Genomic DNA, 57671 nt, shown 5'->3' with positions numbered 1-57671 from the left:
CTGCCCGTGATGCTCTATGACATCCCAGGCCGTTCCGTGATGCCCATCAAGCCCGAAACCATCATGGCGCTGGCCGCGCACCCCAATATCGTAGCCCTCAAAGATGCCAAAGCCGACTACCAGTCCACCACACTCGTATTAGCAAACACCGATTTGGCCGTTTACTCGGGAGACGATGGTCTGACCCTGCCCCTGATGGCAGCCGGGGCCGTGGGCGTTGTGTCCGTTACCGGGCAAGTGGCACCGCGCACCTATCGTGAACTCGTCGATGCTGCCAACGCTGGTGATTTTATAACAGCACGCGCTAAACACTTTGAGCTTGATCCGATACAGCGCGCTGTGATGACCCACGTCCAGGGCGCCGTGGCAGCTAAAACCGTGTTGCACTGGCAGGGACTCATTCCGTCACCACGCGTGCGATTGCCACTGCTAGCAGTCACTGACGAAGAAGCCGAACGCATCAAAGCAGACCTTGCCGAAGGCGGCATCACGTTCTAACCTGTACCCCGACATCTCGATCTAACACTTCATCGGAGGATTTACCCGACCATGACCGAAACACCCGCTTTGTCCTACCCACCCAAGCTTCAACGCGGTACGTGCCGTATCGTGCCACTCGGCGGGCTGGGAGATATCGGTCGCAACATGACGGTCTTCGAACTCAACGGAAAATTACTCATCGTAGACGCCGGAGTTTTGTTCCCCGAAGAAGTCCAGCCTGGGATCGATCTGATTCTGCCGGACTTTGAATACATCAAAGACCGGCTCGACGATGTGGTGGCAATCGTGTTGACACACGGTCACGAGGACCACATTGGAGCGGTGCCCTACCTGTTGCGCCTCAACCCCGAGATCCCGTTGGTTGGTTCACAGCTCACCTTGGCGCTGGTGGAGTCCAAACTGCAACAGCACCGGATTAAACCGTTCACCCTAGAAGCCCAAGACGGCGGCCGAGAACAACTCGGGCCATTTGAGGTGGAGTTCATCGCGGTCAACCACTCGATCCCCGACTCGCTGGCGATCGCTATCCGGACTGAAGCCGGCACCATCTTGCATACCGGTGACTTCAAAATGGACCAGCTGCCAATGGATGGCCGAATCACGGACCTGCGCGCTTTTGCCCGCCTGGGCGAAGAAGGCGTCGATCTGTTCATGACCGACTCCACCAACGCCGAAGTCCCAGGATTTACGCCGACTGAAAAAGACATCGGGCCAGTACTGGAGAACTATATCGGCAAAGCACAACGCCGAGTCATTGTGGCGTCCTTTGCCTCGCACGTTCATCGCGTCCAGCAAGTTCTGGACGCCGCGGTACGACACGGGCGCAAAGTCGCCTTTGTGGGTCGGTCGATGGTCAACAATATGGGCATCGCCGCACAACTAGGGTATCTCGATATCCCTGCAAATACCGTCATCGATCTGAAATACGTCAACGACTACGCAGACGATGAAGTCGTGCTCATGTCGACGGGTTCGCAGGGCGAGCCGATGGCAGCCTTGTCGCGTATGGCTAACGATGAGCACCGCCAAATCACGATCCAAGAGGATGACCTGGTCATCCTGGCGTCCTCGCTCATCCCGGGCAACGAAAACGCGGTCACCCGTATCATTAACGGTCTGATGAAGCTCGGAGCCCATGTCATCCACAAGGGTAATGCCCACGTCCACGTCTCCGGCCACGCATCTGAGGGCGAACTGTTGTACTGCTACAACATCGTCAAACCGAAAAACGTGATGCCCATTCACGGCGAAATGCGCCACCTGATCGCAAACGGTCGCATTGCAGAAGCAACCGGAGTCCACAAAGACAACGTCATCATCACCAACGACGGCGGCGTGATCGATCTCGTCGACGGTGTAGCGCGCCAAGTCGGGGAAATCACTTCGGAATATGTTTATGTTGATGGCCGCTCGATCGGCGATGTCACGGAAGATGATCTCAAGGACCGCCAGGTTTTGGGCGAAGAAGGTTTCATCACCGTGATAGCCGTAATCGACCGCGATACCCGAACAGTGGTGTCCGGTCCGGAAATACACTCTCGAGGCGTTGCCGAAGACGAGGGAGTGTTCGATGCAATCAAGCCTAAGCTCGTCAAAGTACTTGACGACGCGGCAGCGTCCGATAAAGAACACAGCAAACACCAGCTGCAGCAAATGATGCGCCGCACCTTGGGATCCTGGGTCGCGCGGAAGCTACGCCGTCGTTCGATGATCGTACCAATCATCATCGAAGCCTAGAATTTCCCGGCAAGGCCTCTCGAATGCGACCATAACCAGGCAAAAGCGGTAGCCTAGGTGGTATGGCGAAACGTACTTCCCCCGACCGTTCGTCGAAGAAGTCTTCGAATGCGAAAACGAAGAAGACTTCGACGACAACGGCAGAGACACCTTATAACGTTACCGAAACTGACCAGCCCTGGCTGGTTCGATCGTTTACCCGATTTTGGTCCGCACTGGCCACCCCATTCGGTGGCGCAGTGCGCAAAATGGGGCCAGATGTCCACATACCCGTGGAGGAGCGCCGCGACGGCACCGGCCTCATCGTGCTACTGCTAGCAGTACTCGTCGCCTGGACGTTCTGGTGGGCACCAGCCAGCGAGCCTATTGTCGGCTCAATCATTTTCCACATCGTAGCTGGAACTTTCGGCTGGTTTTCCATACTGCTGCCGCTAGTGTTATCGATCATTGCGGTCCGTTTCTTTCGATTCCCGCAACAACACAGCGCGAACGGACGGATATTCTTTGGCCTACTGTTTGCGACCATCTCCGGCTCCGGTATTAGCCAACTGGTTTTCGCGAACCCCTCCATGGGCGCCAGCATGGAAGATAAACTCACCTCCGGGGGAGTCCTGGGCTACCTGGTGGTCGATCCACTAGCCTCCCTAGTGACAACTATCCCGGTGTGGATTGTGATGATCGCCGTGGCCTTCTTTTCAATTTTAGTGGTCACCGCAACACCGGTCGGTAAGATTCCTGCCCGACTCGCCGATGCCTATCGTTGGCTCACAGGGCAAGCAACCGATGCCTCGGACCAGGCGTCAGATCCTGTGGGCACCGAACGCACACACTCCGATCACGATCAGTCTTATCTTTATGAACACGAGCGCACTCCTGTGCCGACTCAAAAACGTCTTGGGTTCTTCGCCAGACTCTTTGGACGCACAACCTCTCATGACGCTGATGCAGCAAACCAGTCGTGGGGCGGAGATGAAGCCTACGCCACCGCCGTCATTGATGACGACAAACCTGCCGTAGAAATTCTGTCCGACGATACCGACGTGCCCGCCGCTGTGCCCCGGCCAAGGCCTAATACACAAACGCAGGTCATGGACTTCGGATCTCTATTCGAAGATAAACAAGTCCCCGCCGAAGCGGCTCCGGTCGGTGACCTCGTTGATGAGCCGAAGTCTGACGCGACCGAACCAGTCATTCCGCCGGGAGTTCGACGTCCCACTGCCGATGAGCTCGCCCTACAAGAAGCTCGTGAAAAGGCAGGCCGAGGGGACAGCCCTAAACAAGTGCCGGCAACCGAGGTCTCCAAACCCGTGGACCTGCCGCCCATCCCGGCGCGTACGGAACAACTCGAGCTGGACGGCGACGTTACCTATACGTTGCCGAGCTTGGAGATGTTACCTGCGGGGCCACCACCTAAGCAACGATCCGAGGTTAACGATCAGGTGGTTGACGCACTCGATACCGTTTTCCAGCAGTTTAAGGTCGATGCTGAAGTGACTGGGTTCTCCCGTGGTCCGACCGTTACTCGTTATGAAGTCGAAGTGGCTCCTGGCACCAAGGTCGAAAAAGTCACGAACTTGGAACGCAACATTGCCTACGCCGTGGCTTCCACCGACGTGCGGGTGCTGTCGCCCATTCCGGGCAAATCGGCCATCGGTGTCGAAATCCCGAACACAGATAAAGAAATTGTCTCCCTGGGCGATGTATTGCGTTCGAATGCTGCCCGCAAAACCGATCATCCGATGGTGATGGGTGTCGGCAAAGATGTCGAAGGCGGCTACATCATGGCCAACCTTGCCAAGATGCCGCACTTGCTTGTAGCCGGTGCTACCGGCGCGGGTAAATCCGCCTTCATTAACTCCCTGATCACCTCGATCCTGACCCGAGCTACCCCCGATGATGTACGCATGGTCCTGGTAGACCCCAAACGCGTTGAGCTCACCATCTATGAAGGTGTGCCACACCTGGTCACGCCGATCATTACTGATCCAAAGAAAGCTTCTGAGGCGTTGCAGTGGGTAGTGCAGGAAATGGACACCCGCTACGACGACTTAGCAGCATTTGGGTACAAACACATCGATGACTTCAACAAAGCTGTTCGTGCTGGCAAGGTCACTTTGCCACCAGATTCCAAGCGCAAACTCAAGCCCTATCCTTATCTGCTGGTGATCATCGACGAGTTGGCGGACCTGATGATGGTGGCCCCACGAGACGTCGAAGACGCGGTGGTACGTATTACCCAGCTAGCCCGTGCCGCTGGTATCCACCTGGTGCTTGCAACGCAGCGTCCTTCAGTCGACGTCGTCACCGGACTGATCAAAGCAAACGTGCCATCTCGAATGGCCTTTGCAACATCTTCGGTTACTGACTCGCGTGTGGTGCTAGACCAACCTGGTGCGGAAAAACTCCTAGGTCAAGGTGACGCGTTATTCCTTCCGATGGGCAAATCTAAACCAATGCGTGTCCAGGGTGCGTGGGTGAATGAATCCGAGATCCGCGACGTCGTGGATCATGTCAAGTCTCAAATGCAGGTGCAATACCGCGAAGATGTCATTCCTGAGACCCAAGCCAAGGTCATCGATGAAGACATCGGCGATGACTTGGAAGACCTGTTGCAAGCCGTGGAACTAGTTGTGACATCACAATTTGGCTCAACCTCTATGCTCCAACGTAAGCTTCGTGTGGGATTCGCCCGAGCTGGACGCCTCATGGACCTCATGGAATCCCGCGGCGTTGTGGGGCCATCAGAGGGTTCCAAAGCCCGTGACGTACTCGTCAAGCCTGATGACCTAGCCGCAGTCATCGCTAACATCAAGGGCGAAGATACACCACAGCCGAGTGCGGATCCCGCACCAGCAGGTGCCACCGAGGCATTTGATTCGCCAATCGAAACCGATGGCGCGGACTACGATGACTCACTCGACGACAGCGAATCAGAGGATGCATGGCAACTCACGGGCAGATAAGTTCCTGGAATCTTCCCAATGTCTTGACCGCGCTTCGGATCTTGCTGGTTCCGTTTTTCGTTTGGGCCCTATGGGGATCAGGTACGTTCGGTGAAGATTCCATGATGGCCCGCTGGATCGCAGTGGCCATTTTCGCCGTGGCAATGTACACCGACAAGCTCGACGGCGACATAGCCCGAGCTCGAGGCATCGTCACGAACTTTGGTAAAATCGCCGACCCGATTGCGGATAAGTTCCTCACCGGTGCTGCGTGGATCACCATGTCGCTGCTGGGAGAGATCTGGTGGTGGATCACGATTGCAATCTTGCTGCGGGAGTGGGGTATCACCTTCATGCGGCTGGCCATGTTACGTACTCGCGTCATGCCTGCAAGCCGGGGCGGCAAAATCAAAACCGTGTTGCAGACGGCCGCGATCTTGATATTACTGCTGCCGCTGTCTACTTTCGTAGGCGCGTGGTGGCTCTGGTTGGGCTGGACGCTGGTCATAGCAGCACTGCTGGTCACTCTGATGACCGGTCTGGATTATGTGATCAAGGCTATCCGCGCGCCGAAAGAAGAACGCACCCTCGACGAATAGAACCTTATTGATATGAACACTTCCGGCGCCACCGACTTCAGTGCACACGACATTGTTGCACAGTTAAAACATGAAGATTTAACCATTGCCACCGCAGAATCGTTGACTGCGGGTATGCTGAGTTCGACCTTGGCCGACGTACCTGGAGCTTCCGCAGTATTACAAGGTGGCGTCGTGGCATACAACAATGCCATCAAACACCGCCTGTTAGGTGTCTCGGCGGATATCTTAGCCGCACGTGGAGCCGTAGATGCCGAGACCGCAAAACAAATGGCCGACGGCGCTCGACAACGTCTGATAGCGGACTTGGGAATCTCCACCACGGGAGTCGCAGGGCCTGAACCATCTGAAGGAAAAGCCGTTGGGATCGTATTCATAGCATTGTCGACCCGGGAGCAAATCACTGCGAGATTATTACGCTTTGATGGCAACCGGGAGCAAATCCGACGCTCCACAGTAGCAGCGAGCTTACGGCTCGTGGGAGAATGGTTAACACAGAAAAACCAGGGACCAGCAGTAGCGCGATCAGTGTGACACAAATCGCTGAATTTTCGCAAAAACGTGCTTTTCGTCACAAAAACGCAGTTTTTAGGAAAAATTCCCAAGAAATTGATCCATCCGGGAACAAATTCGACAACAGGTGTGTTGTCTAATGGTGGAAGGTCTTTGAATTCCACGCTTCGACAGCGGGAATTCAGAATATATACAGGAGATGGTGGTTAATTATGATGAGAGAACCCGTTGTTGTGAATGGCGTGACTCGCTGGTTGAAAGCTGGCGAAACTATGAGCCAGCAAAACGAAGCCAAGGAGCCCACCATGCCCGTGCTGCGTGAAGAAATTGGCTACGTCCTCCGTGACGTCCGCCAGCGCCAGGGTCGCACCCTCCGCGAAGTCTCACATGATGCACGCGTTTCATTGGGTTACCTCTCCGAAGTTGAACGTGGTCAGAAGGAAGCTTCTTCCGAACTCCTCAGCGCCATTACCGCAGCACTGGATATCCCACTGTCGGTTATGCTTCGGGAAGTGTCAGATCGTATTGCGGTCGAAGAGGCTGTTCAGATCCCAGATACCATTCCGGCTGAGCTTGCCCATCGTTACGCCAAGCAGCAACAGCAGGGCCACGGATACAACCGTGGCGATCACCTAGCAAAGCGCTAGTCACCTGCTCAACGTTCATAAGCTTTAAATCAGGCCGTAAGTCTCGTGCTATTGTGTGGGGCTTACGGCCTTTATTGAGTGATCTAATTTCGTACCGAGGACTGTGTATGAGGCAATCTCATTTCTGGACGCTTCTAGACGATGAATTCGGTTCAGCAAATGCAGGCGTTATCGCAGCCTCGTTAGAGTTGCCTGGTCTGAAGGCGACAGCGGAGCAGGCTTTAGCGGCAGGTGTAGATCCCAGAATTGTGTGGCGGGCTGTGTGCGACCTGCATGACATCCCGGTGGAGCGACGCCTGGGTAAAGATCAAGCGCCCCGGGATACAGAGGCGTTCTAACTGCTTGTGGTGAGTCCTCCAGCACGCAGCGGGCCGGGCTCGAATACCTGCCGAGAAGGTTGTAAAATTTATTCACAGGTTGCCGAGGGTGCTTTCGTTCTGGCGCAGTTTTCCACATAACGTCCCGCAGGACTTATCGTGTCCGTGCGGCATCATAGACTTTGGAACATGGCAGCAGGCCGGTAAGGCTTGTCATTAACAATTCAAGGAGTAGACGAATGTCTTCAAATGCAAACCGCGAAAAGGCCCTTGAGTCGGCTCTAGCGCAAATTGACAAGAGTTACGGCAAAGGCTCCATCATGCGCCTGGGTGATGAAGTTCGGACGCCGATCGAAGTCATTCCGACCGGTTCGGTTGCCCTCGATATTGCTTTGGGAATCGGCGGCTTGCCACGCGGCCGCGTGGTGGAAGTTTATGGTCCGGAATCCTCCGGTAAGACCACAATTGCATTGCACGCCGTAGCAGAAGCACAACGCCAAGGTGGCATCGCTGCATTCATTGATGCCGAGCACGCACTGGACCCTGAGTATGCTAAGAAGCTCGGCGTCGATACTGACGCATTGCTGGTCTCACAGCCTGACACTGGTGAACAGGCACTTGAAATCATGGACATGCTGATCGGTTCCGGCGCCCTTGACATAGTTGTTATAGACTCTGTAGCTGCGCTTGTGCCACGGGCCGAAATCGAAGGTGAAATGGGGGACAGTCACGTCGGGCTACAAGCGCGACTCATGTCCCAGGCGCTGCGAAAGATCACCGGACGTCTTGCCCAATCGAAAACGACTGCCATCTTTATTAACCAGCTGCGTGAGAAAATCGGTGTCTTTTTCGGTTCGCCTGAAACTACCACCGGCGGTAAAGCACTCAAATTCTACGCTTCAGTTCGTGTTGATATCCGTCGCATTGAAACCCTGAAACAAGCTGGAGAGCCGGTCGGTAACCGTACTCGCGCGAAGATCGTCAAGAACAAGATGGCTCCGCCATTCAAACAGGCCGAATTCGATATTCTTTATGGTGAAGGCATATCGCGTGAAGGTGGTCTACTTGATATGGGTGTGGAGCACAACATCGTTCGCAAATCGGGCGCTTGGTTCACCTACGATGGCGACCAGTTAGGCCAAGGTAAAGAAAACGCTCGTCGTTTCCTTAAAGATAATCCGGATTTAGCAGTCGAGATTGAAGACCGTATTAAGGCCACGCTCGGTATCGGTGGTAAGACTGAGGAAGAAGATGAAGAAGTAGCGTTGAAATCCGTGGAGGATGCCTAAACTCTATGAGTGACCAAGACGACGTCGAAGCGGACCAGCACCAAACCGCCCGCAACATCGTGTTGCGCCAGCTCTCAGCTGCCCCGAAGACTCGGCATCAACTCGCCGAAAAGCTGCGGGACCGCGAGATAGCTGACAATGTGATTGAAGAGGTGCTGGACCGTTTCGAGGAAGTCGAACTCATCGATGATAGCGCATTCGCTGAAAGTTGGGTTCGTTCGCGGCATCGGTCTAAAGGCCTAGCTCGTCGAGCTTTGAGTACGGAACTGCGTCAACGAGGAATTACAGATGAAGATGCAGCAAACGCTCTTGAGCAGGTCTCAGACGACGATGAACAATGCGCTGCACACGACTTGGTTTTGCGCAGATTATCTCGAATGAGTGTGCCTTCATCAACAGATCCTGAGTCTCGCCAACAACGCGATAGAATAGTGCGACGCCTGGTCGGAATGCTCTCCAGAAAAGGGTATTCACCAGGCCTAGCATTCCAAGTGGTTACTACTGCGATGGATGCTGACGACCTTGACTCCATAGACGAATGAAATGAACATCTTGACTGAAGCCGTAGCCGACATCGCCACACCACGCTCGTATGAAATTCGCACGTTCGGGTGCCAAATGAATGTGCACGATTCAGAACGCATTTCTGGGTTATTAGAAATCAATGGTTATATTCCAGCAGATGGAGACGCGACTCCCGATCTCGTGGTCTTTAATACTTGCGCAGTTCGAGAGAACGCAGCCAACCGACTCTATGGTCATCTAGGAAATCTTAAGGTCATCAAAGATGGCTACCCTGGTATGCAAATCGCCGTCGGAGGGTGTCTGGCACAAAAAGATCAAGACACCATTGTTAAGCGTGCACCTTGGGTGGATGTGGTCTTTGGCACGCACAACATCGGGTCGCTGCCGGTACTATTGAACCGCTCGCGCCATAACAATGAAGCTCAAGTAGAGCTTCTAGAAGCCTTAGAGACTTTCCCTTCGACTTTGCCCACCAAACGGGAATCCAGTTATTCCGGCTGGGTATCCATTTCCGTGGGTTGTAATAATACCTGTACGTTCTGCATCGTTCCCTCCTTAAGAGGAAAAGAAAAAGATCGACGACCCGGTGACATCCTGGCTGAAGTCCAAGCTCTAGTAGATGACGGAGCCGTTGAAGTCACGCTATTGGGCCAGAACGTTAACACTTACGGTGTAGAGTTCCGAGATCGTCAAGCTTTTTCCAAGTTGTTGCGAGCCACCGGTGAAATCGATGGACTAGAACGGATCCGTTTTACAAGTCCTCACCCTGCCTCTTTTACTGATGATGTCCTCGACGCCATGGCAGAGACTCCTAATGTGATGCCCCAACTGCATATGCCGTTGCAATCTGGATCGGATACTATCTTGAAGGCTATGCGCAGGTCCTATCGTTCCAAGCGCTTCTTGGGCATTCTCGAAAAGGTACGCGAACGGATCCCACACGCCGCGGTAACTACAGATATTATTGTGGGTTTCCCCGGCGAAACCGAAGCGGATTTCCAACAAACTCTCGACGTTGTCGAAGCCTCCCGCTTCGCAATGGCTTACACGTTCCAATATTCTCCACGAGAAGGAACCCCCGCAGCGGAAATGGAAGACCAGATTCCGAAAGAGGTTGTGCAAGAACGTTTTGAACGACTAGTTGCCTTGCAGGATCGTATAGCGGCTGAAGAGTCAGCCAAACTCGTTGGCACCAGCCAAGAGCTGCTCGTGACGAACAATGCTGGCAGTCGTGGTGAGCAAACCGGGCGCCTGACGGGTCGTGCCCCAGACAACCGCCTTGTGCACTTCAGTATCCCACAAGGAGCTCAAACTCCCCGCCCCGGAGATTTTGTCACAGTGCCAATCACTGAAGCACATCCTTATCACCTCATCGCCGATCCGACGGAACCGACCCACTACCACTTGCGGCGGTCCCGAGCAGGAGATGCCTGGGATCGAGCCCAGGCGGATTCCTGTGGCACTGGTTCCAACGCGCCGGCAGGCAACGTCAATCTCGGACTACCAAGTCTGCGCATTGGCGCCCGTTAAGCAACCCCTTGTAGCCTTCGTCGGGGCTACCGCGACTGGTAAGACAGCCTTAGCGATTGCGTTGGCCAAGACAGTTGGTGGGGAGATTATCAATGCCGATTCCCTGCAGTTTTATCGCGGTATGGACATCGGAACGGCCAAAGCCAGCGTCGATGAACGCCAGGGCATCACACACCACTTGTTGGATCTTTATGATCTAGAGGTCGAAGCCAGTGTGGCGACTTTCCAGACACTGGCTCGAACGACCATCGCCGAGGTTAGATCCCGAAATCGTGTCCCTATATTGACCGGCGGTTCCGGATTGTACGTTCGCGCAGCACTCGACACCCTCGAATTTCCGCCAACTGATCCGGCTCTGAGGCAATGTCTGGCCGCGCAAGTGGAAAACGAGGGGTTAACACCACTTGTCGATGAACTCCAGCGCGTTGACCCGGAGTCAGCTCAACGGCTCCAGGACGAGCGCCGGATTATCCGGGCGGTTGAAGTACATCGACTCACTGGGCGCACATTTAGCTCCTACATGCCCAAGCGTCAATATCATCCGCATATCCCTCCTGTGGTCCAAATCGGCCTCAAAGTTGACCGCGCTAAACTGCACGAACGCATTGAACAGCGCGTCTACAGAATGCTAGATGCTGGCTGGTTAGACGAAGTACAACACTTACGAACTGTCGGCCTGGAGCAAGCGCCCACAGCCTATCGAGCCATAGGCTATCGACAAATGCTGGCTTACCTGGCGGGGAGTCTCAGTAAGCAACAAGCTATCGATGAAACAATTGTCGCCACCCGACGGTTTGCCCGACGCCAAGAAACATGGTTTAAGGCCGATCCTCGCGTTCACTGGGTTGATCCGCAAACCGATCATGCGCTTGCAGATATCTTGAGCCTTGTGAAAGCCAGCTAGGCTGACGATATGACGGCTCCGCAATCCACCTCCCAGGCCCACCAGCACCGCCTACGCCAAACTCTGGTTGACGCCCCGTTCGTCAAAATTACTGGCCCGACAGGCGACTGGATCGTTTTTTCTGAACCGACAAAGACCTCCAACCTAACGCCGGAACATATAGCCTGGTTATGTAACCGCTCTTCCGGAGTCGGTGCTGTCGGCGTTGTACTCATGACCGCAGCCTCACCATCGGCTCAGTATCCAGTGTCAGACCTCGAGGCCTGGAAGAGTGACGGAACACCGGCTATAGATCTAATAGAAGCAGCACGTGCTGCCACTTACGCCCTAGCTGCATTACAACGGATACCGGACTCCGAGACGTCTCATCACGTTTTCAAGGCCGCAACCGGGATCATCACCACGGTTTATACCCCCACCTACGTGGGTGTAGATATCGGTCAATGGTCATACGCCGAACCTGATACCGCAATAGCAGCAGGATCCGACGCCCTCGTCATGGCCGCCGGGCTAACGGACCCACGCCCGGGATTGAGTATTCGAACTCAAAGCCTCCACATTACGATCGCAGTGGAGTCACTCGACGAATTAGAAAGCATTGACCTAACTCAGTCTCCATCGGTTGAGCCATCGGTCAGGGAACCCACTGGCGTGAATTTCGTCGTGCCACAAGATCCGCTTACGATCGAGGGGATGGGTCAGCTGGCGTTGCGACACCATCCGGCCGTTCCCGGAAACTTAGAGCTTGGGTCGGCAGCAGCTGCTGCGACCATTGCTTTTCAACTTTGGGCGGGACTAACACAACCACATATCTGGAACGTATCAACGCTCCATGGCGATATTGTTGTGCAGTTACACGAAGATCGTAGAGTGTCCACGTTCGCTGCACTATCTACCGTGTTCTTTGGACGACTATAAGGCGCGTTCCACTTGAAGCACTCGAAAGCCTTTGTCTGTGGCGGCACGACGGATCGTGAATTCTCCGGGAGCTTTTGCCTCCAACATGGTCTGGATCCATCGCATTAAGGAATCGGCGCCAAGTTTCTTGGCCACCACAAGCCACGCTTGACCACCTGGTGTCAGCGTCGGTAACCAACGAGTCAAAATAGCGTGGAGAGCAGCTTTACCGATCCGGATTGGTGGGTTTGACCAGATGACGTCGAATGTAGCGTCTTCGGTTACCTCATCCGGATGTTTGACCGTGATGTTCTTCAGACCTAACCGCGACGCATTGGCAGCAGTTAACATTGCGGCGCGGTCGTTGACCTCTAATGCTGTGATGTGAGCCCGAGCAGACAATAACCCCATCGTGAGCGCAATAGGACCCCATCCTGAACCAATATCCAGAAAATCTCCAGATTCTGGAAGGGCAGGAACGACGTTTAACAGGACACGCGTCCCTCGATCCACCCCATCGGGAGAAAAAATACTGCCTGAGGTCTCCACTTGAACATTTTGTCCGGCAAGCTCGACATCGAGAACGCGCCGATGATCTGGGCCGGAGGGAGTAGAAGAAAAATAATGCTCATTCATCGTCTTCGTAGTGTAGTACGTTTCAAAGATTTCGGACTCCGCACGCTACCGCAGCATAAACGCGTTAATTGGAATACATTACCCCGGCACGATGTTGTCATAGACAGCTGCTATTGACAGAAAATCTTTGCGATTTCCTCACAGGAAAGCCCGCAATCGCAGGCTTAATCACAGCAAATGTGACATACTACAACATAAGGAAAAGCCTCTGAACAAGGAGAAAATGGTCACCCAATACGAGCCCTCCGATCCTCGGGCTGATGAGCAAATCAAAGCACTCATCAGCCGTATCTTGTCCGCCGATGATGCGAAAGCTACACATACTAGTGCGGTTGAGGACTATCGGCCCAGCGGCGCCCAAGCGCTGGATGACGGCGGGTCAAACCACACTGAATATGATGGTGACCAGTTTGATTTGGAACAGCGCCACGCGCTGCGACGCGTGCAAGGTTTGTCAACAGAGCTAGATGACGTCACAGAAGTCGAATATCGCAAGCTCCGCCTCGAAAAAGTGGTTCTCGCCGGCTTATGGACAGACGGTTCTGTCACTGAAGCCGAACACTCTCTACAAGAACTTGCCGCGTTAGCTCATACGGCGGGCTCCACGGTACTCGATGGGATCATTCAACGTCGTCACGCCCCTGATCCGGCCACTTTTCTTGGCCGTGGTAAAGCTCATCAACTACGAGATATTGTTCAAGATCAAGGGGCTGATACGGTCATTGTTGATACTGAACTGGCCCCATCGCAACGCCGTGGGTTAGAAGACGTGGTCGGCGTGAAAGTCATTGACCGCACGGCGCTGATTCTCGATATTTTTGCACAACATGCACAGTCCAAAGAGGGCAAAGCTCAAGTTGAACTAGCCCAACTGGAATATCTGTTGCCACGGTTGCGGGGTTGGGGTGAATCGATGTCCCGGCAGGCTGGTGGCCAAGCTGCGGGCGGTGCCGGTATTGGTTCGCGTGGTCCTGGTGAAACGAAAATTGAGTTGGACCGACGTCGTATCCGTGATCGGATGGCAAAGTTGCGCCGCGATATTAAGCACATGGAAAGCGCTCGACGAACGAAACGCGCTCGCCGTCGTCGCAACCAAATCCCGTCGGTTGCGATTGCCGGATACACCAACGCCGGAAAGTCTTCCATACTCAATCGGCTGACCAAAGCCGGCGTGCTTGTCGAAAACGCACTGTTTGCTACTCTCGACCCAACGGTCCGGGCCGCCCAAACCGCAGATGGCATAGCGTACACGTTGTCCGATACCGTCGGTTTCGTCCGCCAGTTGCCGACCCAGCTAGTTGAGGCCTTCCGATCCACGTTGGAAGAGGTCGATGAAGCAGACATGATTCTGCACGTTGTGGATGCTTCGCATCCCGAGCCAGAAGCTCAGATTGATGCAGTCCACCAGGTCTTTTCAGATACGAATATCGCCGATATCCAAGAACTCATCGTCTTCAACAAGGCCGATGCAGCAGATTCTATGGTGCTAGCGCGGCTACGACGTCGTTATCCCAACGCCGTCATCGTGTCGGCTGCTACCGGGGAAGGCTTCAAAGAACTCGAAGCAGCCATCGCAGAAGGACTGCCACGACCCAGCATTCATCTTGACCTACTGGTGCCATATACCGATGGTGAGGTCGTCAACCGACTACACTCGGATGACACCGAAATTCTGGCTGAAACCTATGAGCCAGAAGGCACCGCGTTGACCGTGCTGGTGTATCCAGAGGATAAGGATCACTACTTAAGCTATGTCCGGTAATCAACCGGTAACCACTTCCTCAGCCAGCCCTACGCAAGTCAGCGAATGGCTGGCTGATGCCGTCGCTGCACTCGGTGGACAAACTCGTCCAGGCCAACAACTCATGGCAACCGAGGTTGCTAACGCACTTGAGACCGGCACACATCTGGTCGTACAGGCTGGAACCGGAACTGGTAAGTCCCTGGCGTATCTCGTGCCGGCCATTGACTACACCTTGGCCAGTGAGTCGCCAGTGGTCATAGCAACGGCCACTCTTGCGCTCCAGAGCCAGATCATCAATCGAGACATCCCACGCCTGCTGGATACTCTTGAAGCTTCTCTGCCTCGCAGCATCGACGTGGCCTTATTGAAAGGGCGCGCCAACTACGTCTGTAAACACAAGCTCCGTGGCGCAGCGATCGAGTCCGAAGATGACAGCTTGTTGGCCGCCACCGACGTGGTTGGCCAACCACTATCTCAACTTGGTGAAGAAGTCATGCGACTGCGCTCCTGGGCCGAAGAAACCGACACCGGAGACCGCGACGATTTGAAACCTGGGGTCACCGATGAGGCATGGCGTCAGGTTTCAGTTTCGGCTCGCGAATGCATTGGTGCGAGCAAGTGTCCCTTCGCAGAAGAGTGTTTCTCTGAACTCGCTCGTCAAGCTGCAGCCGAGGCTGACATCGTAGTGACCAATCACGCGATGCTGGCTATCGCTGCATTCGAAGATCTCAACATCATGCCCGAAGCTGATGCCATCATTATTGACGAGGCCCACGAACTCATTGACCGCGTGACCTCCGCAGTCACTTTGCACCTGTCCCCATCCTTGATTCGAAGTGCAGCAAAACAAGCCAGACAAGAGGCATCTGTCGTGGCGACTGACCTAACCGATGCTGCAGTTTCCATGGAAGCCGCCTTTGCTTCAGCTCCTTCGGGCTGGTTTTCCCAAGGCTTCAACGAACACCAGCTCACCGCCTTGGAAAGCGTAAGGGACGAAACCCGCCAAATGCTCAGCGATCTCAAAGGCAGCGGGGGAACCGACACCGAAGACTCAAACCGCCAACTGGTCAAAAACCGGTTAACAGAAATACTGGAAACCACCGAACAACTCCTCACGGCTGGAGCACAGCCGAAAGGTGACATGGTCGTTTGGGCGACACGCCCGTCACATTTTGAGCCAGGCAAAGGATGGGTTGAGGCTGACCCACATTCAGCACCGCTGTTATACGCGGCACCTTTATCCATTGCTGGCAGGTTTCGAGACAAACTGCTCGATGAGTCCACGACCATCCTGACTTCTGCGACCCTGACCGTCGGAGGAAAATTTGATGCTATTACCGGTGATTTAGGGTTCAAGATCAATGGTGGGGCGAAATATAAGACCCTCGATGTGGGTAGTCCATTTGATTACCCTACACAAGGCATCTTGTATGTGGCTGATGATCTGCCGAAGCCTGGGCCCCAACCTTCGGCCCAATCCCATGAGCGGCTTGAACACCTTTTGGACGCCTCAGATGGAGGAGCATTATGCTTGTTCTCCTCACGTAGCGCCGCAAAGGCCGCCGCCGACGAGATGCGACTACGCTTCGGCGAAAAGCTCAACATTTTGGTTCAAGGCGAGTCAACGCTGTCGGGTCTCATTGATGAGTTCACTCAAGATCCACGAGCCTGTTTATTTGGCACACTGACGCTGTGGCAAGGCGTCGACGTACCCGGCGAGACTCTGCGGTTGGTAACGATTGACCGAATTCCATTTCCTCGCCCCGATGATCCGCTAGCCTCCGCACGAGCTCGATATATCAGCCAACGAGGTGGTAATGGATTCATGGCGGTATCAGCCAGCCACGCTGCCATTCGGCTGGCTCAAGGAGCGGGACGTCTTATCCGATCCACATCGGATCGTGGCGTCGTTGCCATTTTAGACTCGCGATTGGCGACTGCCGGTTACGGCACATTTCTCCGAGCCTCTATGCCGAATTTCTGGGCAACACGGTCGGCTACCCAAGTCATGGAAAGTCTCAGGCGACTTTCCGCTTAACTGAATGGTGATTGCACGCCAATTCCCGTGATGCTGATCTGAACTGTGCTTCCTAATCATTATTGGAAGGCCAACAGAGCGCCCAAAAAACTACTGGGACAGATTACAGTGAACTACACGGAAGACTCAATTTCTGTTGAACCTTGAAAGAGGTTTCCTTTGGCGACATCAGATTCTCATATCCCAAACGAGCAAACTGAACGAGCTAAGCTGGATCGGACGAAACAGGTCCATGACGGCAATAAGAAGCATGGCCAGCTCCGAGACGGCCAAGAACCCAGTTGGCTAGACCGCTATCTACCCTTCATCTGGATAGGCTTTGCCTTTGCTGCAATGTTCACGATTATGTTTCTGCCGCCATTCGAGGGCCTGTCGACAGCGGGACAACGATCCCTGGCAATCCTAGTCTTTGCAGTCATCATGTGGATAACTGAAGCTGTCAGTTATCCCATCAGCTCGGTGATGATTTTGGTCATCATCGCATTGTCTATTGGTTTCTCGCCAGACCCCGACAGTCCTGGGGAAATTCTTGGGACCACCGGAGGACTCAGCGCAGCATTGAGTGGTTTTGCAACCTCGGCAGTTGCGCTCGTGGCTGCCGCGTTGGCACTAGCCGCGGCAATGCAGGCCACGGGGCTTCATAGGCGGCTGGCTTTTCACATTCTTCGTTTCTCAGGCGAAAAAGTCTCCAATATTCTGATTGGGGCCATCGTCATCGCTACCTTGCTAGCGTTCTTCGTGCCCTCGGCCACCGCGCGAGCCGGCGCTGTTGTGCCCATTTTGTTGGGCATGATTATCGCTTTTGGCATGCCACTGAACTCAAAGCTTGGTGCGTTATTGATCATCACAGCGGCACAGGCTATATCCATTTGGAACATAGGTATTAAGACAGCGGCGGCGCAAAACCTCGTTGCGGATGGTTTCATACTCGAAATATTCGGGGAATCCATTTCCTGGCCACGGTGGTTCATGATTGGAGCCCCATGGTCGATCTTGATGTCGATAGTGTTGTATTTCGTGATGCGTTGGGCGATCAAACCAGAGACCCGTGTCCTTCAAGGCGGTAAAGAAGTTGTCCGGGAGGGTCTTGCCAAACTTGGTCCCATTTCAGCAAAAGAGATTCGTCTAGCAGTTTTGGCAGGGCTCATGCTGGTGCTGTGGTCTACCGAAGGCACCTTGCACGAACTGGACTCATCAACGATTACCTTGACCGGCATCGCCTTAATGCTGATACCCAAGGTCGGTGTTCTGAACTGGGATCAACTTGAGTCGATGGTCAATTGGGGCACCCTTGTGGTCTTCGCCATCGGGATTTCCTTAGGTAGCCTGCTGCTGAATTCTGGTGCAGCGGAATGGTTGTCTGCAATCACCTTCGAAGCAATGGGACTGTCTACCATGCCGCTGTTAGCCACGATTGCTATCGTCTCGGTATTTAATATTCTCATTCACCTCGGTTTTGCCTCAGCAACGGCACTCTCATCTGCGTTGATTCCCGTGTTCATCGTGCTCGCGATGAGCATCCCGGGACTCCCAGAGCAAGGGGTGGGCTTCGTCATTATCCAACAATTCGTGATCAGTTTCGGATTCATCCTCCCCATCTCAGCCCCGCAGAACATGTTGGCCTACGGTACTGGAACATTCACCGTCAAGCAGTTCATGCGTGCAGGCATTCCTCTGACGGTCGTGGGGTATCTCTTGGTCTTGTTGCTTTCGGCTACCTACTGGCAATGGATCGGAGTGCTGTAGTACACATCGTCGGTTCTTCTCCGGCAAAATTCGCAAACATCTCAGACTGCCACATTTCGAAGCTCGCGTAGCTTCCCGTTGTCCTTACCGTGTCCCACCCAGTTGTTTCAATGAGGACCAACAGTGATCTCGTTAATACAATGGAATGTAGGGTGCAATGCATAATCTCAACGGCAGGGATAACTCGACAGTAAACCTGGCACGGACTTCATGTGTCTTAAAAATTGGTTGGCAAGGGCAGCTGCTCGGAGGGTTGATGCTCCTTGGGATGCTCCTGGTCGCACTGTGGTTTCACACACCATTGAAAGCCGCTGTCGCACAGGAGCAAAACGTTTCCGAATCGTATCAGCAGATCGTGGTGCAACCGGGGGATACGTTATGGGAAATTTCCACGCGTTTGGCGCAAGACAACAATCGAGCTAGCGTCCTAGACCAAATTATGGCGTATAACAACCTTGAAACATCTGAATTAGAAGTCGGCCAAACCCTATATGTGCCGTTCGTCCAGGACCAACTCAATGCTCACTGACGTCACCCGCGTTGAAGTGATCCCCACCCCGGCTATGCTATTGCCGTGACTAATCAGCAAGAACACGCCAAGACCACTGCGTTGGAAGCATTACCGCTTCGAGCCAACCTGCGCGGACAATCGCCGTACGGGGCGCCCCAACTTGAGGTAGAACATCTTCTCAACACGAATGAAAACACGCATCCCGTACCGCAAGTCGTGGTCGATGCCATTGCTTCTGCAGTGCATGAAGCTGCTGTTTCGTTGAACCGCTATCCGGATCGTGAATTTACGCAACTTCGTCAGCGCTTGGCCGCGTACCTCGGTCACGGTCTAACCGAAGAAAATATGTGGGCCGCTAACGGCTCGAATGAAGTTCTGCAGCAAATCCTGCAGGCATTTGGTGGCCCCGGACGCAAGCTGCTTAGCTTCCCCCCAACGTATTCTATGTATCCGCTACTCGCGTCAGGTACCAATACCGAATACATCGCCGGAGTTCGCAACGAAGATTTTACGCTTAGCCCCGAATCTGCGGCACGGCAGGTTCAAGAGACCCAACCAAACGTTGTGTTCTTATGCTCACCCAATAATCCCACCGGGACGGCACTTGGACTCGACGTCGTAGAAGCTGTTTATGAGGCTGGTCAAGAGTTCAATGCCATAGTCGTTGTAGACGAAGCGTATGAAGAGTTTTCCCTCAACACCACCAAATCTGCTCTGACCCTGTTAGACGGTCGAGAACGGTTAATCGTATCGCGCACTATGTCCAAAGCATTCGCATTAGCGGGCGCGAGGGTGGGCTACCTGGCCACATCACCCCAGGTAACAGATGCCCTCCGACTCGTCAGGTTGCCCTATCACTTGTCGGCCATCACGCAGGCAGCAGCCAACGCTGCACTTCAACACGTCGATGTACTGCTGGCGACCGTCGATGAAATTAAAGTTCAACGGGACCGTATCGTCGAGGAGCTTCGACAGATGGGGCTGAAACCGGCAGTGTCAGACTCCAACTTCGTGTTCTTTGGTTGGTTTGAAGATGCTCACGCAGTCTGGCAAGGACTGCTGGAGCGTGGTGTGCTTATTCGGGATGTTGGCATCCCACACCACCTTCGTGTTACCGCCGGCACCGAGGAAGAGACAACTGCGTTTCTTGTTGCGCTGCGGGAAGTAATGGGCGCCTAAACTAGCTGGACGAACCTGGTGACGACTACACTTAACTATCGCACCGACATAATCGCTGAATAAGGAGTTTCCTGACCTCAATGGCAGCTGAACTGATCTCTGGTCGTAAAGCATCAATGAAACGTACGACATCAGAATCCGATGTCTACGTTGAACTTGACCTTGATGGCACCGGGACATCCAACATCTCTACCGGAGTGCCCTTCTATGATCATATGCTCGATGCGCTAAGCCGCCATTCGCTCATGGATCTGACTGTCGAAGCTACCGGTGACACACATATCGACGTCCACCACACAGTAGAAGACGTAGCGATCACGCTGGGTGAAGTCTTCAAAGTGGCTCTAGGCGATAAACGCGGTATACGTCGGTATGGTGAAGCCACGATTCCGATGGATGAAGCGCTTGCGAGAGCCACCGTGGATTTATCAGGACGCCCATACTTCGTGCACGAAGGTGAATCAGAAGCTCAGGTGTACCACCTCATCGGCGGGCACTTCACAGGTGCAATGACACGGCACGTATTTGAATCGTTCACTTTCCACGCTGCTATCAACGTCCACGTCGATCTGCTGCGTGGCAGAGACCCTCATCACATCATCGAAGTGCAATTCAAGGCTCTGGCCCGAGCCTTGCGACAGGCTATTGAGGATGATCCACGAGTTGAGGGTATTCCATCGACAAAGGGTGCTCTGTAGTGTCGCAAGCCAATCCAGTTGTGGCGGTGGCAGATTATGGCATCGGCAATCTCGGCTCCCTCGTTAACGCGCTGGAGTATGTTGGTGCTGATGTCCTAGTGACCTCACAAGGTCAATCGCTGCTAGCAGCAGACGGCATGATACTGCCAGGCAATGGAGCCTTCGGTGCATCGAAGAAAGCCATGGAACGGCTCAGCATACCCCGCTGGGTTGGTCAACGCGTAGCCGGCGGACGCCCCGTTTTGGGCATCTGTGTGGGGCACCAATATCTGTTTGACAGTTCCGAAGAATTCGGCAATCATGACGGGATGGGGGAGTGGCCAGGTACGGTGAAAAAATTACCCACAGACGCTGTACCGCATATTGGTTGGAGTGAAGTACGCCCAGCCATCGACAGCACGCTATTCGCCGGTCTAGAAAACGAACGGTATTACTTCTCGCATTCTTATGCCGTTCTCGACTGGGAATTCGACCAAAGCATCGAATCCATGGTGCCACCACAAGTATCGTGGGGTCACCATAACGGTGATTTCATCGCAGCTGTGGAAAACGGTCCTCTTGCTGGCGTCCAATTCCATCCTGAACTCTCAGGTCGAGCTGGCCTGACCGTATTACAGAATTGGATAGGAACCTTCTAATGCCATGGTGGTCAACGTTACTGCTGGCACTAGGTGGCATCCTCATCGGGGGCGCCTGGTCACTACATCGTCAAAAAGCACCAGTGTGGATCCGAGTTTCATTCATTATTCTTGGCGCTTTAGCAATCCTTGCAGCATTCCTTACCGTCCCTTGGGCTAACTAAACTTGGAGAATTTATGACCACCCCATTACAACTACTACCAGCCGTTGATGTGCAAGATGGCCAGGCTGTTCGCCTCGTGCAAGGTGAATATGGCACTGCAACGAATTACGGTGATCCCTTTGACGCGGCACTTGGCTGGCAGGAAGCTGGCGCAGAATGGCTGCACCTGGTTGACCTAGATGCAGCCTTCGGGCATGGGAACAACCGCGAAATCATCCGTCGAATCACCGGCGAACTGGGTATTAAAATCGAACTATCCGGCGGTCTTCGCGATGATGCTTCCTTAGAAGAGGCCTTCGAAATGGGCGCCACCCGAGTTAATCTAGGCACGGCAGCTCTAGAAAATCCAGAATGGACAGCAAAAGTTATCAGCCAACACGGCGATAAAATCGCTGTCGGTTTGGACGTGCGCGGAGAGAAGCTGGCCACTCGTGGCTGGGTTGAAGAAGGCGGGCACCTCTGGGACGTACTAGACCAGCTTGAAGCAGCAGGTTGTGCGCGTTATGTCGTCACTGACATTACTAAAGACGGTACACTGACCGGACCGAATACTGAGCTGCTGGGCCAGATAGCTCAAAAGACCGGTAAACCTGTGATTGCCTCTGGTGGAATTTCTGTTCTTGATGACATTGCAGAACTCACGCAAATGGTTGATCAAGGCATTGAGGGCGCCATCATCGGTAAAGCACTCTATGCTGGCCAGTTCACATTGCAGCAAGCGTTACAGGTCGCATCCGGTTCAGCAGTGAAAGACGTCTAAATATCTATGACAGACAAGCCTCAGCTCCCCGGTCACATTCAGGCGGCTATCGATCGGAACCTGGCACGCCAAAATCTGGACGCCTTCGGGCGTCCTGCTGACTCTGCCGGAGTTACCTGGAAAGGTCGCGATTTAACCGGTCCGGGCATTGAAGGTTCGTCCAACCCGTTACATGCATTCGACACAGATGATGGGCTCGAAGATGAGGCCTGGACTAAAGTAAGCCAAGATCTCGTTGACGGAAACGCAGACGAAAAAGACGTTTTTAGAGTTCTTCAGAACATCAGAGTTTTTGCGGCAGTGGTCCCCACCGTTGCCAAAACCACTATGGAAACTCGGGTGGACCAGCATGGTAAAGAATTTACCGTGGAATCTGATAAAGAAGCCGATGTCGCTCTAGTATCACTGACGGCCGCAGACGGTCGAGGGGCGTTGCCTGTTTTTACGTCCATCCCGAAACTGACTGCATGGCATAAAGACGCGCGACCGGTAGCGGTCTGGATGCCACGAGCTTGTTTGAGTGCAGTTGATGAAGGCAATGAGCTCATTGTCGTTGATCCGGGTGCCTATCTGACGTATGTCGTACGACGTCCAGAGGTTTATGCGCTCGCGCAGCAAAAAGCTTGGACACCGTCCTACGAAGATGTGGAAATCGCGCAGGCTCTCTCTGAATTGACCGACTTAGTTCCGGGTCTCGGCCAATTGGCGATGGCCCCGGGCCGTGGTGTCGGTACCCAGACTGAGGATGGCAGAGTGATTGCCGGTGGGGGAGCCGGTCCAGAACTCGCGTTAGTCGCGACTCCCCAGAACCCTTTAGATGCTGTGGGTAGCAAACTCATGCTGACTACACTGCAGTCATTGATTGCGGATGTTGCGATCCTTGCGGAGCGTGCCGACACGGTCGAAATCGTGCTAGGCACCTCGCACTAAGCATCATTCTTCTGGCAGCTGGTTGAAGTTGTCGGCAACCCTGGCGAAGGTTCGATAAATTGTAGCCAGTTCGTCTGCCGAAACCACGTCGGTAAAAAGCGTTTTCACACCCTTGGCGTGAATAACCGACGCTTTACGAAACATGGTGCGGCCCTCGGCTGTGAGCTCTGCTTGCCAGGCTCGGCCATCTTCAGCACACTTAACTCGTTTCACGAGACCACGATCAGATAATACCTTGACTTGGTAGGTCAATCGTGACGGAGAAAAGACAATGGCATCAGCCAACTGTCCCATCCGCATGTGACCTTCGGGCGCCTCGGATAGTAACAACAGCATGTTGTACTCACTCAAGGTGAGCCCAACTTGTTGTTTGAGTCGTTTTTCTAAGCGGTCCAGCAGCCGAGCCGTCGTTTCAAAGTACATTCGAAACGCCGGCCCCAACGGCTGCTGGAGCTCATGATGCGTCAGGTCCGTTAAGGAGCTGGTCAAAGGGAATCACCTCTAGTTCTTTAGGCTGTAATGGTGCACGTCGCGGACGTGGATCAAGTCGTGCCACCACTTCAGCAAAATCTTGTCCGGCATGAGCGATACGTCTGTCTAAATATGCCGCATTGGATTCATGGTCGCGCGGGTTCTTGGTGGTATCGACTGAGCCCCAATCTTCGGTTGCGGCATATACTCCAGTAGGCATGACGCGCATGCGTAAATATGAGAACAGCGGCCGCATAGCGGTGTCGATCACTAGGGAATGACGCGGGCTGCCACCTGTGGCTCCCAATTGGACGGGTACGTCCTTCAATGCCTCATTATCGACGAGGTCCCAAAAGGACTTGAACAGCCCTGAGTAGGAGGCTTTGAACACAGGTGAAACAGCAATAATCCCATCGGCTTGTTCAACTTCATTGATCATCTCAGATAATTGTTCGGACCGACTAAACGTGACCATGGAATCGGCAATATCCGTTGCTACGGTACGTAGTTCGAAGTGATGTAGCTCTGGACGGTGCCCACGCGCTGATAATGCGTCCGCAGTTGTCTGACCAAGCTGCTTGGCTAATAATGAGGTGGAACTCGGATCACTTAACCCCGCTGCGATAATCGCGATGTGGCGTGCATCTGGTGTAAATGGATCGGTCGATTCGAATGCTGTCTTCATGGTCGTTTCACACTTCCCGGTAAACCATCATACTGGGTGACTCGATTTACTTTTTCGGTGCCTCTTCATTCGCCTTTTGACGATCCAGAAACGCCTGCGAACCTTCACCACCACCGGCGACCGGAGCCTTCCCAGCAGCCTGACGTGCCTTCAGGAAGTCGTGAGTTGGTGCTTCTGGGACACCCTCCAATCGTCCTTTGGCAAATTCTTTACGCAGCATTGGCAGAACTTTCTCACCAAAAAGATCGATCTGTTCCAACACGGTCTTGGTGGGCAGTCCTGCGTGATCGACCAAGAACATCTGACGTTGATAATCTCCTACCCAGTCACGGAATTCGAGGGTCCGCTCAATGACTTGTTCAGGCGACCCAACGGTTAGCGGGGTCATCTTGGTGAAGTCTTCCATCGACGGCCCGTGTCCATAGACCGGAGCATTATCGAAATACGGTCGGAACTCATTCCAGGCATCCTGCGATTTCTCCCGCATGAATGCTTGACCACCGAGTGCAACGTAAGCTTGATGAGCTTTACCGTGGCCGTAATACTCATACCGCTGTCGGTAGAGCTGAACCATCTGGATAACATGCTCTTTATTCCAGAAAATATTATTATGGAAGAACCCGTCTCCATAGTAAGCGGCTTGTTCAGCGATCTCTGGGGAACGAATGGAACCATGCCAGACAAAGGGTGGAACGTCATCCAGCGGCCGTGGGGTTGCAGTGAACTGTTGGAGCGGTGTACGGAAGCGGCCTTCCCAGCTCACTTCGGTCTCACGCCATAAACGATAAAGTAGGTTATAGTTCTCTACCGCCAGCGGAATGCCCTGTCGGATATCTTTGCCAAACCAGGGGTAAACCGGACCGGTATTACCGCGACCCATCGCTAGATCCATGCGTCCACCAGCAAGGTGTTGCAGGTATGCATAATCTTCAGCTAGACGCACCGGGTCCATTGTCGTGATCAAAGTCGTTGCAGTTGACAGAATAAGATTTTCGGTTGCAGCAGCCAGGTAAGCGAGCAAAACAGGAGGGTTGCCAGGTGCTACGAAGGGCGGGTTGTGGTGTTGTCCGGTAGCAAAAACCTCGAAGCCGGCTTGTTCAGCATGTTGTGCAATCTTGATCGTATCTTTAATGCGTTGATGCTCCGAGGGCGCCTTGCCGGTATGGGGATCTGGGGTGATATCCCCGATTGTGAATACACCGAATTGCATATTATTTAGCCTCTCGTACACTCTTTTTCACAACTGAATTAGTACGAGTCTAACGCTCGGCGCAAAGTATTTCAAATCTGAAATATGTTCAAGCGGGTGGCAATCCATCGGCTCACCCTTTGAGTCTCGTGGGATGTCGGCTAAGGGTTTGGTAGTGCTAACGGCTAAGCTGACAGTTATGCAACACACCTTTACCAAGCCGGTGGTCGTCGGTGCCGCCATCCTTGACGATGCGACCCGTCCAACCCAAATGCTCGCCGCTCGACGCAAAGCGCCGAAGTCATTGGCGGGTTATTGGGAGTTCCCGGGAGGCAAGGTAGAACCCGAGGAAACTCCGACCGGTGCACTAGTGCGAGAGATTCGAGAAGAGCTCGGGGTTGAGATTGAAATTCTCGAACATATCGCCGCCCCCAGTGATGCTGGTTGGCGACTCGATAATGGCATGAATATGCACGTGTACACCGCAATTGTTCGCTTGGGTAAACCCGAACCACTGATCGAGCATGATCGCCTCGAGTGGGCGGCACTGACTGCATCTGATCTTCATGAACTTGAATGGATTCCGGCGGATCGTCTCATCCTCGATGCCATTCTGACCCAGCTGGGCGGTACGAACGCATCTGCCTGAAAATGAACCGGTGGCAGTCCTTGCTGACTGTAGGATTGCCACGCCGGTTCATTCTTTATGGTCAGCACCTAGCTAGTAAGTCGTTGTGCCCGTTGCACGACAGTTCGTGCATGGGCGATGAGTGGCCCGTCCACCATGGATCCGCGAAATTGAAATACGCCGCCGTGGTTTTTTACTTCATCCAGGAGTGCTTGAGCATATTCAACTTCTTCCTTCGATGGTCGATACGCTTCACGCACGACTGTCACCTGGGCAGGGTGGATACAAGCTTTTGCGTTGAAGCCGCTGGCCACGGCATCCTCAGCTTCGGCTGTGAAGTGCTCGGTGGGGGATAAGTCGGTATGAATCGTATCGATGCTGGCTTTCCCTGCGGCCGCTGCGGCCAATAGCACCTGAGCTCGTGCAAATCGAGGAGCATCGCGATACGTCCCATTACCGAAACGAGACGCCGATCCGCCCGTTGACACCATCAAATCCTCTGACCCCCACATCAGTGCCACCACTGCCGGATGCCTGGCAACCTCGATGGAAGACAGTACACCTGCAGCAGTTTCGCAGAGCGCAATGAGCCCAATGTTCGGTAGAGCCTTTGCGACCTGTTGAATATCCTCAGCACGCTCTACTTTTGGCACCATGACATAACGGGTTGGGCTGTCAGCCACGACTTTAACGTCGTCCCCAAAGTCTGGTTCATCGACTGGGTTGATGCGTACGATTGTGCGCTGAGCTGTTGACGAGTCCATTTCAGTAAGGTGCCTGCGCAACGTCTTGCGTGCCACTGGACGGTCTACGGGTGCTACGGCGTCTTCTAAATCAATGATGATAGCATCCGACCGATCATATGCTTTGGAGTATCGTTCTGGACGGTCGGCAGGCACAAACAATAGCGCTGGTCCAAGGTCAAAGGCGGTCATGCGGTGGCCTTCCGATGGTGTTCTTCAGACTCCCACAGCAGGGTCGATCGAATACATTCAGCCACCACCTCGCCATGCTGATTTCGTCCAACATGGCGGAACCTAACAATGCCTTGGCCTGGTCTGGATGACGATAGCCGCTTATCCAAGATCTCGGTCTCGGTGTACAGCGTATCTCCGTGGTAGAGAGGTTTGGGGAATTTGACGCTTTCAAAGCCAAGATTCGCCACGATGGTTCCTTGGGTTAGTTGTGCAACCGAGGCGCCCACGATGGTGGATAAAGTAAACATCGAATTGACCAGTGGTTGGCCGAATTCTTGCTGGGATGACCAGTGCGCATCGAGGTGAAGTGACTGGGTGTTCATAGTCAGCGTCGTGAACACGACATTATCCGCTTCGGTAACTGTGCGCCCTGGAGCATGCTGATAAATGGCACCGATTTCGATCTCGTCGTAGTAGAGGCCGCGCTGCTTGATAATTTTTGGTTGGGTAGTCATGGTACTCCTACAGCCCCAGTGAACGAGCAATCAGCATGAGCTGGACCTCTGTCGTGCCTTCACCGATCTCCAAAATCTTTGAGTCACGGTAATGACGAGCCACTAAACTTTCGTTGATAAAGCCATATCCGCCAAATATTTGCGTCGCGTCACGGGCATTATCCATCGCAGCTTCTGAGGCGACCATCTTAGCGATTGAAGCCTCGGTCTTGAATGGCTGCCCAGAGATTAACTTCTTCGCAGCCGCATAATAGGCAGCACGTGCGGCGTAAGCGCGAGCTTGCATCCGAGCGATTTTGAATGAAATACCTTGGTTTTCACCGATGGCGCGACCAAACGTCTTCCGGGTCTTCGCGTAAGCGACGGATTCATCGACACAGCCTTGAGCAGCTCCAGTCGCGAGCGCTGCGATCGCCACACGACCCTCATCGAGAATATCCAAAAAGTTTGCAAACCCACGACCGCGTTCACCCAGCAGGTTCTCTTCGGGGACCTGCACATCCTCGAGCGTTAACGGGTGAGTATCAGAGGCATTCCATCCTACTTTGTCATAAGCCGGTTCCGCGGTGAAGCCCGATGTCTCGGTTGGAACGATAATTGTAGAAATTTCATTTTCGCCGGTTTTTGCGGTCACCGTGACAATCGAGGTGATATCAGTGCCGGAGTTGGTAATGAATTCCTTATTACCGTTGATGGTCCAGGTACCATCGTCTAGGGTTGCGCGGGTTTGGGTGCCGCCAGCGTCGGAGCCCGCTCCGGGTTCGGTCAGCCCAAACGCTGCGAGATGCTTTGCCTCAGCTAAATCTGGCAACCAACGCTGCTTTTGCTCTTCGGTTCCGAATTTTAACAGCGGCATCATGCCAAGCGATACCCCTGCTTCCAGAGTGATTGCCACAGACTGATCGACTTTGCCAATCTCTTCTAGAGCTAGACACAAGGTGAAGTAGTCGCCGCCTTGGCCGCCGTATTCTTCCGGGATCGGTAGACCAAACAATCCCATTTCACCCATCTGAGAGATAACTTCATATGGGAAAGTCTTGTCTCGGTCGTGTTGAGCTGACACGGGTGCGATGACTTGCTGGGCAAATTCTTGAACCCCTTCGACTAAAGCGAGTTGTTCGTCATCTAAATAATGATCAATGGACATCGTCAAACCTTTCGTTGCCGAGGCAAAATTTACTGGTCGTCGGTAGAGGCATGTCCGACGACTGTCAGAATGCTCTGGTCAAGTGAGACCTGTTGGCCATCGGTGACATGTATGGTCACCGTTCCATCGAGGGGCGCTTGGAGTTGGTGTTCCATCTTCATGGCCTCGATGGTGACCACCGGGTCGCCGGCGGACACTTCGCTGCCATCTGGTAAGTGAATCGCTGTGACCGTGCCCGGTAAGGGAGCACGCACTTGTGGGTCAACCCCGCGCTCTTCAGCTTCCATGGAAGCTAACGTGTCAAGTACTTGTGCTGCATGGTCCAACACGACCATGACACCGGTAAACGTATTTGAAGCTACCCATACCCGTGCACCCTGACGTGTCGGCGCCTCCGCTACGACCGTGACGAGTTCGACGCTGGCAGCATTTTGGTACACATACTCGTCATCCCGATCGGTCGGTATGAGACGAGCACCGGTATCAAGGGCAACATCGAATCTGAGGGGGGCATCGGCTGCGGGATAGTCCACTCGGTAGTTCACCTCAGCGGCCCCAGGGAGTCGAAACCCATCCAGCGCCCAAGCATCGGAGGCAGTGGCGCGCTGTTGGTGGAGGAATCGCGCAGCGACCTGAGCATGCCAGTCAGTCGGGAGGTCAAAGGCCATGTCGGGCAAACGCGATTCGACCAGGGTGGTGTCGATGTCACCAGAGACCACATCAGCATCTCGCAGGAGATGCTGGAGATACTCCAGGTTGGTGTGCACCCCGAGGATAATCATTTCATCGAGGGCCTGATCCAAGCGCGCCAGTGCCTGGTGGCGATCGGTTCCGGTGGCAATGACCTTTGCAATCATCGGGTCAAATTCCGTGCCGATCACTGAGCCGGTGCGCAACCCAGAATCTACCCGAACTCCTACCCCGGTAGGTTCAGAAAGGTGCAAGACGGTACCGGTGGACGGAAGAAAGCCTGCCGCAGGACTCTCCGCATAGACACGAGCTTCGATTGCGTGCCCAGTAAACGTCACGGCATCTTGAGTCAGTGTCAGCGGTGCCCCCGCGGCGATCCGAATCTGTTCTTCGACCAGGTCGATCCCGGTGATTTCTTCGGTAATCGGGTGTTCCACCTGGAGTCGGGTGTTCATCTCCATGAAGTAGAACTTGTCAGGCTCCTGGTCAGAGACCAAAAATTCGACGGTACCAGCACCGACGTAATCGACGGACCTTGCGGTCTCAACCGCTGCCTGGCCGATACGCGCTCGCGTGTCCTCGCTAAGTAATACGGAAGGGGCTTCTTCAATGATCTTCTGATGACGCCGCTGCAGTGAACATTCACGTTCGCCAAGATGAATGACATTGCCGTGTTGATCGGCCAGAATCTGCACTTCAATGTGTCGCGGTGAACGAATGAGCTGTTCGATGAGCAGCGTGTCGTCACCGAAAGCGGTCTGAGCTACACGACGAGCGGTCTCGAGCTGACCTGCTAGTTGATCGTGCGATTCCACTACGTGCATCCCTTTACCACCACCACCAGCAGAGGGTTTGATCAGCATCGGAAAGGACATGTCCCTGGTGGCTTCAACGAGTTGGTCATTACTGAGACCCGCTCGTGACACCCCTTCAATCATTGGCACGCCAGCCTTGGCGACGTGGTTCTTAGAACGGATCTTGTCGCCCATAATTTCTAGGGCGTATTCGTTGGGACCGATAAACGTTACGCCCGCTCGCCGACACTCGCGGGCTAGTTCAACATTTTCGGAAAGGAAACCGTAGCCAGGATGAATCGCTTCGGCGCCCGTGGCGAGCGCTGCTTGCACGACTGCTTCAGGGTTGAGATACGATTCGGCAGAACTAGTACCCAATCGTATGGCCTCTTGTGCAAATCTCACGTGGGCTGCCGCTAGGTCGGCATCCGAGTAGATCGCGACGGATCGGATTCCCAACTGATGCAACGTTTTGGCAATACGCATGGCGATTTCACCACGGTTAGCGATAAGTACTTTGGAGAATAGTTGCATGGCAGTCACATCCGGAAAAGACCAAATTGAGGCTCGGTGAGCGGGGTACGGGAACACACATCCAGTGCCATAGCGACAATGCGACGGGTGTCCTGCGGTTCTATAATGCCGTCATCCCAAAGTCTGGCTGTGGAGTAATACGCAGAGCCTTGTTCGTTGTAGCGATCCAAGATCGGTTGTTTAAATTCAGCTTCCTCTTGCTCGGTCCATTCTTCACCAGCTGCCTCATACTGATCGCGTTTTACCGTGGCCAGGACACCGGCCGCCTGATCCGGACCCATGACTGAGATTCGAGCATTGGGCCACATGAACAAAAAGCGCGGTGAATACGCGCGACCACACATCGAGTAGTTACCTGCACCGAAGGAGCCGCCGATGATCACCGTGATTTTCGGGACCCGGGTTGTGGATACTGCAGTCACCATCTTGGCACCGTTTTTTGCGATGCCACCGGCTTCATAATCCCTGCCCACCATGAACCCAGAGATATTTTGTAAAAACAAAAGTGGGATGCCGCGCTGATCAGCCAGTTCGATGAAGTGCGCTCCTTTGAGCGAAGATTCCGAAAACAAGATGCCGTTATTCGCGATGATGCCTACCGGGTGCCCATCAATGCGCGCAAATCCCGTGACCAGTGTTGTGCCGTAATTTTCTTTGAATTCGTGAAAACTAGTGGCATCAATGATTCGGGAAATAATTTCTCGAACGTCATAGGGGGTGTGGAGATCGACCGGTAGGATTCCAGCGATCTCTGCGGCGTCGTGAGCGGGTTGAATTGCGTCGATCTTGTTCCAAATACGCTGGGGCGTGGACGGTAGGGTCGCTACGATATTGCGCACGATCTGGAGGGCATGGTCGTCGTTCTCAGCGATATGATCGGCCACTCCGGAGGTAGACGTATGGACTTCCGCGCCGCCAAGTTCCTCTGAGGTCACGATCTCACCGGTAGCCGCTTTCACAAGCGGTGGGCCACCTAAGAAGATGGTACCTTGATTGCGAACAATTACGGACTCATCACTCATGGCTGGAACATAAGCGCCACCAGCAGTCGACGAGCCAAGGACGGCTGAAATCTGCGGGATCCCGCGGGACGACAACTGGGACTGATTGTAGAAGATTCTTCCAAAGTGCTCTCGATCCGGGAAGACATCATCTTGACGAGGCAAAAACGCCCCACCGGAATCCACGAGGTAGAGACACGGGAGTCGATTCTCCAGCGCAATCTCTTGAGCGCGCAGATGTTTTTTGACTGTCATCGGATAATATGTGCCGCCCTTAACCGTGGAGTCATTACACACGATCATTACGTAGCGGCCCTCGACGATGCCGATACCGGCGATCAGCCCTGCAGCCGGGGCATCGTTGTCATACATCCCGAAAGCGGCCAGTGAACCGATTTCAAGAAAGGGTGAGCCGGAGTCTAGGAGGCGGTGTACCCGTTCGCGAGGGAGTAAACGTCCGCGGTCCAGGTGTCGCTGACGTGAGCGTTCCGAGCCGCCTTGAGCTACTTCCGCCATTCGGTTGCGCAATTCTCCGCGCAATTGGTTGTGATAAGTAAAGTTTGCCTGATACTGCTCGGAGTTGGCATCAACCTGGGTGATCAGCTGTTGCATACTTCTCCTGAAGGTATGGACTCAGCAATAATTTCAGTTTATGCTGACTAACTGAAGTTTAGATTAGTGATGGAGATTGCATTTGTCCAGTACTCAGACAAACCCATCTGGTCAGACGACCAAAACACAGCGGCAGGTGGAAAAAGCAAGGCGACGCGAGCAACTTCTTGCCGCGGCAGCACGACTGTTTGCTGACCGCGGCTTCGCTGCTGTCTCCTTGGACGAGATAGGTACGGAGGTGGGTGTCACCGGGCAGGCGATATACCGGCATTTTGAATCCAAACAAGCCATGCTGGGAGTGCTTATTGGTCAAGCAAGCCACCACCTGCTGAGCAGCGGACGCGAGATTGAGGTGGAGTGTCCTGATGTGCTTGTACGTTTGCAGCGCCTCGTTGCTCTGCAAACTGAGTTTGCTTTGAGTTCTTCCGAGATTATCCGGGTTCAGGACCGCGACTTGGCCTCGGTTGAGGATCGGATACAACGAGAAATCCGCCGTACCCAGCGCGAGTTTATCGCTATCTGGATCCGCGCGCTGCAAAGTATCCATCCGCAGGAGACCACCGACCAGCTGACCGTGCGCGCTCACGCGGTCTTTGGTCTCATCAACTCGACCGGGCATTCCTTTCGCGGGCTCGCTAAACGCAAGCAGACCGGCAGTTTTCTGGCGTACCTGAAACATATGCTGCCGGAGATGGCGATGCAAGCACTCTATGCGGCACCCGATGAGCCGGAAGAAGAGCGCTAACATGGTGACGCGAGTCACGATTTGTTAGATTGTTGGGCGACACCCGGATCCACAGGAAGATAGTTATGACAGAACAACGCAACCAGTCCTACGCTGCCGGTCCCGTTGATGTGCCGCTTCTTGAAGAGACGATTTCCACGAATTTAGCCAGGATCGTGGCACAATTTCCTCATAATATTGCGCTCATTGATGCCGCAGCGGATCGCCAGTGGACATATGAGCAGTTCTATGGCGACGTCCGTCGCCTTGCGACGGGGTTACATAACGCTGGAGTGACTGCCGGTGAACGGGTGGGTATTTGGGCACTGAACCGGTGGGAATGGGTCATGGTGCAATACGCCACCGCGGAACTAGGCGCAATTATGGTCAACATCAACCCCGCCTACCGTCAGCATGAGCTCAATTATGTGCTGGAGCAAGCTGGCATCACAACGCTGATTGCCTCAGAAGAGATACCCACCGCGAATTATCCGCGCATGATTGAACGCGCGCAACACGAACTTGGCACGCTTGAGCGCATCATCATAATGAATACAGACTCGTGGGACGCGGTATTCGAGGTTGACCCCGAAAATGCGGTCCTAGACGCCATTGCCACATCTCTACAAAATACTGATGCCATCAACATTCAGTACACCTCCGGTACCACGGGATTTCCCAAAGGTGCCACCTTATCCCACCGAAACATCCTCAACAACGGCTTCTTCGTTGGGGAGACCAACCGGTACACCGACCAGGATCGCATCTGCATTCCAGTGCCCTACTACCACTGCTTTGGCATGGTAATGGGAAATCTGGCAGCTACAACGCACGGTGCCACCATGGTGATCCCCGGCCCGTCCTTCAATCCGGAACAAACGCTAGCTGCCGTGGAAAAATACCGTTGCACCTCCCTTTATGGTGTGCCGACGATGTTCATTGCAGAACTGGCACTGGAGAACCTCGGCGACTTTGATCTGTCGTCGTTGCGCACCGGCATCATGGCAGGGTCTCCGTGCCCCGATGAGGTCATGCGCCAAGTTATCAAGACGATGCACATGGAAGAAGTTACGATCTGCTACGGGATGACCGAAACCTCCCCGGTCTCGATGCAGACTCGCCCCGATGATGAATTACACCTGAGAACATCGACTGTGGGACGTCCGACACCGCATACCGAAATCAAAATCATCGACCCAGGCACCGGTGAGACGCTACCGATGAACGCAGATGGTGAGCTGTGTACGCGCGGCTATCTGGTCATGAGAGGCTACTGGAATCAACCAGAAAAAACCGCCGAAGTTCTTGGCGATGACGGATGGTTACGCACCGGGGATATCGCACGCATGGATGAAAACGGTTATGTCCAAGTAACCGGGCGAATGAAAGACATGGTGATTCGCGGCGGCGAAAACATCTACCCGCGAGAAATAGAAGAATTCCTCTATACACATCCTGACATCATTGATGCTCAAATCATTGGTGTCCCAGATGAGCGGTATGGTGAAGAACTCATGGCGTGGGTTCGGTTACGCAAAGGAGCGCCAAAACTCACCGCCGAAGCACTACGAGAGTTCTCCATCGGGTCTCTAGCAAAATACAAAATCCCACGGTACGTTTACATTGTTGACGAATTCCCCACAACCGTGACGGGCAAGGTGCGCAAAGTTGAAATGCGTTCAGTCGCCCTCGATTTATTAGAACAAGGCGATGTGATCGATGACTTCTGGGCTGCTCACGCGTAGCAGAATGGCAACAGTTCGGTCACGTTGACTTCACGTCCTAGACTAGATGGGGTCGAAACCGTCCGGTTTCGACCCCATTGTTGTGAACACATAGTTTTAGAACTAAAGGCGTGTACCCCTTATGACGGATACTTCGAATCTCCCACCGGAGGTTTCACCGGCCGATGAGCAGGCCGTCGAGCAAGCTGTCCAAGCTGCTATTGCAGCTTTTGAAGCTGCCACAAATCTTGACGAACTCAAGGCGGCTCGCATCGCCCACACTGGTGATCATGCGCCACTGACATTGGCCAACCGCCTGATCGGCAAGCTCGACAAATCTCAAAAAGCTGACGCCGGTAAACGCATGGGTCAGGCACGCGGGAAGATGGGCAAAGCGCTCGCGGACCGAGAGGCTCAACTCCAAGCCGAACACGAAGCCCGGATGCTTGTGGAAGAAACCGTAGACGTCACAACCGCCGTGCGTCGTCGTCGGCAAGGTGCCCGTCATCCACTTGCATTACTCCAAGAACGCGTGTCGGACATTTTTGTGGGCATGGGTTGGGAAATCGCTGAGGGGCCCGAATTAGAATCCGAATGGTACAACTTCGATGCTCTGAACTTTGAACCGGATCACCCGGCACGTGAAATGCAAGACACGTTTTTTGTTGAGCCAACTGATCGTCACCTGGTGCTGCGGACCCACACCTCGCCGGTGCAGATCCGTGCCATGCTGGAACGTGGCGTCCCGACCTACATTCTGGTTCCGGGCAAGACTTTCCGCACTGACGAACTGGATGCCACGCACACGCCGGTATTCCACCAGTTCGAAGGCCTCGCCGTAGATAAGGGCCTGACGATGGCCGATCTGCGCGGCACCCTGGAATACTTCGCGACCTCGATGTTCGGTGCCGAGGCGCGTATTCGTTTGCGCCCAAACTTTTTCCCCTTCACCGAGCCCTCTGCGGAGCTAGACGTCTGGCACCCAGATGCCAAGGGCGGCCCCCAATGGATCGAATGGGGCGGATGCGGCATGGTGCACCCACAGGTGCTGCGTGCTGCCGGCATTGATCCGAGCGTCTATTCCGGTTTCGCCTTCGGAATGGGTGTGGAACGCACGCTGATGTTCCGCAACGGGGTCGCCGATATGCACGACATGATTGAAGGCGACGTGCGGTTCTCAATGCAATTTGGAATGGAGATTTAGTCACACAATGCGTATCCCATTGTCATGGTTGCGTGAGTACACGCAGCTCCCAGCAGATGCCACCGCAGAAGATCTCTTAGCGGATCTGGTCAAAGTTGGGTTAGAAGAAGAAGACGTTCACGGTTTTGAACTCACCGGCCCGATTGTTGTCGGCAAAGTCTTGGAAAAGACCCCGGAACAACACTCCAACGGTAAGACCATCAACTGGTGCCGCGTCCAAGTAGTGCCCGACGGGCAACCCCAGACACTTGACGGCAAAGGAATTGACCCTTCCGGTGTTCAGGGCGTGGTGTGCGGTGCCCACAACTTCGAGGTCGGCGATAAAGTAATCGTCACCATGCCCGGTGCTGTACTCCCTGGGAACTTCAAAATCTCGGCCCGCAAGACCTACGGTCACACATCGGCCGGGATGATTGCCTCAGAATCTGAACTCGGACTCGGCGATGCTCATGACGGCATTGTGGTGCTGTCCAAATGGGGCCTGGATCCGGAAATCGGCACTGACGTGCTGCAACTATTGCATCTGGATGATGAGGCCGCAGAAATTAACGTCACACCCGACCGTGGCTATGTGTTGTCGATGCGCGGTGTGGCCCGGGAATATGCCCACGCTACGAGAACCGAGTTCACGGATCCGGCGTGCGCGATCAAGGCGCCGCCGGCTAATGATCAAGGCTGGCCGGTGCGCTTCGAAGACACTGCGCCGATCCACGGGAAGCTTGGAGTAAGCCGCTTCGTCGCTCGACGCGTCAACAACATTGACCCGAAAGCCACCACGCCGTCGTGGATGAGCGCCCGACTGCGCCTGGCTGGGATCCGTCCGCTGAGTCTGCCGGTTGACATTTCAAACTACGTAATGCTGGAGCTCGGCCAGCCCTTGCACTTTTACGATGCCGACAAACTCACCGGCGAGATCGTCGTGCGACGTGCACACGAAGGCGAAACCCTTGAAACTCTCGACGGTAAGACGCGCAAGCTTCATGTCGAAGATCTGTTGATTACGGATGAATCTGGGGCGATCGGCATGGCCGGTGTCATGGGTGGGTTGGCGACGGAGGTCAGCGATTTCACCACCTCAGTTCTGATCGAGTCTGCAAACTTCGATACGATCTCGGTATCCCGCACCCAACGCCGTCATCGCCTGCCATCCGAAGCCTCCAAACGCAATACTCGCGGCGTGGACTGGTACATCGCAGATAAGGCAGCCCAACGTGCAGCCGAGTTACTCGTGGAACTTGCCGGGGGGACCATTGACGCCGGAGTGACCGACGTCGGGGAACCACCGGTTATGCCAACCGTCCAGTTGCGCGCTGATTACCCCTCGCAGTTGGTGGGCTATGACTACCCCGAAGCACAGGTCAATCAGGTATTAGGCGATCTCGGTGCGGACGTTTCGCAACAGCGCGATGACACTGATGGGACCACCATCTTTGTGGTGACCCCACCATCTTGGCGCACCGATTTGAATATCCCCGAAGACCTCGTGGAAGAAGTCGCCCGATTGGTCGGCTACTCACACATTCCCGCTACGCTGCCGGTACCCCCTCCAGGCCGCGGCCTCACCAAGGCTCAACGGATGCGTCGCCGGATTGCCGACGCGCTAGCCGGTGCGGGCCTCATTGAAACCCTGTCGTACCCATTCGTATCCGAAGCCCAGAACAGGACCTTCGGCTCGCCGACTGAAGAAACGGCTCAAACCCAACGGATGGTGAAACTGGCGAACCCGATTTCTGCTGAATTCGGGTGGCTGCGCACTACGATTTTGCCAGGCCTGTTGGAAACCGCACGCCGCAACGTCTCGCGTGGCTTCCGTGACCTGACAGTGTTTGAAACAGGCAAGGTATTCTTGCCGGGTGACACGATCGGTTCTGCAGCGATCCCACCGCTGGGCGTCCGGCCCACCGATGAGGTACTTGCAGAAATTGAAGCCGGTATACCAGCGCAGCCATATCGGCTTGCTGCGATCTTCACCGGCCATGACTCGGCGCCAGGACCGAATCACACCCCGCGTGCCTACGACTGGCAGGATCCCATCGGTGCAGCCATGGATATTGCTGATGTGACCGGAGTGGAACTGAGCGTGCGCCAGGGCTCGCACCATGGTTTCCACCCGGGTCGGGTGGCCGAACTGGTCGTCCATGATGAAGTCATTGGTTACGCAGGAGAATTGCTACCGAAATTATTGGAAGACTGGGATCTGCCCGAGCGTACCGCCGCGATGGAACTGGACCTGGATGCCTTGATTGCTGCGGCTCCCGACGTGGTTGAAGCACAGCCGGTCGTGTCCTATCCGGCCACCTATCAAGACGTAGCGCTGGTCGTGGACCACGATGTCGTGGCCGCGGAGGTACAGCAAACCCTGCAACAAGCAGCCGGTGAATTGTTAGAAGACATTGGACTGTTTGATGTGTATGCCGGAACTGGAATCGAGGAGGGCAAGAAATCCTTGGCCTTTAATCTGCGCTTCCGTGCAGCCGACCGCACCTTGACCACAGATGAAGCATCGGAAGCCCGCTTGGCTGCGATCGCGGCAGCCGAAGCACAACACGGAGCCGTTCTACGATGAGCCAACCCTGGGAATTGGATCATCCGGTACCTGAAAACGACCGCGACCGCGCCCGACGACGCCGAAAACAATTTGGTGTTTCGGTCATCGCCTTACTGGTCGTCTTCGGCATGATCGGCACCACGGTGCTGTCGCTGCTCTAATACGCCAAAGACAAGGGGCAGGCGAGGTGTTCGTATCGAATACCCCGCCTGCCCCTTGTGCCGGAAGCACTGTACCGCTTATGGAATGAGCACAGTTTTTCCGGTTGTGGCTCGCGACTCCAGTGCGCGATGAGCATCAGCAGCGTCTTTGAGATCGAAGCGTTCGTCAACGCTGAGTTTTAGGACACCTTCAGCAAGCCAGCCGAAAATCTCACCGGCCCGCCAGGAGACTTCATCACCGGTGAGCGTATAGAAGGCCAGGCTTGGACGTGTGACAAATAGCGATCCGCTGGAATTGAGACGCTGGAGATCAAACGGTGGCACCGGGCCGGAAGCCGCACCGAATAACACCATCATCCCGCGGGTCCGCACGGCACTCAGCGAGGTGTCGAAAGTGTCGGCGCCTACACCGTCATACACAACATCCACCCCGACCCCATTGGTGATCTCGCGTAGCTTCTCGCCAAAGTTGTCATAATCGAAAACGTCATCGGCTCCAGCGTCCAGTGCAATCTGGCGTTTTTCCTTCGAGGAAGCCACCGTATAGACGTTGGCACCCAGGTGCTTACACATTTGGATCAGCAGTTGCCCCACCCCGCCGGCGCCCGCGGTCACAAACACATTGTGGCCATCCTTGACTTCAAACGTTGACCGGCACAAATAGTGTGCGGTCATGCCCTGCAATGGAATTGCTGCGGCCTCGACCAGGTCTATCGTGTCTGGCACGGGCAGGAGTTTATCGGCCGGTGCCACGAAGAATTCCGCGTAGGTCTCAGACGCCGAAGCTGTAGCGACCCGATCGCCGACCGCTACGTCGGCGACGTCTTCTCCAACGGCAATGACCGTACCGGAAGCTTCTGAACCGGGGATGAATGGGTATTGAACATCGTAGAGGCCCGACCGCTGGTAAGTTTCAATAAAGTTGAGGCCCGCAGCTGCTGTTTCTACGAGGACTTGGCCGGCACTTGGGGTCGGCACCGGAACTTCTCGCCACTCGAAGTTCTCTGGGCCGCCAGCATGAGTGACAACGGCCGCGTGCATGTTTTCTGGGAGTTCTACGGGAATTTGAGTCATAGTTGATACGTTACATTTCCGCAGGGAGCACCGCTAGAAATGCTATCCTGCATAATTATTACGACTACTGCATATTTTAGTGTTAGGCTGGGGTTCATGACTCTTCGTGTAGCTGTATCCGGAGCCAGTGGCTATGCCGGTGGAGAGGTCCTACGACTGTTGACCTCCCATCCGCACGTCGACATTGGTTCTATCACCGCCCATTCCAATGCAGGCCAGAAACTGGGTGGCCTGCAACCACACCTGCATGCTCTAGCAGACCGTGTATTGGAACCAACCGAGGTCGAGGTACTGCGCGGCCACGACGTCGTGTTCTTAGCGTTGCCCCATGGTGCCTCAGCTGAAATTGCGGCTCAGCTACCCGACGACACGCTGGTCATTGACGCCGGAGCGGATCACCGCCTGAGCGACAGTGCGATGTGGGAGAAGTTCTATAGTTCCCCACACGCCGGGACCTGGCCATACGGCCTGCCGGAATTACCCGGCAATCGCGAAAAACTCACCGATGCAAAGCGCATCGCTGTACCCGGTTGCTATCCCACCGGCTCGATTCTTGGACTAGCACCCGGTTTTACCGCCGGCGTATTGCACACTGATGATGTCGTTATTGTCGCAGCCTCGGGCACCTCAGGTGCCGGAAAATCACTGAAACCCCACCTATTGGGATCCGAAGTTATGGGCGGTATGAGCCCCTACGGCGTCGGTGGGTTACACCGTCACACCCCAGAAATCATACAAGGCCTATCTCAAGCTGCCGGCACGGACGTTTCGTTGTCTTTCACGCCGACTCTCGCCCCGATGTCGCGTGGCATCTTGACCACGGCGACCGCCAAATATCTGCCCGGCACCTCGGCCGAAGACATCCGCGCGGCCTGGGAAAAAGCCTATGCCAACGAGCAGTTCGTACACCTGCTGCCGGAGGGCCAGTGGCCCACCACAAAATCCGTGCTGGGCTCAAACCACGTCGTGATGCAGCTAGCCGTGGATGAAACCGCCGGCCGCGTCATCGTGGTAGTAGCAGTCGACAACCTGACCAAAGGCACCGCCGGGGGAGCCGTCCAGTCGATGAACATCGCCCTGGGCTTCCCGGAAGAAACCGGACTGTCCGTTCAAGGAGGGATCGCACCGTGAGCCTGACACAACCAACTGGTTTCACAGCTTCGGGCGTCGCAGCTGGCATCAAAGCATCCGGCGACCTCGATCTTGCATTAATCGTGAACAACGGCCCGCGGTATAACGCTGCTGGCGTGTTTACCACGAACCGGATCTCTGCTGCGCCTGTCCGCTGGTCCCAAACTGCGATCCAGAATGGGCAAGCTCGAGCCGTGGTGCTCAACTCTGGGGGTGCCAATGCGTGCACCGGTGTCGAAGGCGATCACGACGCTGCGGCTATGGCCGACCATACCGCCAAGGCCCTCAACATCGCCGCCGACGACGTCCTGGTGGCCTCGACCGGCCTGATCGGCGAGCGCCTGCCCATGGAGCAGGTCGTATCGGGTATCCCGACCGCCGTCGACGCCCTGACCGCTGATGGCTTAGAAACCGCAGCCCAGGCGATCATGACGACCGACACGGTTCATAAAACCGCCCAAGCAGTCGGTGGCGGCTATACGGTCGCCGGTATCACCAAGGGTGCCGGCATGATCGCCCCGGGCATGGCCACAATGTTGGCCGTGGTCACCACTGACGCCGTGGTTGATTCAGCGCTGGCACACGAGCTGCTCACCGAAGCTGTCAGCACGACGTTCAACCGTGCGGACTCCGATGGTTGTATGTCCACAAACGATACCGTCATCCTCATGGCATCGGGCGCCTCCGGTGTCACACCCGATCGCGATGAACTCCAAGAACATCTTCGTGACGTATGCGGTTCGCTGGCGCGCCAGATCATTGGGGACGCCGAAGGGTCAACTCGCGATATCGCCGTCACCGTGCACGGTGCGGCCACAGAGGCCGAAGGCGAAGAGGTCGCGCGCGCAGTGACGCGGTCAAACCTGTTCAAAACTGCGATGTTCGGCCAGGACCCTAACTGGGGTCGCATTCTGTCGGCAGTTGGTACTACAGATGCCCAATTCGATCCGACGACTATCGATGTTGCCGTCAATGATGTCATGGTGTGCCGCAACGCGGGAATTGGCGAAGACCGCAACCTGGTGAAGTTCGACGACCGCGAAGTCCATGTTGATATCTACCTGAAAGCCGGAGAGCACACGGTAACCGTGTGGACCAATGACCTGTCGTACGACTACGTGCGTGAAAACGCCGAATACTCCTCTTAGAAAACATCACTTATGACAACACCACCACGCGATATGCCCAAGGCTGCCGTAAAAGCGGCCGTGTTGATCGAGGCGCTGCCCTGGATCCAAAAATTTGCCGGTACCACCATGGTCATCAAATACGGTGGCAACGCTATGGTCTCTGACGAGCTGCGCGAAGCATTCGTCCAAGACATGGTGTTTTTGCACCACTGCGGCATCCATCCGGTTGTCGTCCACGGCGGCGGCCCGCAGATCAATGAGATGTTAGACAAACTCGACATCGCTTCCGAATTCCGTGGCGGCCTGCGAGTCACAACCGAAGAGACCATGGAAGTTGTGCGCATGGTGCTCACCGGCAAAGTCGGCCGCCAACTCGTTGGTTTGATCAACGCCCACGGCACCTATGCAGTTGGGATGTCGGGGGAGGACGCTGATCTGTTCGTTGCTCATCGCACCAAGCACGTCATCGACGGCGAGCAGATCGACCTCGGGCTGGTCGGCGACGTCGTCAACGTCAACACCGCTCCAATCACCGATTTGATCGCCAACGGACGCATCCCGGTTGTGTCTTCTGTGGCCCCCGAAGTGGACCCACAAACCAATCAGCCCACCGGGCAGGTGCTCAACGTCAATGCCGATACAGCGGCCGCTGAACTCGCTGCAGCGCTAGGGGCGGCGAAACTTGTGGTTCTAACCGACGTCGAAGGACTCTATGGCGACTGGCCCGATCCGTCGTCGCTGATCACTTCGATCACTGCAGACCAGCTGCGCGGCATGCTCGGCAGCCTTGAATCGGGCATGATCCCGAAAATGCGGGCCTGCCTGACCGCCGTAGAGGCAGGCGTCCCGCAGGCTCACATCGTCGATGGTCGTCAACCACACTCGATGTTGCTAGAAATCTTTACGACCGCCGGCGTCGGCACTCAAGTCACACCATAGGAAATTCATGACAGAAAATCTGCTGGAACGCTACCAGCGTTCCATGACCAACATGTTCGGGACCCCAGCTCGAGCCCTCGTCAAAGGCGAAGGCGTGTACGTCTGGGACGCCGATGGCAAACGCTACACCGACCTTCTAGCCGGCATCGCGGTTAACGCTCTGGGTCATGCGCACCCGGCGATCGTTGATGCCCTCACCGAACAGGCCAAAACCTTAGGACATATTTCCAACCTGTTCACCTCGCTGCCACAGGTTGGGCTCGCCGAGCGTCTTTTGGCGATGGCGGGCATCTCCGAGGGTGCTGCATTCTTTGCAAACTCTGGGACGGAAGCCAATGAGGCGGCCTTCAAGCTTGCACGTCGTCATAGCCATGCCCAGGGTGGCAGTCGCCCTAAGGTCATTGCGCTGCAAAACGCTTTCCACGGTCGCACCATGGGTGCGCTGGCTTTAACCTGGAAGCCGCAGTACCGTGAACCATTCGAGCCACTACCCGGTGGGGTTGTTTTCGTGCCTGCCGGGGATATCGACGCGCTGACAACCGAGATGGACGACACCGTGGCCGCCGTCATTATTGAACCCGTTCAGGGTGAAGCCGGCGTTCGTGACTTCCCACCCGGATACCTCCAGCAGGTTCGCCAAGCCTGTGATGATCATGGCGCTTTGTTGATTTTCGATGAAATCCAATCGGGCATTGGCCGGACCGGTACCTGGTTTGCCTTCCAGAACCCAGAAATCACCGGCACCGACGAACCCGTGTTTCCGGATGCCATGACCCTTGCCAAAGGCCTGGGCGGTGGCATGCCCATCGGCGCGCTGGTCACCTTTGGTAGCGAAGTCTCCGAACTGTTTGCTGCAGGCCAACACGGCACCACATTCGGTGGCAACCCGCTGGCCACGGCAACCGCGTTGGCGGTCTTGGACACCATCGAATCCGAGGACCTGCTCGACAATGTCCGCTCGGTCGGGGCCTATTTAGCGCAATGCCTCCACGCGTTGCCGATCGTCAAAGCGGTCCGTGCCTATGGTTTGTGGCAGGGAATTGAACTCGATACCGCGGCTATTATGGCACAGGGTATGCGCTTGCCCGACGGCGGTCTGGCACCAAAAGTCGTGGCTAAAGCGCTGGACTACGGGTATATCATCAACGCCACCGATGAGACCACGCTGCGACTAGCGCCACCGCTCATCATTACGATCGACCAGGTCGACCCGCTCATCCAAGATTTACCCAATATCGTTGCTGAAACAGTTGCAGAAGCGAACTAGCCGACCGAGCCTCAAGGAGCGGGATGATGCCCAACACACCACGACACTTTTTAGTTGATACCGATCTCGCCCCGGCGGAACAGGCCGAAGTACTGGATCTAGCAGAGATCATGAAGCAACGTCGGTATGATTTCCAACCGCTGGCCGGACCCCAGACGGGGATCGTGATGTTCGATAAGACCTCGACGAGAACTCGCGTTTCCTTCGCCGCTGGGCTGACTGAGCTTGGTGGGAGCCCACTGGTCATCAACCCGGGCGAGTCTCAAATGGGCCACAAAGAGTCCATCTACGATTCGGCAAAAGTATTCGAACGCATGGTCTCGGTCGTTATCTGGCGCACTTATGCCCACGCTGGGATTCAAGAGCTGGCCGACAACTCGGCCATCCCCGTGATCAATGCCCTGACCGATGATTACCATCCCTGTCAGGTACTTGCCGATTTGCAGACCATTCGCGAAGCCAAAGGCACGACCCAGGGCCTGGCCATGACATACCTTGGTGATGCTGCCAATAATATGGCGAACTCTTATCTGCTTGGCGGAGCTACCGCTGGCATGCATGTTCGCATCGCCGGCCCCGAAGGGTTCCTGCCCGATGACGCAGTTGTGGCCACAGCTACGCGCCGGGCGGAGATGACAGGTGGCTCGATCCTTGTCACGACGAATGCAGCTGATGCCCTGGCTGACGCTGACGTGGTGGTAACCGACACCTGGATCTCTATGGGTCAGGAAGATGAAACGGAAATGCGCCTGGAATTATTCAAAGAATATTCCGTTGATGCAGACGCGATGGCGCAAGCTGCTGGTGATGCCATCTTCCTGCATTGTCTGCCTGCCTACCGCGGCTATGAAGTGTCGCCAGAAGTCATCGACGGCCCACAATCCCGAGTCTTTGATGAAGCAGAAAACCGTCTGCACGCCCAAAAAGCGCTCATCGCCTGGCTGCTTTACGCATCAGGGCTGGCTGAGATTCCAGCAGACCTGTCTCTTCCACACGCGATGGCTTCTCGAACTAAAGCACAATAGCCATGAGTACTCCGATGACCAAGGCCGCACGACAGCATGCGATTAGAACGGTGTTGGGAACCCAGATAATTCGTTCCCAGGCCGAACTCGCCGAGGCACTTACCCAGCGCGGAGTCACGGTCACTCAGGGGACTCTATCTCGTGACCTGGTAGACATCGGGGCAACCCGAGTGCGAGACGAATCCGGTCACATGATTTACCAAGTGCCTCATGACATCGGAATTGCTGCGCATTCTACAGAGATGACTGAAGTACGTTTGTCGAGTTTGTGCAAAGAGTTGTTGTTAGACGCCGATGGCTCAGCAAACATCGCGGTATTGCGGACCCCACCGGGGGCAGCCCAGTTTCTGGCTTCCGCCATTGATCGTGCACGACTGGTCTCGGTCTTGGGCACCATCGCCGGTGACGATGCGATCATGGTCGTGACTCGTGATCCGGAAGGTGGGCAACAAGTGGCCCAAAATTTCATTGCCTACGCAGAGCAGGAACCTAAACCGTAGTGTTGTTAATAGACAATTGCTCGGTTCGCGATGAACCGAGCAATTGTATCTTTGAGGACTTTCAACCTGGAATTAGAACGTCCATTCTAAATCAGAGATCTCATCTGCTGGGGGAGTCTTGAATAGTTCAACTTCGTTGACATTCGTGAAAGCATGTGTGGCAGTGTTTCCACCGGATGTCGCATCGACCTGAACGAGTTCAGAGGTCTCTTTTAAGAAGTAAAACGAGACAGCTTCAGAACCGGTATACAGATCCGAGTCGTTGCCTGCGGTCGCCGGCACAGTGTACTTATAAACTTCTTGGCCTTCTAACTCGGTTTCTTCGGCCTCAACCGTTTCAAGCTCCTCTTGGGATAAGTCGTCGATGAGGGCAAACGCAGTCTCAGTAGTCGTGGCAAATTCGTCTTCAATGCCCATCGTGTCCTCTAAACCGGATTCTGGAGCTTTGATCCATTGCCCTTCAGCCCCCGGCAGCGTAAACAGTTCATCTTCTGCGCCCTCTTGTGGGTCAAGCTTCAAGAATGCCGTCGCCTCATCGATCACCAGAAATTCCAGCGTCCCTTGGTCCGCAGTAATTGTCACGTGGTGGTTGTCTTGCTCTGTTTGCCCAGACCATTCAATGATGGAGATGTCTTCGTCATGAACACCGTTGGGGTCACTCCGAGTGTAGGTAAAGGAGCTCGCTTCGCTCATCGACTGTTTGGCTGATTCTGAAATTTCCGTCAAGCTTGGGGGCCCACCGCCGCAAGAGGCAAGTGTCCAAGCCGCGATAACGCCCAGTCCTGTGGCTGTTAACCAGCGTTTCGGTTTCGTCATCGTTTGATTCAAAATAACTCCTCGTATTGGTACACCTGCTGTTCCACAGGTGGCGGCCTGGCACCGGCTTTTCGGTGTTCGGTCTAATCTGTCGGTCACTACTTTTCGTATTCGGACAAAAACTGCCCCATTTCATCCAAACCCATGGCGCTAATCGTGGCGCGCGCTGATTGAGGTCCTAGATCTGGATCTGCACCTGCATCTAACAGTGTTTTCGCAATAGCTGTGTTCTGCATGAATACCGCACAAGTGAGCGCGGATTGACCTCGATTATTGAGCGCGTTGACATCAGCGTCCCGAGCCAGCAGGACGTCTATGATCTGTGCTTGTTCTCGATAGGCGGCCAAGATAAGGAACGTGTCGCCGTTATGATTGCGAAGGTCGACCGGAATACCCTGGTCGATCACGGATGACAGGGCTTGTACCTGCCCCTCTCGCGCGTAATCAAATAAGGTATTGAGAAACGCGATTTGTTCGTCAGTGAGTTCCGGCTGCTCTTGGGCTTCGTTGTCGGTCATATAAGTAGTTTAGACAATTTCGCATAGCTACTGAGACGCCAGGCATCACAGGGTAAGACTCTGAGCTGTATATCGGTACGTCTGCCATTCCACATCGTCAGTGAAGCGTCAACACTGTGTGGCGAACATTTCGGTCTTACGTAGTCGTAGGGCTCTCCACCGACCCATTTATTGGTAGTTTTGAACTAGAGAATTCCTGCGCGAAAAGAGGTTGCACCGATATGGCTGATACAGCATCACACGGCACAAATGAAGGGTCCTTGTGGGGTGGTCGATTTTCAGATGGGCCTGCTGACTCGCTGGCAGCGTTGAGCAAATCAACGCACTTCGACTGGCGACTGGCGAAATATGACATCGCTGGCTCCCGAGCGCACGCTCGCGTGTTGCACAGTGCCGGACTGCTCAGCGACGAAGAACTCCCGAAGATGTTGGCAGCGCTAGATCAACTTGAGCAAGATGTTGTGGCCGGTACCTACGTCGCAGCTGAATCCGACGAAGACGTTCACGGCTCGCTAGAGCGCGGTCTACTAGAACGAGCCGGAGAAGAGCTCGGTGGCAAACTGCGCGCGGGTCGCTCTCGCAATGACCAGATCGCCACGATGGGACGCATGTTTCTACGCGATCACGCCCGTGAGATTTCGTCATTGTTGTTAGAGGTTATCGATGCACTCATCACCCAGGCTGAAACCCACCCGTATGCACCCATGCCCGGTAGAACACACTTGCAACACGCCCAACCGGTCCTGCTATCCCACCATCTGCTTGCCCACGCTTGGGCTTTCTTCCGCGACCTGCAGCGCTTCATAGACTGGGATCGTCGCGCCGCAATCAGCCCCTATGGATCGGGTGCTCTGGCCGGCTCGTCGCTTGGACTCGATCCAGAAGCTGTCGCCCACGATCTTGGATTCGAATCGGCGGTCTGGAACTCAATCGATGGCACCGCGGCACGTGACGTGTTTGCTGAATTCTCCTGGATCGCGTCCATGGTCGGGGTGAACCTGTCACGCATTTCAGAAGAGATCATCTTCTGGGCGACGAAAGAGGTCAATTTTGTTACCCTCCATGATGCATATTCCACTGGGTCGTCAATCATGCCGCAAAAGAAAAACCCGGATATCGCCGAGTTAGCTCGCGGTAAATCTGGGCGACTACTGGGCAACTTCACCGGACTCATGACCACACTGAAGGCACTCCCGCTGGCTTACAACCGGGACCTGCAAGAAGATAAAGAACCGGTCTTCGATGCAGCAGATACTCTCGAGTTACTTTTGCCAGCCTTTGCCGGCCAAATCGCTACCTTGACTTTCAACACCGAGCGCATGGCCGAGTTAGCACCCGAAGGATTCGCTCTGGCAACCGATATCGCCGAATGGTTAGTACGCCAGGGGGTCCCTTTCCGCGTAGCCCATGAACTCGCCGGTGAAGCTGTTCAGGTGGCAGAGTCCCGCGGAGTCGAACTGTGGGATCTCACCGAAGAAGAGTACGCCGATATCTCCGAACACTTGACTCCCGAGGTTCGGACGGTCTTGTCAACCGAGGGTTCCTTAAACTCCCGATCCTCACAGGGCGGTACCGGACCCGAGGCAGTCGCGGACCAACTGGTCGAGTTTAAACGGCAGCTAGCTGAAATCCGGGAGTTTGTCGCCACAAATCCTACCGGGCTGCGCTAAGGAGCCAGTAGACTAGGGGGTCGAAACAAGCGGAGTGCTAGCCTAGGGTTAGCAGCAAAGGAGCCTTGGTGACCGACCACTACGCGTCTACCGACACTACCTCGTGGTACCAGCAGCAGCTGGATGAAGAGCGTGACTATGTGTCGAGACTCTATGACCGTCTTGACGTGCTGAGAGACGAAAAGAAACAACAACTGGCGCGCATTCAGGCTCAGGGTCTCCAAGGGTCCTTTCAAAATCAATCCGAGCGCGATTCATTCGCCAGTTTGTATCAAGACCGCATTAATCAGCTGGCTGCGGTGGAAGAACAGCTTGTGTTTGGAAGGCTTGATACTGACGACGAGGTATCCCGGCATATCGGTCGCATTGGATTATCCGATGACCAACAGACTCGAATCCTCATTGACTGGCGAGCCCCTGACGCTGCCCCGTTCTATCAAGCAACTGCTGCTAACAGGCAAGGGGTGGCCCGGCGTCGTCACATCATGATGAGCGGGCGAACAGTAGAGTCCTTTGAGGACGACGTTTTGACCTCAACCGAGTCTGGGCAAACTTCTCAAGCGCTACTCTCTGCTGTCAGCGCGCCACGGACCGGTGCAATGGGTGACATCGTGAGCACAATTCAACGTGAGCAAGATGAAATCATCCGTGATGCTATGCGCGGGGTTTTAGTGGTACAAGGTGGTCCCGGCACTGGCAAAACCGCGGTGGCTCTTCACCGTGCTGCGTATCTGCTCTATACCTACCGCGACCGACTGGCTAAATCGGGGGTTTTGCTGGTAGGCCCGTCAGAAGCGTTTATGAACTACATTGACCAAGTTCTGCCGTCCTTGGGTGAGACCGGGGTGGTTATGCGTTCTTTGGGCACGCTCTATCCTGGAATCGAAGCACAACCCGAGCCCGATCCGGTTGCGGCTGAGATCAAAGGCCGACTCGTGATGCAGGAAGTCATCGCTAATGCGGTGGCGTTACGGCAACGAAACATCCCAAAAACCACGTGGGTCACCGTAGATGGCATTCGTCTACGCGTCAGACCCATTCAGATACGGCGTGCCATTGGCCACGCGCGGGAATCCGGAAAACCACACAACCAAGCACGAGAAGTGTTTGTCGACCACATGGTACGTACCTTATACGACCAGATGCGGGATATCGTCAGTCCAAAACGCGAGGACGGTTTAGTCAATAAGGCCGACCGATCCTACCTACGCCAAGAGATTCGACAATCACGGGACGTGCGTCGACTACTGAACCTATGCTGGATGCCACTGACGCCCACCGGACTAATCAATGAGCTATTGTCTCAGCCCAAATATTTGGTCGACGCCGCTCCAATGTTGACTGCATCAGAGATCCGCAACTTGCTGCGCGAACCGAAGGCACCCTTCACCGAGGCGGATGTCCCACTCATCGATGAAGCCGCCGTGATGTTGGGGGATCTCGTCACTGACGTTGGCCATGGAGCGAAGAAATCTCAGCAGCGGGATCTCGATACAGCAGAAGCTGCCCTCGAGAATATGCACTACACGCTCGAGGACATTGGTGTCGATGGAGTGGTGACAGCCGAGATGCTGGCAGCAGCACAACAACCTGAGGGTACCTGGTATTCCATAGCCGATCGTGCACAACGTGACAGAACTTGGACATACGGTCACGTTGTTGTTGATGAGGCGCAAGAACTTAGCTACATGCAGTGGCGGATGCTGTTTCGTCGGTCACCGCTGCGCTCGTTTACGATCGTCGGCGACTTAGCTCAAGCCTCAGGCGCTGATCCCAGCACTGACTGGGGTTCGGTCTTGGAACCGTTTGCACCCAATCACTGGCGCTTAGCTGAGTTGACGGTCAATTATCGTACGCCGGCACGTATCACCAGGGCAGCCGCTAACGTGGCGACCTCGGCTGGGCGACGGGTCACCACGCCGACTGCTTTACGAGAAGGTGACTACGAACCCGAATTGCAGTACACCAGTCCAGAAGAACTGGAAGAAGTTCTGCTGGCTGCGGTGAACCGTCAATTCCAGCGCATCCCGGAAGGACTTCTTGGTGTCATCGCCGTGGGGGAGGACTACTCCCAAGTGCAACCGGTCTTGGAGGAAAGATACCCAGGTCAAATCTGGACCGGCACCGGACGTCGTCGAGATCGCAATATCGCATTGGTGACCGCCCAGAATGCTAAAGGATTGGAATATGACGCGGTGATTATCGTTGAACCCCAAAATTTGGTGCACGATGCTGGGGACTCCGTTGGAAACCTCTACGTAGCTATGACGCGCGCAACCCAAACTTTGACACTCATCACGACAGCGTCCGAAGCGCAGCTGCCAGCTGGGCTACGAGACATAAAAATCCCGAATTCTTAGCGCACTCAACAGAAACTGGTAGTTTGATGACCGTGAGTAATGAAGAGTTTTTGAGTCGACAAGCCAATGATCGTTCTTTCGAGAATATTTGGCAGGAGTTGAAGTGGCGTGGCTTGGTTCACGTGTCCACAGATGAAGCCAAATTAGAACAAGCCCTAGCCGGGGACCCGATTCGTTATTATTGCGGCTTTGATCCCACTGCAGCCTCACTGCATCTTGGTCACTTGGTGCAGTTGCTGCTGTTGCGTCGACTACAACTGGCAGGCCATCATCCGGTGGCGCTCGTCGGGGGTGCGACGGGACTCATCGGCGACCCACGCCAGACCTCTGAACGGTCTCTCAATACGCGCGAAACCGTTGAAGGTTGGGTTGAATCACTGCGTGAGCAGATTGAACATTATCTCTCATTTGAAGGTGACAACGGTGCAGTCATGGTCAACAATCTCGATTGGACCGGGGGCTTAGCCGCGCTTGATTTCTTACGAGACATCGGCAAGCACTTCCGGGTTGGCACTATGATTCGCAAAGAAATTGTAGCATCGCGTCTGGAGTCAGAAGAGGGAATTTCCTACACCGAATTCTCATATCAAGTCCTTCAAGGCATGGACTTCATGGAGCTGTTCCGGCGCCACAACGTGACTCTTCAAACCGGTGGCTCGGATCAGTGGGGCAACCTCACCTCTGGTACCGAATTAGTGCGCAAGGTCGAAGGTCAGCATGTTCATGCCATGGGGACGCCGTTGATTACCAACGCCGATGGCACGAAATTTGGTAAATCCGAAGGTAACGCTATTTGGCTCAATCCGCAAATGTGCTCGCCCTATGCGTTCTACCAGTTCTGGATCAACACTGCAGATGCCGATGTTGTCGAGCGTTTGAAAGTGTTTACGTTCCTATCTCGCGAAGAGATTGAAGACTATGCACGCAAAGTCGCAGATGAACCCTTCCGACGTGAAGCCCAACGTCGTCTCGCTTGGGAAGTGACATCACTTGTACACGGCGAAGAACAGACCCAGCGCGCTATCGATGCATCGGCTGCACTGTTTGGCCGTGGGGAACTCGAAGACATCGACGCTACTACCCTCGAATCAGCCGGCGCGGAACTACCGACGGCGAAACCCCGAGACCTCGATACTCAAATGAGCATTGTCGATCTATTGGTAGCTACTGGACTGGAAGAATCAAAGTCTGCGGCTCGACGCACCGTCAAAGACGGTGGCGCGTATTTGAACAACAACAAAGTCGTCGATCCTGAGCAGCTGTTCACGACAGACGATGCACTACACAACAAGTATTTCGTAGTACGGCGCGGACGAAGAAATCTGGGGTTCGTCAACCTATCTTCAACCAATAGTTGAGATCTGCGACACAGATACAGATTAAATAGAGCAAATTTAATAGATAATCGTCCTAAATCGGCGGATTCATGCGGAAATGATCTTCAAACCGCATCGAGTCCGCCGATTTTGCATTCGGAATTTATCTGTGTATAGTTATCTCTCGTGCCCAGGGCAGACCGGAGACGGGAAGCGCTGAGACACAGAAGTTCTTTTAGAAAAATTTATACAACGATCCAGTCAGGACCACTATGTGGTGACTATTGCTTGCTGTTTCTGAACGCATGTTGAAATGCAAATGAACAGGGTATATAGTGAGAAACTGCCCCCGGGAAATCGAGGGCGAAGCCGATTTGACAAAGCGATTAGCACTCGTGCTAAGCTTGGAAGTCGGTCCTGATCAGACATCGAGTACGAAGTCAGATTTGTCCACGACAACAATTACATCATACGATGACAAGGTCTAAATTGCCAGAACATCGAGGTGTGAAAGAAGTCACGTGGTGCCAGTTTGACTCGACGAAAGATGTCGTTTAGTGTTGTGTTCTGCGCCGGTTTGGTGTGGTTCATGATGGTTTGGTTGTGGATCGTTGGTTGGCCTGTTTGGTTGGCGTGTCCCGTGTGGGGTGTGTTGGCTGGGTGGGTGTGGTTGTTTGAGAACTCAATAGTGTGCCAAGTTTGTTTGATGCCATTTGTTGTAAATGGTTGCTGTGGCGCTCCTACCTCCGTGGGTAGTGATCACAGCGATGCCAGGGGACCGGGTTTTCCGTCTGGTCCTGGTTTGATCGATGCGATCTGAACAGGTTTTGTTTGGAGAGTTTGATCCTGGCTCAGGATGAACGCTGGCGGCGTGCTTAACACATGCAAGTCGAACGCTGAAGCTCCCAGCTTGCTGGGGGTGGATGAGTGGCGAACGGGTGAGTATCACGTGAGGAACCTGCCCTGAACTTCGGGATAAGCCTGGGAAACTGGGTCTAATACCGGATAGGACATTCTACCGCATGGTGGGGTGTGGAAAGTTTTAACGGTTTGGGATGGTCTCGCGGCCTATCAGCTTGTTGGTGGGGTAATGGCCTACCAAGGCGATGACGGGTAGCCGGCCTGAGAGGGTGACCGGCCACACTGGGACTGAGACACGGCCCAGACTCCTACGGGAGGCAGCAGTGGGGGATATTGCACAATGGGGGAAACCCTGATGCAGCGACGCCGCGTGAGGGATGACGGCCTTCGGGTTGTAAACCTCTTTCAGTTGGGAAGAAGCCCTTTGGGGTGACGGTACCTTCAGAAGAAGCACCGGCTAACTACGTGCCAGCAGCCGCGGTAATACGTAGGGTGCGAGCGTTATCCGGAATTATTGGGCGTAAAGAGCTCGTAGGCGGTTTGTCACGTCTGCTGTGAAAGCTGAAGGCTTAACCTTCAGTTTGCAGTGGGTACGGGCAGGCTGGAGTGCAGTAGGGGAGACTGGAATTCCTGGTGTAGCGGTGAAATGCGCAGATATCAGGAGGAACACCGATGGCGAAGGCAGGTCTCTGGGCTGTTACTGACGCTGAGGAGCGAAAGCATGGGGAGCGAACAGGATTAGATACCCTGGTAGTCCATGCCGTAAACGATGGGCACTAGGTGTGGGGACCATTTCCACGGTTTCCGCGCCGTAGCTAACGCATTAAGTGCCCCGCCTGGGGAGTACGGCCGCAAGGCTAAAACTCAAAGGAATTGACGGGGGCCCGCACAAGCGGCGGAGCATGCGGATTAATTCGATGCAACGCGAAGAACCTTACCAAGGCTTGACATACACCGGATCGCCCTAGAGATAGGGTTTCCCTTCGGGGCTGGTGTACAGGTGGTGCATGGTTGTCGTCAGCTCGTGTCGTGAGATGTTGGGTTAAGTCCCGCAACGAGCGGAACCCCTATGCTATGTTGCCAGCACGTAATGGTGGGGACTCATGGGAGACTGCCGGGGTCAACTCGGAGGAAGGTGGGGACGACGTCAAATCATCATGCCCCTTATGTCTTGGGCTTCACGCATGCTACAATGGCCGGCACAATGGGTTGCGAGATCGTGAGGTTGAGCTAATCCCATAAAACCGGTCTCAGTTCGGATTGGGGTCTGCAACTCGACCCCATGAAGTCGGAGTCGCTAGTAATCGCAGATCAGCAACGCTGCGGTGAATACGTTCCCGGGCCTTGTACACACCGCCCGTCAAGTCACGAAAGTTGGTAACACCCGAAGCCGGTGGCCCAACCACCTTGTGTGGGGGGAGCCGTCGAAGGTGGGACCGGTGATTGGGACTAAGTCGTAACAAGGTAGCCGTACCGGAAGGTGCGGCTGGATCACCTCCTTTCTAAGGAGAATTACTATTCTCATAGTTATCTAGTGGCGCTGTCATTGGTTGTGCTCACCAGTCTGGTGGGTGCGGGCAGTGGTCACGTGGGTGGAACATCAAACAAATACATCAGCCTTGGCTGGTGGTCTGGGCCCAGGTCGGGCTCGGGTGCATGTAGTACTGGCCGGTAGCATCTGATGGTGTTGCGGGTAGGTGGAGGCATGGATCCGGGTGTCGGGTGGGTCGAAAAGATTTTGGTACACTGTTGGGTTTTGGAGCAACCACGAAATGTGCTGATTGCCCCCTGTGTGGGGTGGTTGGTGGTGGTTGTGCCCTGAGCATGACGGCTGCGGACTGGTTGGTTCGTGGTGCGTGTGTTCGTTGGGGTGTTGTTGATTGTAACTGTATAGTGGACGCGAGCATCTTATTTCTTGTGATTTTGTTGCATCAGCCGGTTGGTTGATGTGATCGTGATTGTTTGTGTATCTGTGCGACATCCTGCCTTGTGGTGGGATGTGTTTGCTTATTTTGTGGTGATTTACGATCACTGCCCCGGTTGGGGTGGTGGTGGGGTAAGTTGCTAAGAGCGCACGGTGGATGCCTTGGTACAAGGAGCCGATGAAGGACGTGGGAATCTGCGATAAGCCTGGTGGAGTTGATAACCAAGCGTTTGATACCAGGATCTCCGAATGGGGAAACCCCGCAGGTCTGCTTTCGGGTAGGCGTGTGACCGCTGGTTGAATGTATAGGCCAGTTGGAGGGAACGTGGGGAAGTGAAACATCTCAGTACCTACAGGAAGAGAAAACAATAGTGATTCTGTTAGTAGTGGCGAGCGAACGCGGATGAGGCTAAACCGGTCATGTGTGATACCCGGCAGGGGTTGCATGGTCGGGGTTGTTGGGGGCGTGTTGTGGTGTGCTGCCGTGCACCGCAGTGGCATGTGATGGTAGACGAACTGGTGTGGATGCCAGACCGTAGAGGGTGACAGTCCCGTAGTTGAAACCATGATGTGTGCTGTAACGTGTTGCCCGAGTAGCACGGAGTTCGTGGAGCCCCGTGTGAATCTGCCAGGACCACCTGGTAAGCCTAAATACTTCCTTGTGACCGATAGTGAATCAGTACCGTGAGGGAATGGTGAAAAGTACCCCGGGAGGGGAGTGAAATAGTACCTGAAACCGTGTGCTTACAATCCGTCCGAGCCTGCCTGTGGGTGGGTGAGGGCGTGCCTTTTGCAAAATGAGCCTGCGAGTCAGTGATGCGTGGCGAGGTTAACCCGTGTGGGGTAGTCGTAGCGAAAGCGAGTCTGAAGAGGGCGTTGAGTCGCGTGTTCTGGACCCGAAACGAAGTGATCTACCCATGACCAGGTTGAAGCGCGTGTAAGAGCGCGTGGAGGACCGAACCCACTTCAGTTGAAAATGGAGGGGATGAGTTGTGGGTAGGGGTGAAAGGCTAATCAAACTTCGTGATAGCTGGTTCTCCCCGAAATGCATTTAGGTGCAGCGTTACGTGTGCGTGCTGGTGGTAGAGCTACTGGTTGGCTGATGGGCCCTACAAGGTTACTGACGTCTGCCAAACTCCGAATGCCGGTCACGTTGAGCGTAGCAGTGAGACGGTGGGGGATAAGCTTCATCGTCGAAAGGGAAACAGCCCAGATCATCGGTTAAGGCCCCTAAGCGTGTGCTAAGTGGGAAAGGATGTGGAGTTGCTGAGACAACCAGGAGGTTGGCTTAGAAGCAGCCACCCTTGAAAGAGTGCGTAACAGCCCACTGGTCAAGTGATTCTGCGCCGACAATGTAGCGGGGCTCAAGCACACCGCCGAAACCGTGACAGCACCACAGTGTGGTGTTGGGTAGGGGAGCGTCGTGTTCGAGGTGAAGTCAGCGTGTGAACGGCTGGTGGATTGGACGCGAGTGAGAATGCAGGCATGAGTAGCGAATGACGGGTGAGAAACCCGTCCGCCGGATGACTAAGGGTTCCAGGGTCAAGCTAATCTGCCCTGGGTTAGTCGGGACCTAAGGCGAGGCCGACAGGCGTAGTCGATGGACAACGGGTTGATATTCCCGTACCAGGAGGTCACCGTCCCTGACGAGTTGGTGAGACTAACCACCCAAACCACCAGGTCAGCCTTCGGGCTGGTGTTGGTGGGGCGCGTGGGACCTGATCCAATGAGTCAAGCGCATTAACAGGTGTGACGCAGGAAGGTAGCCGAGCCAGGCAGTGGAATTGTCCTGGTCTAAGCGTGTAGGGCGTCTGGTAGGTAAATCCGCCAGACATGCAGCCTGAGACGTGATGGGCGCCCCCGTGGGGGGTGATTCGGTGATCCTATGCTGCCTAGAAAAGCATCGGCGCGAGGTGACATCTTGCCCGTACCCGAAACCGACACAGGTAGTCAGGTAGAGAATACTAAGGCGATCGAGATAATCATAGTTAAGGAACTCGGCAAAATGCCCCCGTAACTTCGGAAGAAGGGGGGCCCGGACCCTGACCCATCCTTGCGGTGGTGAGGGGATAAGGGCCGCAGAGACCAGGGAGAGGCGACTGTTTATCAAAAACACAGGTGCATGCGAAGTCGTAAGACGAGGTATATGCA

48 protein-coding genes and 2 rRNA genes (2 of these 50 cut by a window edge) are annotated in these 57671 nt (G+C 54.7%); 38 read left to right on the top strand and 12 right to left on the bottom strand.

Annotated features, from left to right (window positions below; translation table 11 throughout):
• The 12 genes from dapA to FB556_RS07815 form a co-directional block, all read left to right on the top strand.
• A protein-coding gene (gene dapA, locus FB556_RS07870; RefSeq protein ID WP_246057269.1) for a 4-hydroxy-tetrahydrodipicolinate synthase crosses the window boundary here: on the top strand, positions 1-498 show its 3' portion. The gene continues 435 nt to the left of window position 1, outside the view; the window shows 498 of its 933 coding nt (coding positions 436-933); the start codon falls outside the window, past its left edge; the stop codon is at positions 496-498.
• Between the two features lie 51 nt (positions 499-549).
• Positions 550-2238, top strand: a complete 1689-nt coding sequence (locus FB556_RS07865) for a ribonuclease J (RefSeq protein WP_141866424.1) — start codon at positions 550-552, stop codon at positions 2236-2238.
• 62 nt (positions 2239-2300) lie between these two features.
• Positions 2301-5201, top strand: a complete 2901-nt coding sequence (locus FB556_RS07860; RefSeq protein ID WP_141866422.1) for an FtsK/SpoIIIE family DNA translocase — start codon at positions 2301-2303, stop codon at positions 5199-5201.
• The gene (pgsA, locus tag FB556_RS07855) at positions 5180-5779 is read left to right on the top strand and encodes a CDP-diacylglycerol--glycerol-3-phosphate 3-phosphatidyltransferase (protein WP_141866420.1); all 600 of its coding nucleotides are present in this window, start codon (positions 5180-5182) and stop codon (positions 5777-5779) included. Before FB556_RS07860 ends, pgsA begins: the two co-directional genes overlap by 22 nt.
• 12 nt (positions 5780-5791) lie before the next feature.
• Positions 5792-6313, top strand: a complete 522-nt coding sequence (locus FB556_RS07850; RefSeq protein ID WP_141866418.1) for a CinA family protein — start codon at positions 5792-5794, stop codon at positions 6311-6313.
• Positions 6314-6504: 191 nt separating this feature from the next.
• A complete protein-coding gene (locus FB556_RS07845) occupies positions 6505-6939 on the top strand; it encodes a helix-turn-helix domain-containing protein (protein WP_141866416.1) in 435 nt (144 codons plus the stop codon).
• Between the two features lie 107 nt (positions 6940-7046).
• The gene (locus tag FB556_RS07840; RefSeq protein ID WP_141866414.1) at positions 7047-7277 is read left to right on the top strand and encodes a DUF3046 domain-containing protein; all 231 of its coding nucleotides are present in this window, start codon (positions 7047-7049) and stop codon (positions 7275-7277) included.
• Positions 7278-7495: 218 nt separating this feature from the next.
• Positions 7496-8545, top strand: coding sequence for a recombinase RecA (gene recA, locus FB556_RS07835; RefSeq protein WP_141866412.1), 1050 nt, complete (start codon positions 7496-7498; stop codon positions 8543-8545).
• 5 nt (positions 8546-8550) lie between these two features.
• On the top strand, positions 8551-9087 hold the full coding sequence (locus FB556_RS07830) for a regulatory protein RecX (RefSeq protein WP_141866410.1): 537 nt from the start codon (positions 8551-8553) through the stop codon (positions 9085-9087).
• 1 nt (position 9088) lies between these two features.
• Positions 9089-10600: a tRNA (N6-isopentenyl adenosine(37)-C2)-methylthiotransferase MiaB gene (gene miaB / locus FB556_RS07825; protein ID WP_141866408.1), complete on the top strand. Its 1512-nt coding sequence runs from the start codon at positions 9089-9091 to the stop codon at positions 10598-10600.
• Positions 10587-11504: a tRNA (adenosine(37)-N6)-dimethylallyltransferase MiaA gene (gene miaA / locus FB556_RS07820; RefSeq protein ID WP_141866406.1), complete on the top strand. Its 918-nt coding sequence runs from the start codon at positions 10587-10589 to the stop codon at positions 11502-11504. The genes miaB and miaA overlap by 14 nt, the downstream gene beginning before the upstream one ends.
• A gap of 9 nt (positions 11505-11513) precedes the next feature.
• Positions 11514-12422: a hypothetical protein gene (locus tag FB556_RS07815; protein ID WP_141866404.1), complete on the top strand. Its 909-nt coding sequence runs from the start codon at positions 11514-11516 to the stop codon at positions 12420-12422.
• On the opposite strand, the gene FB556_RS07810 is transcribed toward FB556_RS07815, so the two are convergent.
• Complete coding sequence (locus FB556_RS07810) at positions 12417-13037, bottom strand: class I SAM-dependent methyltransferase (RefSeq protein WP_141866402.1); 621 nt, start codon at positions 13035-13037, stop codon at positions 12417-12419. The genes FB556_RS07815 and FB556_RS07810 overlap by 6 nt on opposite strands.
• 223 nt (positions 13038-13260) lie before the next feature.
• Here FB556_RS07810 and hflX point away from each other — a divergent pair, with 223 nt between their 5' ends.
• From hflX to FB556_RS07765, 9 genes are all read left to right on the top strand, one after another.
• Positions 13261-14799 carry a GTPase HflX gene (hflX, locus tag FB556_RS07805; protein WP_141866400.1) on the top strand — a complete coding sequence of 513 codons (1539 nt, stop codon included), beginning with the start codon at positions 13261-13263 and terminating at the stop codon, positions 14797-14799.
• Positions 14789-16819: an ATP-dependent DNA helicase gene (locus FB556_RS07800; protein ID WP_141866399.1), complete on the top strand. Its 2031-nt coding sequence runs from the start codon at positions 14789-14791 to the stop codon at positions 16817-16819. Before hflX ends, FB556_RS07800 begins: the two co-directional genes overlap by 11 nt.
• A 159-nt stretch (positions 16820-16978) precedes the next feature.
• Positions 16979-18565, top strand: coding sequence for an SLC13 family permease (locus FB556_RS07795; RefSeq protein ID WP_246057267.1), 1587 nt, complete (start codon positions 16979-16981; stop codon positions 18563-18565).
• A gap of 157 nt (positions 18566-18722) precedes the next feature.
• Positions 18723-19094: a LysM peptidoglycan-binding domain-containing protein gene (locus FB556_RS07790; RefSeq protein ID WP_141866397.1), complete on the top strand. Its 372-nt coding sequence runs from the start codon at positions 18723-18725 to the stop codon at positions 19092-19094.
• 45 nt (positions 19095-19139) lie between these two features.
• Entirely contained in the window at positions 19140-20255 is a 1116-nt protein-coding gene (locus FB556_RS07785; RefSeq protein ID WP_141866395.1) for a histidinol-phosphate transaminase, read from the top strand.
• A gap of 80 nt (positions 20256-20335) precedes the next feature.
• Positions 20336-20953: an imidazoleglycerol-phosphate dehydratase HisB gene (gene hisB, locus FB556_RS07780; RefSeq protein WP_141866393.1), complete on the top strand. Its 618-nt coding sequence runs from the start codon at positions 20336-20338 to the stop codon at positions 20951-20953.
• Complete coding sequence (gene hisH / locus FB556_RS07775; RefSeq protein ID WP_141866391.1) at positions 20953-21591, top strand: imidazole glycerol phosphate synthase subunit HisH; 639 nt, start codon at positions 20953-20955, stop codon at positions 21589-21591. The genes hisB and hisH overlap by 1 nt, the downstream gene beginning before the upstream one ends.
• A gap of 177 nt (positions 21592-21768) precedes the next feature.
• Positions 21769-22515, top strand: coding sequence for a bifunctional 1-(5-phosphoribosyl)-5-((5-phosphoribosylamino)methylideneamino)imidazole-4-carboxamide isomerase/phosphoribosylanthranilate isomerase PriA (gene priA / locus FB556_RS07770; protein ID WP_141866389.1), 747 nt, complete (start codon positions 21769-21771; stop codon positions 22513-22515).
• A 6-nt stretch (positions 22516-22521) separates the two neighbouring features.
• Entirely contained in the window at positions 22522-23445 is a 924-nt protein-coding gene (locus FB556_RS07765; RefSeq protein ID WP_141866387.1) for an SseB family protein, read from the top strand.
• A gap of 3 nt (positions 23446-23448) precedes the next feature.
• Here the strand turns inward: FB556_RS07765 and FB556_RS07760 are convergent, their stop codons facing one another.
• From FB556_RS07760 to FB556_RS07750, 3 genes are read right to left on the bottom strand one after another with little or no spacing between them, the layout of a single operon-like run.
• Positions 23449-23934, bottom strand: coding sequence for a MarR family winged helix-turn-helix transcriptional regulator (locus tag FB556_RS07760; RefSeq protein WP_246057266.1), 486 nt, complete (start codon positions 23932-23934; stop codon positions 23449-23451).
• The gene (locus FB556_RS07755) at positions 23900-24601 is read right to left on the bottom strand and encodes an FMN reductase (protein ID WP_141866385.1); all 702 of its coding nucleotides are present in this window, start codon (positions 24599-24601) and stop codon (positions 23900-23902) included. The genes FB556_RS07760 and FB556_RS07755 overlap by 35 nt, the downstream gene beginning before the upstream one ends.
• A gap of 46 nt (positions 24602-24647) precedes the next feature.
• Complete coding sequence (locus tag FB556_RS07750) at positions 24648-25811, bottom strand: LLM class flavin-dependent oxidoreductase (protein ID WP_141866382.1); 1164 nt, start codon at positions 25809-25811, stop codon at positions 24648-24650.
• Between the two features lie 178 nt (positions 25812-25989).
• On the opposite strand from FB556_RS07750, the gene FB556_RS07745 reads away from it, so the two are divergent.
• Entirely contained in the window at positions 25990-26439 is a 450-nt protein-coding gene (locus tag FB556_RS07745) for a (deoxy)nucleoside triphosphate pyrophosphohydrolase (RefSeq protein WP_141866380.1), read from the top strand.
• Positions 26440-26507: 68 nt separating this feature from the next.
• Here the strand turns inward: FB556_RS07745 and FB556_RS07740 are convergent, their stop codons facing one another.
• From FB556_RS07740 to FB556_RS07720, 5 genes are read right to left on the bottom strand one after another with little or no spacing between them, the layout of a single operon-like run.
• A complete protein-coding gene (locus FB556_RS07740; protein ID WP_141866378.1) occupies positions 26508-27353 on the bottom strand; it encodes an HpcH/HpaI aldolase/citrate lyase family protein in 846 nt (281 codons plus the stop codon).
• Positions 27350-27850 carry a MaoC family dehydratase gene (locus tag FB556_RS07735; RefSeq protein ID WP_141866376.1) on the bottom strand — a complete coding sequence of 167 codons (501 nt, stop codon included), beginning with the start codon at positions 27848-27850 and terminating at the stop codon, positions 27350-27352. The genes FB556_RS07740 and FB556_RS07735 overlap by 4 nt, the downstream gene beginning before the upstream one ends.
• A gap of 7 nt (positions 27851-27857) precedes the next feature.
• The gene (locus FB556_RS07730) at positions 27858-28997 is read right to left on the bottom strand and encodes an acyl-CoA dehydrogenase family protein (RefSeq protein WP_141866375.1); all 1140 of its coding nucleotides are present in this window, start codon (positions 28995-28997) and stop codon (positions 27858-27860) included.
• 29 nt (positions 28998-29026) lie between these two features.
• Positions 29027-31015, bottom strand: a complete 1989-nt coding sequence (locus tag FB556_RS07725) for an acetyl/propionyl/methylcrotonyl-CoA carboxylase subunit alpha (RefSeq protein ID WP_141866373.1) — start codon at positions 31013-31015, stop codon at positions 29027-29029.
• Positions 31016-31020: 5 nt separating this feature from the next.
• Complete coding sequence (locus tag FB556_RS07720; protein WP_141866371.1) at positions 31021-32628, bottom strand: carboxyl transferase domain-containing protein; 1608 nt, start codon at positions 32626-32628, stop codon at positions 31021-31023.
• An 82-nt stretch (positions 32629-32710) separates the two neighbouring features.
• On the opposite strand from FB556_RS07720, the gene FB556_RS07715 reads away from it, so the two are divergent.
• The 5 genes from FB556_RS07715 to FB556_RS13420 all read left to right on the top strand — a co-directional run bounded on the left by FB556_RS07715 (position 32711) and on the right by FB556_RS13420 (position 38989).
• Positions 32711-33373 (top strand): TetR/AcrR family transcriptional regulator, encoded by a 663-nt coding sequence (locus tag FB556_RS07715; RefSeq protein WP_170200410.1) that lies wholly within the window; start codon positions 32711-32713, stop codon positions 33371-33373.
• 65 nt (positions 33374-33438) lie between these two features.
• Positions 33439-35097, top strand: coding sequence for an AMP-binding protein (locus tag FB556_RS07710; RefSeq protein ID WP_141866368.1), 1659 nt, complete (start codon positions 33439-33441; stop codon positions 35095-35097).
• Positions 35098-35218: 121 nt separating this feature from the next.
• The gene (gene pheS / locus FB556_RS07705; RefSeq protein ID WP_141866365.1) at positions 35219-36280 is read left to right on the top strand and encodes a phenylalanine--tRNA ligase subunit alpha; all 1062 of its coding nucleotides are present in this window, start codon (positions 35219-35221) and stop codon (positions 36278-36280) included.
• 7 nt (positions 36281-36287) lie between these two features.
• Positions 36288-38846, top strand: coding sequence for a phenylalanine--tRNA ligase subunit beta (gene pheT, locus FB556_RS07700; RefSeq protein ID WP_141866363.1), 2559 nt, complete (start codon positions 36288-36290; stop codon positions 38844-38846).
• Positions 38843-38989 carry a hypothetical protein gene (locus FB556_RS13420; RefSeq protein WP_170200409.1) on the top strand — a complete coding sequence of 49 codons (147 nt, stop codon included), beginning with the start codon at positions 38843-38845 and terminating at the stop codon, positions 38987-38989. The genes pheT and FB556_RS13420 overlap by 4 nt, the downstream gene beginning before the upstream one ends.
• A 78-nt stretch (positions 38990-39067) precedes the next feature.
• Here FB556_RS13420 and FB556_RS07695 read toward each other — a convergent pair whose 3' ends face one another.
• Positions 39068-40063 carry a quinone oxidoreductase family protein gene (locus FB556_RS07695; RefSeq protein ID WP_246057265.1) on the bottom strand — a complete coding sequence of 332 codons (996 nt, stop codon included), beginning with the start codon at positions 40061-40063 and terminating at the stop codon, positions 39068-39070.
• Positions 40064-40159: 96 nt separating this feature from the next.
• On the opposite strand from FB556_RS07695, the gene argC reads away from it, so the two are divergent.
• The 6 genes from argC to FB556_RS07665 are packed head-to-tail and all read left to right on the top strand — an operon-like array spanning position 40160 to position 46055.
• Positions 40160-41194: an N-acetyl-gamma-glutamyl-phosphate reductase gene (gene argC, locus FB556_RS07690; RefSeq protein ID WP_141866361.1), complete on the top strand. Its 1035-nt coding sequence runs from the start codon at positions 40160-40162 to the stop codon at positions 41192-41194.
• Positions 41191-42342: a bifunctional glutamate N-acetyltransferase/amino-acid acetyltransferase ArgJ gene (argJ, locus tag FB556_RS07685; protein WP_141866359.1), complete on the top strand. Its 1152-nt coding sequence runs from the start codon at positions 41191-41193 to the stop codon at positions 42340-42342. Before argC ends, argJ begins: the two co-directional genes overlap by 4 nt.
• 12 nt (positions 42343-42354) lie before the next feature.
• A complete protein-coding gene (argB, locus tag FB556_RS07680; protein WP_141866357.1) occupies positions 42355-43263 on the top strand; it encodes an acetylglutamate kinase in 909 nt (302 codons plus the stop codon).
• A gap of 7 nt (positions 43264-43270) precedes the next feature.
• A complete protein-coding gene (locus tag FB556_RS07675) occupies positions 43271-44530 on the top strand; it encodes an acetylornithine transaminase (RefSeq protein WP_141866355.1) in 1260 nt (419 codons plus the stop codon).
• Between the two features lie 26 nt (positions 44531-44556).
• Positions 44557-45555 (top strand): ornithine carbamoyltransferase, encoded by a 999-nt coding sequence (argF, locus tag FB556_RS07670; RefSeq protein ID WP_141866589.1) that lies wholly within the window; start codon positions 44557-44559, stop codon positions 45553-45555.
• Positions 45556-45557: 2 nt separating this feature from the next.
• Entirely contained in the window at positions 45558-46055 is a 498-nt protein-coding gene (locus tag FB556_RS07665; protein ID WP_141866353.1) for an arginine repressor, read from the top strand.
• A 72-nt stretch (positions 46056-46127) separates the two neighbouring features.
• On the opposite strand, the gene FB556_RS07660 is transcribed toward FB556_RS07665, so the two are convergent.
• Both FB556_RS07660 and FB556_RS07655 read right to left on the bottom strand, forming a co-directional pair.
• Positions 46128-46871 (bottom strand): hypothetical protein, encoded by a 744-nt coding sequence (locus tag FB556_RS07660; protein ID WP_141866351.1) that lies wholly within the window; start codon positions 46869-46871, stop codon positions 46128-46130.
• A 98-nt stretch (positions 46872-46969) separates the two neighbouring features.
• Positions 46970-47389, bottom strand: coding sequence for an ankyrin repeat domain-containing protein (locus FB556_RS07655; RefSeq protein ID WP_141866349.1), 420 nt, complete (start codon positions 47387-47389; stop codon positions 46970-46972).
• A gap of 221 nt (positions 47390-47610) precedes the next feature.
• Here FB556_RS07655 and argH point away from each other — a divergent pair, with 221 nt between their 5' ends.
• From argH to FB556_RS07630, 5 genes are all read left to right on the top strand, one after another.
• On the top strand, positions 47611-49059 hold the full coding sequence (argH, locus tag FB556_RS07650) for an argininosuccinate lyase (RefSeq protein ID WP_141866347.1): 1449 nt from the start codon (positions 47611-47613) through the stop codon (positions 49057-49059).
• A 68-nt stretch (positions 49060-49127) separates the two neighbouring features.
• Positions 49128-51419, top strand: a complete 2292-nt coding sequence (locus FB556_RS07645) for a HelD family protein (RefSeq protein WP_141866345.1) — start codon at positions 49128-49130, stop codon at positions 51417-51419.
• 26 nt (positions 51420-51445) lie between these two features.
• Complete coding sequence (tyrS, locus tag FB556_RS07640; protein ID WP_141866343.1) at positions 51446-52777, top strand: tyrosine--tRNA ligase; 1332 nt, start codon at positions 51446-51448, stop codon at positions 52775-52777.
• 786 nt (positions 52778-53563) lie between these two features.
• Positions 53564-55098 (top strand): 16S ribosomal RNA (locus FB556_RS07635).
• A 552-nt stretch (positions 55099-55650) separates the two neighbouring features.
• Positions 55651-57671: ribosomal RNA gene (locus FB556_RS07630) — 23S ribosomal RNA — on the top strand (it continues 1073 nt past the right edge of the window).
• Together the 16S and 23S rRNA genes form the textbook arrangement of a ribosomal RNA operon.

It is taken from the genome of Enteractinococcus coprophilus (genome assembly GCF_006716305.1).
GTDB classification, from domain to species: Bacteria; Actinomycetota; Actinomycetes; order Actinomycetales; family Micrococcaceae; genus Yaniella; species Yaniella coprophila.
This window is presented reverse-complemented; position numbering and strand designations above follow the sequence as displayed.

What these genes read in the sequence shown, in the direction of transcription:
- FB556_RS07755 (WP_141866385.1), bottom strand. Translation starts at nt 24,601, where the DNA reads ATGAAGACAGCATTCGAATCGACCGATCCATTTACACCAGATGCACGC.
- FB556_RS07735 (WP_141866376.1), bottom strand. Translation starts at nt 27,850, where the DNA reads ATGACTACCCAACCAAAAATTATCAAGCAGCGCGGCCTCTACTACGAC.
- FB556_RS07850 (WP_141866418.1), top strand. Translation starts at nt 5,792, where the DNA reads ATGAACACTTCCGGCGCCACCGACTTCAGTGCACACGACATTGTTGCA.
- FB556_RS07810 (WP_141866402.1), bottom strand. Translation starts at nt 13,037, where the DNA reads ATGAATGAGCATTATTTTTCTTCTACTCCCTCCGGCCCAGATCATCGG.
- FB556_RS07745 (WP_141866380.1), top strand. Translation starts at nt 25,990, where the DNA reads ATGCAACACACCTTTACCAAGCCGGTGGTCGTCGGTGCCGCCATCCTT.
- FB556_RS13420 (WP_170200409.1), top strand. Translation starts at nt 38,843, where the DNA reads ATGAGCCAACCCTGGGAATTGGATCATCCGGTACCTGAAAACGACCGC.
- FB556_RS07815 (WP_141866404.1), top strand. Translation starts at nt 11,514, where the DNA reads ATGACGGCTCCGCAATCCACCTCCCAGGCCCACCAGCACCGCCTACGC.
- argF (WP_141866589.1), top strand. Translation starts at nt 44,557, where the DNA reads ATGCCCAACACACCACGACACTTTTTAGTTGATACCGATCTCGCCCCG.
- FB556_RS07860 (WP_141866422.1), top strand. Translation starts at nt 2,301, where the DNA reads ATGGCGAAACGTACTTCCCCCGACCGTTCGTCGAAGAAGTCTTCGAAT.
- FB556_RS07695 (WP_246057265.1), bottom strand. Translation starts at nt 40,063, where the DNA reads ATGACTCAAATTCCCGTAGAACTCCCAGAAAACATGCACGCGGCCGTT.
- FB556_RS07800 (WP_141866399.1), top strand. Translation starts at nt 14,789, where the DNA reads ATGTCCGGTAATCAACCGGTAACCACTTCCTCAGCCAGCCCTACGCAA.
- FB556_RS07765 (WP_141866387.1), top strand. Translation starts at nt 22,522, where the DNA reads ATGACAGACAAGCCTCAGCTCCCCGGTCACATTCAGGCGGCTATCGAT.
- pheT (WP_141866363.1), top strand. Translation starts at nt 36,288, where the DNA reads ATGCGTATCCCATTGTCATGGTTGCGTGAGTACACGCAGCTCCCAGCA.
- FB556_RS07665 (WP_141866353.1), top strand. Translation starts at nt 45,558, where the DNA reads ATGAGTACTCCGATGACCAAGGCCGCACGACAGCATGCGATTAGAACG.
- FB556_RS07740 (WP_141866378.1), bottom strand. Translation starts at nt 27,353, where the DNA reads ATGACCGCCTTTGACCTTGGACCAGCGCTATTGTTTGTGCCTGCCGAC.
- priA (WP_141866389.1), top strand. Translation starts at nt 21,769, where the DNA reads ATGACCACCCCATTACAACTACTACCAGCCGTTGATGTGCAAGATGGC.
- argH (WP_141866347.1), top strand. Translation starts at nt 47,611, where the DNA reads ATGGCTGATACAGCATCACACGGCACAAATGAAGGGTCCTTGTGGGGT.
- FB556_RS07865 (WP_141866424.1), top strand. Translation starts at nt 550, where the DNA reads ATGACCGAAACACCCGCTTTGTCCTACCCACCCAAGCTTCAACGCGGT.
- hisB (WP_141866393.1), top strand. Translation starts at nt 20,336, where the DNA reads ATGGCAGCTGAACTGATCTCTGGTCGTAAAGCATCAATGAAACGTACG.
- FB556_RS07790 (WP_141866397.1), top strand. Translation starts at nt 18,723, where the DNA reads ATGCATAATCTCAACGGCAGGGATAACTCGACAGTAAACCTGGCACGG.
- FB556_RS07675 (WP_141866355.1), top strand. Translation starts at nt 43,271, where the DNA reads ATGACAGAAAATCTGCTGGAACGCTACCAGCGTTCCATGACCAACATG.
- FB556_RS07710 (WP_141866368.1), top strand. Translation starts at nt 33,439, where the DNA reads ATGACAGAACAACGCAACCAGTCCTACGCTGCCGGTCCCGTTGATGTG.
- FB556_RS07845 (WP_141866416.1), top strand. Translation starts at nt 6,505, where the DNA reads ATGATGAGAGAACCCGTTGTTGTGAATGGCGTGACTCGCTGGTTGAAA.
- hflX (WP_141866400.1), top strand. Translation starts at nt 13,261, where the DNA reads ATGGTCACCCAATACGAGCCCTCCGATCCTCGGGCTGATGAGCAAATC.
- recA (WP_141866412.1), top strand. Translation starts at nt 7,496, where the DNA reads ATGTCTTCAAATGCAAACCGCGAAAAGGCCCTTGAGTCGGCTCTAGCG.
- pgsA (WP_141866420.1), top strand. Translation starts at nt 5,180, where the DNA reads ATGGCAACTCACGGGCAGATAAGTTCCTGGAATCTTCCCAATGTCTTG.
- miaB (WP_141866408.1), top strand. Translation starts at nt 9,089, where the DNA reads ATGAACATCTTGACTGAAGCCGTAGCCGACATCGCCACACCACGCTCG.
- FB556_RS07730 (WP_141866375.1), bottom strand. Translation starts at nt 28,997, where the DNA reads ATGTCCATTGATCATTATTTAGATGACGAACAACTCGCTTTAGTCGAA.
- FB556_RS07840 (WP_141866414.1), top strand. Translation starts at nt 7,047, where the DNA reads ATGAGGCAATCTCATTTCTGGACGCTTCTAGACGATGAATTCGGTTCA.
- FB556_RS07830 (WP_141866410.1), top strand. Translation starts at nt 8,551, where the DNA reads ATGAGTGACCAAGACGACGTCGAAGCGGACCAGCACCAAACCGCCCGC.
- pheS (WP_141866365.1), top strand. Translation starts at nt 35,219, where the DNA reads ATGACGGATACTTCGAATCTCCCACCGGAGGTTTCACCGGCCGATGAG.
- FB556_RS07655 (WP_141866349.1), bottom strand. Translation starts at nt 47,389, where the DNA reads ATGACCGACAACGAAGCCCAAGAGCAGCCGGAACTCACTGACGAACAA.
- FB556_RS07720 (WP_141866371.1), bottom strand. Translation starts at nt 32,628, where the DNA reads ATGCAACAGCTGATCACCCAGGTTGATGCCAACTCCGAGCAGTATCAG.
- argB (WP_141866357.1), top strand. Translation starts at nt 42,355, where the DNA reads ATGACAACACCACCACGCGATATGCCCAAGGCTGCCGTAAAAGCGGCC.
- FB556_RS07660 (WP_141866351.1), bottom strand. Translation starts at nt 46,871, where the DNA reads ATGACGAAACCGAAACGCTGGTTAACAGCCACAGGACTGGGCGTTATC.
- FB556_RS07750 (WP_141866382.1), bottom strand. Translation starts at nt 25,811, where the DNA reads ATGCAATTCGGTGTATTCACAATCGGGGATATCACCCCAGATCCCCAT.
- FB556_RS07725 (WP_141866373.1), bottom strand. Translation starts at nt 31,015, where the DNA reads ATGCAACTATTCTCCAAAGTACTTATCGCTAACCGTGGTGAAATCGCC.
- tyrS (WP_141866343.1), top strand. Translation starts at nt 51,446, where the DNA reads ATGACCGTGAGTAATGAAGAGTTTTTGAGTCGACAAGCCAATGATCGT.
- argC (WP_141866361.1), top strand. Translation starts at nt 40,160, where the DNA reads ATGACTCTTCGTGTAGCTGTATCCGGAGCCAGTGGCTATGCCGGTGGA.